This is a genomic window from Hymenobacter sp. R533113 (genome assembly GCF_056835965.1).
In genome coordinates this window covers 53,850-111,520 of sequence record NZ_JAKWBD010000013.1, presented here as the reverse complement: position 1 = coordinate 111,520, position 57,671 = coordinate 53,850, and the positions used below count along the sequence as shown (strand labels likewise).

The 57,671-nt window shown below is 56.5% G+C and carries 52 protein-coding genes, 1 tRNA gene and 1 pseudogene (1 of these 54 only partly in view); 32 read left to right on the top strand and 22 right to left on the bottom strand.

What is annotated here, in order from left to right; all coding sequences use genetic code 11:
• The first annotated feature begins 563 nt into the window (after positions 1-563).
• The 3 genes from MKZ35_RS09355 to MKZ35_RS09345 all read left to right on the top strand — a co-directional run bounded on the left by MKZ35_RS09355 (position 564) and on the right by MKZ35_RS09345 (position 6,704).
• Positions 564-2,675 carry a hypothetical protein gene (locus tag MKZ35_RS09355; RefSeq protein WP_482512975.1) on the top strand — a complete coding sequence of 704 codons (2,112 nt, stop codon included), beginning with the start codon at positions 564-566 and terminating at the stop codon, positions 2,673-2,675.
• Positions 2,669-4,306: a T9SS type A sorting domain-containing protein gene (locus MKZ35_RS09350; RefSeq protein ID WP_482512974.1), complete on the top strand. Its 1,638-nt coding sequence runs from the start codon at positions 2,669-2,671 to the stop codon at positions 4,304-4,306. Before MKZ35_RS09355 ends, MKZ35_RS09350 begins: the two co-directional genes overlap by 7 nt.
• Positions 4,307-4,703: 397 nt before the next feature.
• A complete protein-coding gene (locus MKZ35_RS09345) occupies positions 4,704-6,704 on the top strand; it encodes a T9SS type A sorting domain-containing protein (protein WP_482512973.1) in 2,001 nt (666 codons plus the stop codon).
• Positions 6,705-6,782: 78 nt separating this feature from the next.
• Here the strand turns inward: MKZ35_RS09345 and MKZ35_RS09340 are convergent, their stop codons facing one another.
• The 3 genes from MKZ35_RS09340 to MKZ35_RS09330 all read right to left on the bottom strand — a co-directional run bounded on the left by MKZ35_RS09340 (position 6,783) and on the right by MKZ35_RS09330 (position 8,921).
• A complete protein-coding gene (locus tag MKZ35_RS09340) occupies positions 6,783-7,109 on the bottom strand; it encodes a HesB/IscA family protein (RefSeq protein ID WP_482512972.1) in 327 nt (108 codons plus the stop codon).
• An 84-nt stretch (positions 7,110-7,193) separates the two neighbouring features.
• Entirely contained in the window at positions 7,194-7,610 is a 417-nt protein-coding gene (gene iscU / locus MKZ35_RS09335; RefSeq protein ID WP_084446771.1) for a Fe-S cluster assembly scaffold IscU, read from the bottom strand.
• A gap of 96 nt (positions 7,611-7,706) precedes the next feature.
• Positions 7,707-8,921 (bottom strand): IscS subfamily cysteine desulfurase, encoded by a 1,215-nt coding sequence (locus tag MKZ35_RS09330; protein ID WP_482512971.1) that lies wholly within the window; start codon positions 8,919-8,921, stop codon positions 7,707-7,709.
• A gap of 166 nt (positions 8,922-9,087) precedes the next feature.
• Here MKZ35_RS09330 and mce point away from each other — a divergent pair, with 166 nt between their 5' ends.
• Together mce and MKZ35_RS09320 are read left to right on the top strand one after the other, a co-directional pair.
• Positions 9,088-9,492, top strand: a complete 405-nt coding sequence (gene mce, locus MKZ35_RS09325) for a methylmalonyl-CoA epimerase (protein WP_482512970.1) — start codon at positions 9,088-9,090, stop codon at positions 9,490-9,492.
• 41 nt (positions 9,493-9,533) lie between these two features.
• Complete coding sequence (locus MKZ35_RS09320; RefSeq protein WP_482512969.1) at positions 9,534-10,106, top strand: L-threonylcarbamoyladenylate synthase; 573 nt, start codon at positions 9,534-9,536, stop codon at positions 10,104-10,106.
• Between the two features lie 81 nt (positions 10,107-10,187).
• Here MKZ35_RS09320 and MKZ35_RS09315 read toward each other — a convergent pair whose 3' ends face one another.
• Together MKZ35_RS09315 and MKZ35_RS09310 are read right to left on the bottom strand one after the other, a co-directional pair.
• Positions 10,188-10,577, bottom strand: a complete 390-nt coding sequence (locus MKZ35_RS09315; RefSeq protein WP_482512968.1) for a hypothetical protein — start codon at positions 10,575-10,577, stop codon at positions 10,188-10,190.
• Complete coding sequence (locus MKZ35_RS09310) at positions 10,574-11,743, bottom strand: carboxypeptidase regulatory-like domain-containing protein (protein ID WP_482512967.1); 1,170 nt, start codon at positions 11,741-11,743, stop codon at positions 10,574-10,576. Before MKZ35_RS09310 ends, MKZ35_RS09315 begins: the two co-directional genes overlap by 4 nt.
• 175 nt (positions 11,744-11,918) lie before the next feature.
• On the opposite strand from MKZ35_RS09310, the gene MKZ35_RS09305 reads away from it, so the two are divergent.
• Positions 11,919-13,349, top strand: coding sequence for a CCA tRNA nucleotidyltransferase (locus MKZ35_RS09305; RefSeq protein ID WP_482512966.1), 1,431 nt, complete (start codon positions 11,919-11,921; stop codon positions 13,347-13,349).
• Positions 13,350-13,645: 296 nt separating this feature from the next.
• Here MKZ35_RS09305 and MKZ35_RS09300 read toward each other — a convergent pair whose 3' ends face one another.
• Complete coding sequence (locus MKZ35_RS09300) at positions 13,646-16,285, bottom strand: PspC domain-containing protein (protein WP_482512965.1); 2,640 nt, start codon at positions 16,283-16,285, stop codon at positions 13,646-13,648.
• A gap of 48 nt (positions 16,286-16,333) precedes the next feature.
• Complete coding sequence (locus tag MKZ35_RS09295) at positions 16,334-16,693, bottom strand: PadR family transcriptional regulator (protein ID WP_482512964.1); 360 nt, start codon at positions 16,691-16,693, stop codon at positions 16,334-16,336.
• Positions 16,694-17,175: 482 nt separating this feature from the next.
• Between MKZ35_RS09295 and MKZ35_RS09290 the strand changes: the two genes are divergently transcribed.
• The 6 genes from MKZ35_RS09290 to MKZ35_RS09265 all read left to right on the top strand — a co-directional run bounded on the left by MKZ35_RS09290 (position 17,176) and on the right by MKZ35_RS09265 (position 23,478).
• Complete coding sequence (locus MKZ35_RS09290) at positions 17,176-18,279, top strand: putative type IX sorting system protein PorV2 (RefSeq protein WP_482512963.1); 1,104 nt, start codon at positions 17,176-17,178, stop codon at positions 18,277-18,279.
• Positions 18,280-18,347: 68 nt separating this feature from the next.
• Complete coding sequence (locus tag MKZ35_RS09285) at positions 18,348-19,271, top strand: hypothetical protein (RefSeq protein WP_482512962.1); 924 nt, start codon at positions 18,348-18,350, stop codon at positions 19,269-19,271.
• Between the two features lie 14 nt (positions 19,272-19,285).
• A complete protein-coding gene (locus tag MKZ35_RS09280) occupies positions 19,286-19,996 on the top strand; it encodes a C25 family cysteine peptidase (protein ID WP_482512961.1) in 711 nt (236 codons plus the stop codon).
• Entirely contained in the window at positions 19,960-22,206 is a 2,247-nt protein-coding gene (locus tag MKZ35_RS09275; RefSeq protein ID WP_482514727.1) for a C25 family cysteine peptidase, read from the top strand. The genes MKZ35_RS09280 and MKZ35_RS09275 overlap by 37 nt, the downstream gene beginning before the upstream one ends.
• A complete protein-coding gene (locus tag MKZ35_RS09270) occupies positions 22,196-22,948 on the top strand; it encodes a hypothetical protein (protein ID WP_482512960.1) in 753 nt (250 codons plus the stop codon). The genes MKZ35_RS09275 and MKZ35_RS09270 overlap by 11 nt, the downstream gene beginning before the upstream one ends.
• Positions 22,945-23,478, top strand: a complete 534-nt coding sequence (locus MKZ35_RS09265; RefSeq protein WP_482512959.1) for a hypothetical protein — start codon at positions 22,945-22,947, stop codon at positions 23,476-23,478. The genes MKZ35_RS09270 and MKZ35_RS09265 overlap by 4 nt, the downstream gene beginning before the upstream one ends.
• An 86-nt stretch (positions 23,479-23,564) precedes the next feature.
• Here the strand turns inward: MKZ35_RS09265 and MKZ35_RS09260 are convergent, their stop codons facing one another.
• The 3 genes from MKZ35_RS09260 to MKZ35_RS09250 form a co-directional block, all read right to left on the bottom strand.
• Complete coding sequence (locus MKZ35_RS09260; protein WP_482512958.1) at positions 23,565-24,050, bottom strand: dihydrofolate reductase; 486 nt, start codon at positions 24,048-24,050, stop codon at positions 23,565-23,567.
• Positions 24,051-24,264: 214 nt separating this feature from the next.
• Entirely contained in the window at positions 24,265-25,221 is a 957-nt protein-coding gene (fmt, locus tag MKZ35_RS09255; RefSeq protein WP_482512957.1) for a methionyl-tRNA formyltransferase, read from the bottom strand.
• Between the two features lie 89 nt (positions 25,222-25,310).
• Positions 25,311-26,579 (bottom strand): exo-beta-N-acetylmuramidase NamZ family protein, encoded by a 1,269-nt coding sequence (locus MKZ35_RS09250; RefSeq protein ID WP_482512956.1) that lies wholly within the window; start codon positions 26,577-26,579, stop codon positions 25,311-25,313.
• Between the two features lie 49 nt (positions 26,580-26,628).
• Between MKZ35_RS09250 and MKZ35_RS09245 the strand changes: the two genes are divergently transcribed.
• Entirely contained in the window at positions 26,629-27,342 is a 714-nt protein-coding gene (locus MKZ35_RS09245; protein WP_482512955.1) for an ABC transporter permease, read from the top strand.
• Positions 27,332-27,844, top strand: a complete 513-nt coding sequence (locus MKZ35_RS09240) for an ABC transporter permease (RefSeq protein ID WP_482512954.1) — start codon at positions 27,332-27,334, stop codon at positions 27,842-27,844. The genes MKZ35_RS09245 and MKZ35_RS09240 overlap by 11 nt, the downstream gene beginning before the upstream one ends.
• A 184-nt stretch (positions 27,845-28,028) precedes the next feature.
• Here the strand turns inward: MKZ35_RS09240 and MKZ35_RS09235 are convergent, their stop codons facing one another.
• On the bottom strand, positions 28,029-28,721 hold the full coding sequence (locus tag MKZ35_RS09235) for a peptidoglycan DD-metalloendopeptidase family protein (protein ID WP_482512952.1): 693 nt from the start codon (positions 28,719-28,721) through the stop codon (positions 28,029-28,031).
• A 172-nt stretch (positions 28,722-28,893) separates the two neighbouring features.
• Here MKZ35_RS09235 and MKZ35_RS09230 point away from each other — a divergent pair, with 172 nt between their 5' ends.
• Complete coding sequence (locus MKZ35_RS09230; RefSeq protein WP_482512951.1) at positions 28,894-30,000, top strand: 2Fe-2S iron-sulfur cluster-binding protein; 1,107 nt, start codon at positions 28,894-28,896, stop codon at positions 29,998-30,000.
• 120 nt (positions 30,001-30,120) lie between these two features.
• Positions 30,121-31,866 carry a M3 family oligoendopeptidase gene (locus MKZ35_RS09225; RefSeq protein ID WP_482512950.1) on the top strand — a complete coding sequence of 582 codons (1,746 nt, stop codon included), beginning with the start codon at positions 30,121-30,123 and terminating at the stop codon, positions 31,864-31,866.
• A 92-nt stretch (positions 31,867-31,958) separates the two neighbouring features.
• On the opposite strand, the gene MKZ35_RS09220 is transcribed toward MKZ35_RS09225, so the two are convergent.
• From MKZ35_RS09220 to MKZ35_RS09195, 6 genes are all read right to left on the bottom strand, one after another.
• Complete coding sequence (locus MKZ35_RS09220) at positions 31,959-32,558, bottom strand: hypothetical protein (protein WP_482512949.1); 600 nt, start codon at positions 32,556-32,558, stop codon at positions 31,959-31,961.
• A 47-nt stretch (positions 32,559-32,605) separates the two neighbouring features.
• Positions 32,606-33,085 (bottom strand): 1,2-phenylacetyl-CoA epoxidase subunit PaaD, encoded by a 480-nt coding sequence (gene paaD, locus MKZ35_RS09215; protein ID WP_482512948.1) that lies wholly within the window; start codon positions 33,083-33,085, stop codon positions 32,606-32,608.
• 51 nt (positions 33,086-33,136) lie between these two features.
• Complete coding sequence (gene paaC / locus MKZ35_RS09210) at positions 33,137-33,892, bottom strand: 1,2-phenylacetyl-CoA epoxidase subunit PaaC (RefSeq protein WP_482512947.1); 756 nt, start codon at positions 33,890-33,892, stop codon at positions 33,137-33,139.
• On the bottom strand, positions 33,889-34,569 hold the full coding sequence (locus MKZ35_RS09205; protein WP_482512946.1) for a phenylacetic acid degradation b: 681 nt from the start codon (positions 34,567-34,569) through the stop codon (positions 33,889-33,891). The genes paaC and MKZ35_RS09205 overlap by 4 nt, the downstream gene beginning before the upstream one ends.
• A 165-nt stretch (positions 34,570-34,734) precedes the next feature.
• Positions 34,735-35,724, bottom strand: coding sequence for a 1,2-phenylacetyl-CoA epoxidase subunit PaaA (paaA, locus tag MKZ35_RS09200; protein ID WP_482512945.1), 990 nt, complete (start codon positions 35,722-35,724; stop codon positions 34,735-34,737).
• Positions 35,725-35,748: 24 nt separating this feature from the next.
• A complete protein-coding gene (locus MKZ35_RS09195; RefSeq protein WP_482512944.1) occupies positions 35,749-36,339 on the bottom strand; it encodes a TetR/AcrR family transcriptional regulator in 591 nt (196 codons plus the stop codon).
• 161 nt (positions 36,340-36,500) lie between these two features.
• Here MKZ35_RS09195 and thiL point away from each other — a divergent pair.
• A pseudogene (gene thiL, locus MKZ35_RS09190) lies at positions 36,501-37,528 on the top strand (thiamine-phosphate kinase).
• A 170-nt stretch (positions 37,529-37,698) separates the two neighbouring features.
• Here thiL and MKZ35_RS09185 read toward each other — a convergent pair.
• Genes MKZ35_RS09185 through rlmD form a run of 3 tightly spaced genes read right to left on the bottom strand, consistent with a single transcriptional unit; the run spans position 37,699 to position 39,919 of the window.
• Positions 37,699-38,073: a hypothetical protein gene (locus MKZ35_RS09185; protein WP_084446795.1), complete on the bottom strand. Its 375-nt coding sequence runs from the start codon at positions 38,071-38,073 to the stop codon at positions 37,699-37,701.
• Between the two features lie 11 nt (positions 38,074-38,084).
• Entirely contained in the window at positions 38,085-38,483 is a 399-nt protein-coding gene (locus MKZ35_RS09180) for a hypothetical protein (RefSeq protein ID WP_482512943.1), read from the bottom strand.
• Positions 38,484-38,509: 26 nt separating this feature from the next.
• Positions 38,510-39,919, bottom strand: coding sequence for a 23S rRNA (uracil(1939)-C(5))-methyltransferase RlmD (rlmD, locus tag MKZ35_RS09175; RefSeq protein WP_482512942.1), 1,410 nt, complete (start codon positions 39,917-39,919; stop codon positions 38,510-38,512).
• 176 nt (positions 39,920-40,095) lie between these two features.
• Between rlmD and MKZ35_RS09170 the strand changes: the two genes are divergently transcribed.
• Positions 40,096-40,902, top strand: coding sequence for an SDR family oxidoreductase (locus MKZ35_RS09170; protein WP_482512941.1), 807 nt, complete (start codon positions 40,096-40,098; stop codon positions 40,900-40,902).
• A 63-nt stretch (positions 40,903-40,965) separates the two neighbouring features.
• On the opposite strand, the gene MKZ35_RS09165 is transcribed toward MKZ35_RS09170, so the two are convergent.
• The gene (locus MKZ35_RS09165; protein ID WP_482512940.1) at positions 40,966-41,490 is read right to left on the bottom strand and encodes a hypothetical protein; all 525 of its coding nucleotides are present in this window, start codon (positions 41,488-41,490) and stop codon (positions 40,966-40,968) included.
• A gap of 267 nt (positions 41,491-41,757) precedes the next feature.
• On the opposite strand from MKZ35_RS09165, the gene MKZ35_RS09160 reads away from it, so the two are divergent.
• The 4 genes from MKZ35_RS09160 to MKZ35_RS09145 all read left to right on the top strand — a co-directional run bounded on the left by MKZ35_RS09160 (position 41,758) and on the right by MKZ35_RS09145 (position 45,865).
• Positions 41,758-41,830 (top strand) — tRNA-Lys (locus MKZ35_RS09160).
• A 264-nt stretch (positions 41,831-42,094) separates the two neighbouring features.
• Complete coding sequence (locus MKZ35_RS09155; RefSeq protein WP_482512938.1) at positions 42,095-43,351, top strand: site-specific integrase; 1,257 nt, start codon at positions 42,095-42,097, stop codon at positions 43,349-43,351.
• Between the two features lie 26 nt (positions 43,352-43,377).
• Entirely contained in the window at positions 43,378-45,066 is a 1,689-nt protein-coding gene (locus MKZ35_RS09150; protein WP_482512936.1) for an Eco57I restriction-modification methylase domain-containing protein, read from the top strand.
• 13 nt (positions 45,067-45,079) lie between these two features.
• A complete protein-coding gene (locus MKZ35_RS09145; protein WP_482512934.1) occupies positions 45,080-45,865 on the top strand; it encodes a PaeR7I family type II restriction endonuclease in 786 nt (261 codons plus the stop codon).
• An 83-nt stretch (positions 45,866-45,948) separates the two neighbouring features.
• Here the strand turns inward: MKZ35_RS09145 and MKZ35_RS09140 are convergent, their stop codons facing one another.
• A complete protein-coding gene (locus tag MKZ35_RS09140; protein WP_482512933.1) occupies positions 45,949-49,662 on the bottom strand; it encodes a sigma 54-interacting transcriptional regulator in 3,714 nt (1,237 codons plus the stop codon).
• Positions 49,663-49,994: 332 nt separating this feature from the next.
• Here MKZ35_RS09140 and MKZ35_RS09135 point away from each other — a divergent pair, with 332 nt between their 5' ends.
• From MKZ35_RS09135 to MKZ35_RS09090, 10 genes are all read left to right on the top strand, one after another.
• Positions 49,995-50,729: an isochorismatase family protein gene (locus tag MKZ35_RS09135; protein ID WP_482512931.1), complete on the top strand. Its 735-nt coding sequence runs from the start codon at positions 49,995-49,997 to the stop codon at positions 50,727-50,729.
• A gap of 76 nt (positions 50,730-50,805) precedes the next feature.
• A complete protein-coding gene (locus MKZ35_RS09130; protein WP_482512930.1) occupies positions 50,806-51,930 on the top strand; it encodes an SDR family NAD(P)-dependent oxidoreductase in 1,125 nt (374 codons plus the stop codon).
• Positions 51,931-51,977: 47 nt separating this feature from the next.
• On the top strand, positions 51,978-52,460 hold the full coding sequence (locus MKZ35_RS09125) for a nuclear transport factor 2-like protein (protein WP_482512929.1): 483 nt from the start codon (positions 51,978-51,980) through the stop codon (positions 52,458-52,460).
• Positions 52,461-52,485: 25 nt separating this feature from the next.
• A complete protein-coding gene (locus tag MKZ35_RS09120; protein ID WP_482512927.1) occupies positions 52,486-53,133 on the top strand; it encodes an NADPH-dependent F420 reductase in 648 nt (215 codons plus the stop codon).
• A 42-nt stretch (positions 53,134-53,175) separates the two neighbouring features.
• A complete protein-coding gene (locus tag MKZ35_RS09115; protein ID WP_482512926.1) occupies positions 53,176-53,625 on the top strand; it encodes a nuclear transport factor 2 family protein in 450 nt (149 codons plus the stop codon).
• A 126-nt stretch (positions 53,626-53,751) separates the two neighbouring features.
• A complete protein-coding gene (locus MKZ35_RS09110) occupies positions 53,752-54,330 on the top strand; it encodes a YceI family protein (RefSeq protein ID WP_482512924.1) in 579 nt (192 codons plus the stop codon).
• 33 nt (positions 54,331-54,363) lie between these two features.
• Positions 54,364-54,921, top strand: a complete 558-nt coding sequence (locus tag MKZ35_RS09105) for a hypothetical protein (RefSeq protein WP_482512923.1) — start codon at positions 54,364-54,366, stop codon at positions 54,919-54,921.
• 55 nt (positions 54,922-54,976) lie between these two features.
• A complete protein-coding gene (locus MKZ35_RS09100) occupies positions 54,977-55,201 on the top strand; it encodes a DUF2798 domain-containing protein (RefSeq protein WP_482512922.1) in 225 nt (74 codons plus the stop codon).
• 103 nt (positions 55,202-55,304) lie between these two features.
• Positions 55,305-56,759 carry an alginate export family protein gene (locus MKZ35_RS09095; RefSeq protein ID WP_482512921.1) on the top strand — a complete coding sequence of 485 codons (1,455 nt, stop codon included), beginning with the start codon at positions 55,305-55,307 and terminating at the stop codon, positions 56,757-56,759.
• A 30-nt stretch (positions 56,760-56,789) separates the two neighbouring features.
• Positions 56,790-57,671, top strand: the 5' portion of a protein-coding gene (locus tag MKZ35_RS09090; protein ID WP_482512920.1) for an alpha/beta fold hydrolase. The gene runs 60 nt beyond the window's last position; the window shows 882 of its 942 coding nt (coding positions 1-882); the start codon lies at positions 56,790-56,792; its stop codon lies off the right edge, out of view.

Here is a 57,671-nt window from a genome sequence, read left to right as displayed (position 1 = left end):
TGTGTTATATGGGCTTACTATAATTCAATAGTAGTAGCTACCAACATCTTACTATGCACTGATATGTAAATATTGCTTGCACATAAATTATGCTGATTATGATAAAAGATAGAACTTCTTATTTGACTATTTCCGAGTACAGTTACTAAATTAAGTAGGAGAAATTAAGACTCACATGATTATAATGATAAATTATAATATATAAATAGATTACTGTGTTGCTGGTTAATTATTAATACGATTTGAGAGTGGAATAAACTTTGCTGTTGTTCCACTCGAACAAGAAGTGCTACTTTTAAGTCTTTCAGAACGAGTAAGCCTACTTATGTGTCAGAAAAATTAAATTTAATATTCTAAACGTCCTACATTAATATAATATTGTATTCGTATCCTTGCTAAATTATTGGTTAGGCTCTACTACCTGAATTTGTTAAATAACATCAGCACCATACGTGCATTTTGTATACTCATAAAAGATCATAAAACCACTTTTATCTGTTGCATAATTAAAAGAAATTCTTTCAATAAACCAAAATACATAGTAACTAATTTTTCACTTTCATATGAAACAAACTTACCTTTTACTCTTACAACACCTGTGGAAAGCGCCAGCCACTCTGGTGCTTTTGGTGTTGCTGGCCATGCCTTCCCTCAGTTGGGGCCAAACGTTTACGGAAACTTTTGGCACGGCCGGACCTAAGACAATAAGTGCGGCCAATGCCGCTAAGGATTTTGATAATGACCAATTTACTTTTAGCGGTAACACATCACTAATAGCAACTACTGCTGATCCATCACCGGCGTCGGGTGGGTCATTTATCTATTTTGGTGATGCTAGTACTACTACCGGTGGTGTAGGGCCCCGTCCTACCAATGAGCGCACATTCGCTATAAATCGGATTAATACTACTCAGCTGACAAACATTCAATTGAGTTTTCAATTATTCGTAAACCCTGCACTTGGTTCTAATCCCGGAGATTTTGTGGTAGAATATACTACCGATCCTGCGGCTGATGAGCCGGTGTATATTCCTGTTGCGTCGCCTGATCTCTCGATACAAGGTTGGAGTAAGGTTACCATTAACAATCCATTCAATGGTGTTACTGGTGCTGCTATAGCATTGCGCTTTCGACGTTTAACTACTGCCGGTGATAGAATCGCTATTGACGATGTAGTCCTTACTGCGACAGTAGCTCCTAACTTCACAGCTACGCCTATTGCTCAGGCATTTTCTAATACTGCTATAAACTCAACTTCGGCTGCACAAACCGTTTCAGTTAGCGGCAGCGGTCTTATCAATAACATCAACATTGTCGCTCCCACGGGTTTCTTGATTCGCCAGCAAGGTGTTGGCACATATGGCGCTACGTTGGCCTTGACTCCAGTGGGAGGAAATGTCAACACGGGGGTTGAAGTAGTATTCAATCCGCAAACTGCTGGCGAATTTAGAGGTCAGATTACTTTCGACAGCGATAACGCCTCGCGGAGAACGGTCGCCGTGAGTGGCACTGCAGTTTCGCCTACTATTATTGTTACACCTACCAACTTGGCTTTTGGTAATGTTGAGGTCAATACACAGTCTGGGGTGCAGTCTGTTGCGGTAGAAGGTTCTAATTTATCCGCAAACATCAGCGTTCAGGTTCCGACTGGTTATGAGTTTCGCAAGTTGGGCGATGCTACGTTCTTGGCTTCGGGCACCACGCTGACGCTGGCGCAGACGAATGGTAGCGTTAATACTTCTGTTGAGGTACGCTTTGCTCCTACAACCAGAACTGCATTTAATGGTGACATGTCATTTGTTAGTGCCGGTGCCACCACTCGATTTGTAGCTCTTACTGGAACCGGGATTGCACCTGCACCTGTAGTAACGGTTTCGACCACTAATCCGGCTACGGCTAATAGCAACACGATCAACTTCCCCGATACGCGAATAGGCCGTAATTCCGAGCCTATCTCCTTCTTCGTAAGCGGTCAAAATCTGGATAACAACACTGTTATTGTTAACTCGCCCTCTCAGGAGTTCCAGATTCGTCTGGGTACATCGGGAGCATTCGTAGCGCAGGTAACTTTGACTGGTACCAACGGTACCCTGGCAGCCAGAGAATTGCAGGTGCAGTTCTCTCCTTCAGCCACTGGCGCTCGGAGTGCTGTTATTGCAGCCTCTTCCGGCACAACGGTCAACCAGATTCTGCAAGTCAACGGCAATGGCCTGGCCGCTTCCACTACTCCGGAGATCTTCATTACGCCTGATCCGGCGACGCTTGACTTTGGTTCGGTAGCCGCAAACGGCTCGGCTCAAATCCTGACCTTCCGGGTGGGTGGTACCATGCTTGGCAGTAATTCTTTGATTCTTACTCCTGGTAGCATTAATCCTGAAAATATTGAGATCCGGGAGGCTAACGTTGGAGACTTTCAAACTGGTCCTCTCACCTTCCAACCTATCAATGGAAGCGTAACGGAACGGGTTATTCAAGTGCGCTTGGCGGGGCCACTGACTCAGGGCCAATTTCAAGGCACTATCACAGCTGCTAGCCCGAACAGTAATGCGCCAAACAAAGTAGTTAACATTACTGCAAACAGCACGGGTAGTTCAGCAACTGTCAGTGTCGAAAATACATTAGAGATATTCTCTACAGTTCCAGGGTGGCCTCAGCTATCCAATCGTTCTTGGTAAATGGCTCTGGTCTGGTTCAGGATGTAACTGTTCGGGCACCTGCCTTCTTCCAGGTAGCGCTTCAGGAAGTAGACTTCGCCGCCTTGAACGGCGCCACAGGTAACACTATCACTGTGGTACGGAACAATGGATTAGGTGATGGTTTTATTAACCCAGTACGGGTTTATGTGCGCTATCTACCCACAACAGCAAATCCTCAACCCGATTTGGCTAGCGTCAATGCTACAAGCGAGCCAGCCGTAGGAGCTGCAGTCCAGGTAGAAGGCTTCAGCGCTCCTTCAGTAGAGATTCAGACCTTGCTTCCCGAGTTTAGAAATGTGGAAAGTGGTAATGTATCTGCTCCCGTCGCTGTGACTGTTCGCGCTTTACGTGTACGCCAAGACATCACGGTGGCGGAGTTGCTCACTGATGCTAGTCAGTTCAATGCTCCTACTCTTCAGGATCAGTTTGAGATTTCGCTAAATAGCACTACAGGCTTCGGTACTAGCGTAACTTTCTCTCCAAATCAGAGCACATATAGTATTGACCAAATAGTATATGTACGTTACAAGCCTACCCACATTGGTAATGCATCTTCAAAACTGCTGTTCAGAAGTAATGACTTTAACAATAAAGGTTTCCAGGATTTTGCCATCAATGGTACTATTCGCGGTAATGCGTTGGATAACCAACCTACGGTTCAGACCACTATTAGTATCGTACGTAATGGTTCGACGGCAACGGTGAGCTTCACGCCTGCTCAGGGTGGTGCTGCCAACGGTGCCGGCGAAGGGCGACTGGTCATTGCTAGTGTTGATAACAACTTAAGCGGCAACTCGCAACCCCAGGATGGTCAGACGTACCTTTCTGCTGACGGAACAATCGGTCAAGGCTCAAGTGTCGCTCCTGGATATTTTTCTGTCTACACGGGAACTGCTAACCAAGCCATCGTGAAGGGGTTAGATCCAACTAAGGCATACTACTTCTATGTATTTGATTACAATTTTGTAGCAACAAATACTAGCGGTGAGCGGCTGTCAGTACCAGGTGCTGAGAACTATCTGACACCTACTCCGGCTACTCAATTGGTACCAGTTGCGGCTGTGGCTCCTGGCACTCCGCTGCCTGTAGAGTTGGTTTCGTTCTCTGCCAAGTTGCAGAACACAAGAGTAAACCTAAACTGGGTAACCGCATCAGAGAAGAATAATAAGGGCTTTGATATCGAGCGCAGTCAGGACGGGGTTACTTTCGCTTCTGTGTTATTCAAGAATGGTCAGGGCACTACCACCGGCAAAACGACGTATCTAGCTGTAGATGAGCAGCCCTTAGCTGGTGTTTCGTACTATCGCCTAAAGCAACTAGACTACGATGGTAAAACGAGCCTGTCTTCGGTTGTGCGCATTGCCAATGACGAGATGACAGAAATCATGATGTACCCTAACCCGGTGCAGAGCACTCTGAACATTCGCTTACCGCATGCTACCAAAACGAGCGTTCAGGTAACGATAACGGATCTAACTGGCCGAGTAGTACGGAAAGAGCAATTGGCTGCTAATGGCGAGGTTAACATGAGTAGCCTTAGCACTGGTACTTACCTGGTAACGGTGAATGACAGCGTACAAAAGGTGACCCGACGGATTGTGAAGAACTAGTGTAACACTAGTTTGAACAATTCTTCAGCAACAAAAAAGCCCCCCAAATCTGGGGGGCTTTTTTGTTGCTGAAGACTCAATGCTGGCACGGTTTAAGAACATGGGCGCGAAGATTTAATCTAATTTATAAGGCTATATTTTAAGTTATTACATGAAGCTATTGGTCAGGTCATTCTGCTCCCATACGCAGTTTATTTTGCTGCTGGGGGGCATTTTATTCTTATTTCTCTTATGTAGGCCGTCAGCCTATGCGCTCACTTATACCTGGGTAGGTGCCGGGAGTAACAACAACTGGTCGAATGCTAATAATTGGGAGCCAACCCGAACCCCAGCTGCCGATGATGTGCTCCTCTTCGATGGCAGTCGAACACCTACTGTGAGTGTAACTGTAGACTTTGTGTCCCCGCAAGCCATTGGGCAGCTACAGTTTATTAACAATGTGGTAGCCACGCTAACCGTGCAGCCCGATGCCAATGTAACGCCGGCCCGTCAGTTAAACATCGGCGCTGGTATAGATGGGGCCGATGTTGAGGTTGCAATCGGTAGCTCCTTGCAGGTGAAAAGCCCGGAGGGAGTGAGGGCAACGGCGGGCATGACTTTTCATTTAGGTACGGAGAGTACCGCTGTTATTGCGGGTACGCTCATTTTTGGCAGCAGCAGCGAAGCGTCGCTCACTGCCGATCCGCATCAGCTAATTTCACTGAAGAAGGGCATTACTACCATTGAGTTTGCTGCTAGCAGCGTGTTTAGGGCCGAGAAAACAGTCACTGGGTTTCCCTTTAATGATAAATCTGGTTCTGGCGGCACTGTTGTATTTAGGGGTGGTTCTTTCTATGACCATCGAGGAGGAAGTACGCCGTTTGGCACCAGCCTCCCGACGGCGCCAGTGGCACTGTTTGAGAAGGACAGCTACTATGCCTTTTCTGCCGCTGCTGCCGGGCCGCAATTATCTGGTCGTACATATGGCTTCCTCGAATACAGACGAGTGAGCACCGGCGTGACGGGTGGGGGTGATGCAGCGGCTATTGGCGACCGGCCTTTATTAATACAGAATGATCTGATTATCATGACGGGAAACGTTAAACTCAACGTGGCCAGTATTACCATTCAGGGTAGCATCCACATGAATGCTGGTACACTTGTGAATCCTAACGGCGCTTCTACGATAGCCCTCAGCGGCAGTGCTGCTCAGTTCATTACTAGTATTACCGCTACGCCCGTGTCGCTGGGGGCAAATGTTACGCTTGTCATTGATAACACGAATGGCGTAACCCTACAAACACCAGTGCAAGTAGCCAAAGCTCTAACGCTGACTAAAGGAAAGCTAGTTACTACAGTCAGCGGACCACTTACATTAGCAGCAGGCGCGACCATTAGTGCCCACGAAAACAGCTTCGTAGTTGGTCCGCTCACGCGAGTAGTGGCAGCCAGTGGCACAACAAGCCTAGATTTCCCAATAGGCTTCGGTGCAGCATATCGCCCTCTGACACTCACCGTAAATCACGCAGATGCTACCGAGGCGCGCTATACCGCTGAGCAAGTAAAGGGCAAGCCTCTAGCACGAGCTTTTACTGGCAATATCAAAAAGGTGTCCGCCGTACGATATTTCAATGTAAGTAGAAGCTCTACTGCTGCCAGCTTCATCGATGGTTCTATTAAGCTCAGCTATGGCTCAGACGACGAAGTAGATAACCCAGATAAACTACGGATTGCTAAGTCGTCGGCCAATAATCAGGCTTGGGATGATTTGGGCGGCATAGGTAGTGGCGTGCCGACCGGTACAATTACTTCCAACATACCCTTTAATAGCTTCGGTACTTTCGCACTAGCAAGTACTGATGCAGGTTCCTTAGCAGGAAATAATCCGCTGCCCGTTGAGCTTATGAGGTTTTCAGCCGAATCAAGAGCACAGGGAGTGTTAGTGCAGTGGGCAACAGCTAGTGAGAAAGATAACGCTGGCTTTGAGGTGGAGCGCAGTCAAGAGGGGCGCGACTTTGAGACCGTAGCCAGGGTAGCTGGGAAAGGGCAGAGTACGCAAAAGCAGGCGTATAGTGCTTTGGATACCAAACCATTGACTACTCCGACTGCCTATTATCGTATCAAGCAGATTGACTTTGATGGTAGCGCCACTTATTCAGGCGTTGTAGCTGCGAAGGGAAGTTTGCAAGTAGAGCCTTATCCAAATCCGGCTGTTAATCAGCTTACTTTTCATTCGCAATGCCCTGGGCTAACTGTATATCACATTCGGGCTGTTACGGGCCAGATAGTGATGCAAGGAAGGGCAACTGCTGGCTTAACAACCCTTGATATATCAGCGCTTCCTGTCGGGATATACTATTTGGAATACGGAATTTCAGAAGGCTGCCCAGTGCATAAATTTATGAAGCAAACGAACTAAGCAGATCATTAACAGCTGTGTATGAATGAAAAAAGCCCCCCAGAAGTGACTCTGGGGGGCTTTTTTATAGTAAAGTATTTAGACCGAGAAACTCTCGCCGCAACCGCAAGTGCGGGAAGCATTAGGGTTGTCGAAGTAAAAACCCTTGCCGTTGAGGCCGTCGGAGAAGTCAAGCTCGGTGCCGGCCAGATACAGAAAGCTCTTCATATCGACCACTACACGTACGCCTTTATCTTCAAACTCCTGATCCATGTGCTTGACTTCGTTATCAAAATCAAGCTTGTAGGAAAGACCCGAACAGCCACCACCCGCCACCGAAGCACGCAGACGATACGTCTCATCGAGCTGCGCGTCGCGCATGAGGTGCGTTACTTTTTCCTTTGCTTTATCAGATACGGTAATCATGGGAATTGCCAGTTACGAGTTGCCAATTATGAAGAACCTGCCTTTAGCTAAAAGCTGGCTCTTCATACTAACATTCGCAACGAATTAATGGTGCGATTTAGCTTCTTCCAGGGCTGGCAAGCCGTTCTTGACGCGGTAATCGTTGATAGCCGACTTAATGGCATCTTCAGCTAGTACCGAGCAGTGAATCTTCACGGGAGGAAGAGCCAACTCTTCTACAATTTCCATGTTATCGATGCTCAACGCTTCGTCAACCGTTTTGCCTTTTAGCCATTCAGTTGCCAATGACGAAGAAGCAATAGCCGAACCGCAGCCGAAGGTCTTGAACTTGGCGTCGGTGATGGTATTGGTAGCTTCGTCCACTTCAATTTGCAGGCGCATTACGTCGCCGCACTCAGGAGCGCCAACGAGGCCAGTACCTACGTTCTTTTTGCTTTTATCCAGCGTGCCCACGTTGCGGGGGTTGCTGTAATGATCGATTACTTTATCGGAGTAAGCCATTATGGTAGAAATGAGAGTTAGAAGTGAGAGGTGAGACTAAAAACTAACAATAGACAAAAGAGTCTCACTTCTCGTGTCTTAGTATTCAGGTCTAAATCAATGTTCAGCCCACTCAATCTTGCTAAGGTCAACACCTTCTTTGAACATCTCCCACAGAGGTGACATTTCGCGGAGCTTGGTTACAGCCTCTTTCACATGGTTAATGGCGTAGTCAATCTGCTCATCAGTAGTGAAGCGGCTCAACCCAAAACGCAGGGAAGAATGTGCGAGGTCGTCGCTCAAACCTAGTGCTTTCAGTACGTAAGAAGGCTCCAAAGAGGCTGAAGTACAGGCAGAACCAGACGATACAGCTAAGTCTTTCACCCCCATCATCAGACCTTCACCTTCTACATACGTGAAAGAAATATTTGTTACGTGGGGTAAGCGGTACTCGCGTGAGCCGTTAACGTAGCTTTCTTCCATCTCCAGCAAGGAACTCTCAAGACGGTCGCGCAAAGTGGACAGACGCTTGGTGTCGCTTTCCATTTCGAGGCGGCATAGCTCACAAGCTTTGCCCAGGCCCACGATGCCAGGAACGTTGAGGGTGCCCGAACGCATACCACGCTCATGCCCGCCACCATCCATCTGGGCAGTTACTTTTACCCGAGGGTTCTTACGACGCACATATAAAGCACCTACACCTTTCGGGCCGTACATTTTATGCGCCGTGAACGCCATGATATCGATTCCGTCGGCTATAACGTCAACCGGAATTTTGCCAACAGCCTGAGTAGCATCGGTCATGAAGAGCGCACCATGCTTATGGGCAATTGCGGCGATTTCACGAATGGGCTGAATAGTACCGGTTTCATTGTTGCCGTACATGATGGTCACCAGAATGGTCTGGGGAGTCATGGCGGCTTCCAGGTCGGCCAGGCTAATGAGACCTTCGCGATTTACCGGAAGGTATGTCACTTTGCCCCCTAGCTTCTCAATATGCTTGCAGGTATCGAGCACGGCTTTGTGCTCGGTGGTAGCAGTGATAATGTGATTACCCTTCTGGGAATACATCTCAAACACGCCTTTAATACCTAAATTGTCTGATTCGGTAGCGCCTGAAGTGAAGATAATCTCCTTCGGGTCGCAGCTGATGAGTTGGCCAATCTGCTCGCGGGCGTAGTCCACGGCCTCTTCCGCTGCCCAACCGAAGGGGTGGTTGCGGGAGGCCGCGTTGCCGAATACCTCCGTGAGGTAGGGCATCATGGCTTCCAGTACACGCGGGTCGAGGGGCGTGGTGGCGTTATTATCGAGGTAAATAGGTAGCTTGAGCATGGCTCGAATTTCAGTAAGTCAGCGGAAAACTAATGAAAGTCCAAAGGTAACTCAGTGGAGAATCATTCGCATCTAGAACAGCAAAACAAACAAACTGGTTTTACTTTGCGCCCACAAAAGTAGAGATAATCCAAATAAGCTTCTTCATCCGTATTGTTTGCCCGCTATGTTTACAAATCTGGAACACCTTGGCCTGGCCGTACACGACCTCAAGGCCGCTACTGCCCTGTACAGCACGCTCTTAAATCAAGAGCCATATAAGCAGGAGCATGTAGCCAGCGAAGGGGTGGACACCGTTTTCTTTCGGGTGGGCGGCTCCAAGATTGAATTATTGGCTGGTACCACGCCCGATAGCGCCATCACCCGTTATCTGAGCAAGAAAGGGGAAGGCATTCACCACGTAGCGTTTGAGGTAGCAGATATTCGGGCGACGATGGCGCGGCTGAAGGAGCAGGGCTTCACGCTCCTGAATGAGGAGCCCAAGCGTGGGGCCGATAATAAGCTGGTGTGTTTCGTGCACCCGAAAAGCGCGGCCGGCGTATTGGTAGAGCTGTGCCAAGAGATTGCCTGATCGGGCAACAAGGCAGTCATTCATCCTTATTAACAAGCTCCGTGGCCAATTTTCAACAAGAAGTAGAAGCTGCCGTTGAGGCGTTGCTATTCCAGCAAATCATTCTGTACCCTACTGATACAGTATGGGGAGTAGGCTGCGATGCCGAAGTGCCGCGGGCCGTAGAACGCCTCTATAAATTAAAGGAGCGCCCCGAAGGCAAACCTAGCATCGTGCTGGTAGCTGACCTGGATATGCTGCGCCGCTATGTCGCCGAGGTGCCTGATGGGTTAGAGCAAGCCATAGCAGAGCAAACCCGGCCCACTACGTATATTCTGCCAGCCAATCATCGGTTGTCCCCGCAACTATTAGGTCCGGATGGCACTGTGGGCTTGCGTATTCCGCAGGATGAGTTTTGCCATAAGCTGGTGCGCCGCCTCGGTCATGGAGTGGTATCTACTTCAGCTAACCGCGCTGGGGAGCCTACGCCGGCTACGTACGCCACCGTTGATCCTAAACTTGTGCGTGCCGTTGACCATGTAGTAGGCTGGCGGCAGGAAGATGTAGCCAGCACCGCGCCCTCGCGGGTGGTACGATTTGGGGCTGATGGGCAGCTGGAAGTGGTGCGCGAGTAGGCCAACGATCAACCCTATCGTTGACTCTGATTACACAGCAGCGTTGCGCTTAATAACGCACCACTATTTCCATGGTCGTGCTCATGGAGGGAAGCGCCGCCATTTATTAGCCGCACCATAGCGGTACAAATGCGTAGCAAAGGCGGGCATGAGCAGCGGCAATGCCAGCTCTTTCCCTTGCCGGGAGTGGCCTACCCATTCGATTGTGACGGCTATTGCCTCGTCGGGAATAAACAGGTTAAGGGAACGTAGGTCGATGCGTACGCGGCGGGAGCCTTTGCCGATCAGCTGCTTATAAACAGGTTGTTGCAGTAGGGAGGTAGTTGGTATGCCGCCCCGAAGCCGATACACATTGACCCGCAGCTGCACGGTGTCAAAATCATTAGCGCTGAGTACAAATTCAAACTGATCGAGCCAAGCCCCGCGCTTGGGCAGCTGAAACACCCGTCCGATTTCGGAGCCTACGTTCAAGCCGGGCTGTGCTCCAAGCGCAAAGTTTGTTTGCAGATTAGTGCGATAGTGGCGGTTGCCAATGTGCGCCGAATCCAGGCCCCGCGCCCGAACGGTAACCTCAGCCAGGGTGACGCTCGCGTTGGGCAGCGCCACGGTGAGCGGCGAGGGGGCAGCGCCGCCACGGCGAAAGTGCGGGCCTCGTAGCCTAATAAGGCAAAACGCAGACTGTCGGTACCCGCGACGGTGACCGGCAGCATCAACCGAAACTGGCCTTGCGCATCGGCTACGGTACCTACTCCCTGGCCCAATACGCCCACCGTAGCATAGGATAATGGTTGGCCGGCGGCATCTGTAATACGCCCGGCGAGCAGATGCGAGCTACCTGTCTGAGCGGCGGCCTGGGGGGCAAATATGCTGTTAGCCAGCACTAAAAGCAGTACTACGGAGGCCGTGTGGGCAGCAGTAGAGCCCAGCGCGGTGGCTGATTTAAGCCGGCGCTTGTAGTAGCGCACGGTGCGGGCAATAAGTACGCTGCCAAGCAACGTAGGGGCAATCCAGCCTATTAAGCCTGCCCAGCTGGGCGCACTTGCCGGCAGCCACCGTCCCAGATTTACGACGATAAAGGCCGTGGTGGCTGATATGTAAGAGCCGCCCATGCGGGTGAAGTGCAGAAACAGCCACGGGGCGGGCGTAGTCGCTATCGGGCGCAGTCCTCGCCATACATCAAGGCCCGCAAACAGGCAGATCAGGCCGCCGAAAAAGGCAAATAGTACGGCTCGTAGCCAAAGGCCGGTTAGGATCATCAGCAAGCCAACCAGCGCCGAAAACGCACCGAGCGCTACATCGGGTACGGGCAATACAGCGCTGCGCCGACGGGCCGCGCGCCAGCCGCTGAAACTGAGGTAAAAGCTTAACACTGCTACGCCCGTCAGAAACAGTCGGCCCAGCGTGATGGGTTGAAACAAGCAGAGTAGCACCGCGGTAACGGCCACTGCCACCATACAATACACATACAAGCGGCCCGCCCGCACGTGCGTGGAGCCACCTTTGCGGCCTAACATCGGGATTAGACCAGCCAGAAGCGCTATCGTGCCGGCTGTGATGTGCAGCCCCAGCAGCAAGCGAATGGGCAGGGCAGAGGCAGCCAGGGCAAAGAAGGGCGAGGAAAGCAGGAGTAGTAGCATGGGGGGCATTTTTGGAGACCGAACGGTGTAAACTTGCGCTGCTCCCCGCCAGCGACCAAGTATTTGCTACTGAAGCGTCGGATAGACTGGATGAGCTGTTCAAATGCAAGGTTGTGGTGTAGCCGCTTCGCGGCCCAGCTATGGTTGCTAGCCCACCGTTGCCTTACTTTGCGGTATGAAACACCCGCAGCTCCCCGACCTCCCGTTGTTCCGTACCATCGCCGAAGCAGCTCAGGAACTAGGGTATCCGGCCTACATTATTGGGGGGTTTGTGCGCGATTTGGCTTTGGCGCGCCCCAGCAAGGATATTGACGTGGTGTGCGTGGGCGATGGAATTCAGCTGGCGCAGGCCGTAGGCAAAAAGCTGCCCGGCCGGCCCCGTGTGACGGTATTCAAGAACTTCGGCACGGCCATGCTGCCGACGCCGGAGGTGGAAATCGAGTTTGTAGGTGCCCGGAAGGAGAGCTACCGCAGTGAATCGCGCAAGCCGGAAGTGGCTGCCGGTACATTGGAAGAGGATTTGGCCCGGCGTGATTTTACTATCAATGCGCTGGGGTTGAGCCTGAACCCCGGAGATTTCGGAACGCTGGTAGACCGCTACGACGGCATGGGTGACCTCCAGCGTAAAACCATTCGCACGCCCCTCGACCCGGATATTACCTTCTCCGACGACCCCTTGCGCATGATGCGCGCCGTGCGCTTCGCCACGCAGCTCGACTTTGATATTGAGCCGGATACGTACGATGCTATTGCCCGCAACAAGGAGCGGATTCGCATCGTGTCGCAGGAGCGCATTACCGACGAGCTGAACAAGATAATATTAGCCCCCCAGCCCAGCTATGGTTTTAAGCTACTGTTTCAGACGGGCTTATTGCAACTGATTTTCCCCAAAATGGCGCTGCTTCAGGGAGTAGATAAAGTGGGCCAGCACGCACACAAGGATAATTTCTACCACACGCTGCAAGTGCTCGATAATGTAGTGGCTGCCGGCGGCGACCTGTGGCTGCGGTGGGCTGCTATTCTGCACGACATTGCCAAGCCCGCCACCAAGCGCTTTGACCCCAAAGTTGGCTGGACTTTTCATGGCCACGAAGACCGTGGTGCGCGCTGGGTACCTCAAATATTCACAGAGCTAAAGTTGCCTCAGGGCGAGGAAATGCGTCAGGTGCAAAAGCTGGTGAAGCTTCATTTGCGGCCTATTGCCTTAGTTAAGGAAACCGTGACCGACTCGGCTGTGCGGCGCCTGTTATTTGAAGCCGGCGACGACATCGACCGGCTCATGCTGCTCTGCCGGGCCGATATCACAAGCAAAGACCACCAACGGAAGGAGCGCTACCTGCGCAACTTTGGGGTAGTGGAGCAGAAGCTCAAAGAGGTAGAAGAGAAGGACCATCTGCGCAACTTCAGGCCAGTTATTACGGGTGAGGTCATCATGGAGACTTTCAATCTGAAGCCTTCCCGTGAAGTAGGCGAGTTGAAAGAAGCGGTGCTGGAAGCTATTCTGGATGGCAAGGTGCGGAACGAGCTTGACGAGGCGTATGCTCTATTGCTAAAGCTTGGGCAAGCGAAAGGGCTGAATCCGGTTCAGCCCTCTGCTCATCAATAGATTTCTATCCACGGTAATAAATGTCTTAGGGCTAAGCAGCTCGTACTCTACTGAGGGCGAGCGTGTTGGCCCTAAAACAAATGTGAGGAAGCCTCTACCCCCAGTTGCAGCTCGGTAGGTAGAAGACTTCCTCAGGGTCCACCTTTCACTCACTTTAGACCCTATATTTGTTCACCGCAAGTATAGATGTTGAGTATGAGCGCAAGGTTGCCCAATCATCACGTTTTTGTTTAGAAAGATCAGCGCTTACCCATTCAGGTACTCGGAGAGTCACTAATGAGGCGCTGGGGGGCTTTTTACTCATTAACCCGAGTGATGCGCGAAGCACCCACGTCGCTTACTTTTACGCTGCTGGGGTTGCCGCTGTACTCAATCACGCTGGCGCCCACGGCATCAGCACGAAGTGACTCCTTAATCTGAAGGCGAGCTTTACTCATACCAGCCAAATCAATATCGGCTGAGCGGGCGGTGAAGCCGGCTCCTGCAAGCTCGCAGGCTCCGGCTCCATCCACTTCCAGCATGTCGGCGCGCCCTTGCAACGTAGTCCGGCAGGCACCAGCCAAATCCAGATTCAAGCTGCGATAGTCGCCGTTTAACCGCAGGTGACTAGCGCCGGCCTGGTCCACTTCCAGGGTCGATTGATTCGTGAAGCCTGATACGTCGGCGTGCACGGCCCCCGCTAGGTCCAACTTGTTCAGCGCAGGCATCTCGATAGTAATCAGTACCTTATCACGGTTCATATCCCGGCCCCAATTACCGTTGAAGAGAGAGCGGTTGCGGGAACGCACCAGCAGCTCGTCGCCGTCGCGGTCTATTTTCAGGTCGCGCAACTCCCGCGCCGGGCCAGCGGCCGTCACCCGAAACGTGTCGCCCGACCGGATAACTGTGCGGTAGGAGCCCAGCACGGTTACTTCGCGGAACCCATCGACGTTGTAACTCTCACGGCCCGAGCCGTAGTCATCGGCGTTGGTAGAGAAGCTAGGTGCTCCGCCGTAGTCCAGCGACACGTTTGTGTCGCCGGTTTCTTCGTTCTCATCAATATCGATGTTGATTTCACCCTCCTCATCTTCATTTTCGCCCTCGTCCGTACTGCCGTGCAAGTCTTCCGCCGTGCAGTCAACGCACTCTAACTCATTGCCTTTCAGGCGGTAGAGGTGTTGCTCCACGTTTTCGGGCATATCATTGTCGACGAAGTTGTCGCTGCCGAGCCAGTGCGCAGCATCTTGGCTTAAACGAACGGTCCGGTTGCGCGGCAATTTGAGGGTCACATGCACTTCCTGGTCGCGGTAGCGGGCGCTGGGGCGGAAAGTAAAGTGGTCATCGAAGCGTAAGGTTGTGTCGTTCACCTGGCGTACGGTATACACTAGGCTGGTAGTAGCCGTCTGGCGAGCTTCTTCTTCCGTAGCTCCTTCCGCCCGGAAGTTTTTGTCAACTGAAACGACCTGGTTGCTATCTACGGCGGCTATCTGCGCGTTCACCCATTGGTCATGGCCTTGGTCGGTGCCCCGAATATCCAGATAAATGCTGGAGGCTCGCAATGTTGGGAAAGCCTGGTTCTGAGTTACATCGGCCTCTTCCTGGAAATCATGACTAATGCGGGTGGCACCGATGGAGGTACCCACTACACCCAGCAACCACAAGCCAAGCAGCGTCAGGCCTACCGTGCGGTTAAGGATGGAGCGGCGGAGCAATAAACCCAAGCCAGCCAGCAGCAGCGCCAGGAAAGGAATGGCAGCGGTTAGGTAGAAGGCAAACATTGCCCATACCGGAACCCCGTTGAGGAAGACGTGCGCTGGAATATCACCCGTCATGAAGCTATTGGTTGCTGGAACCATGCCCAGTCCGATACCTAAGGCTATGGTGAGGCCCAGCAGCATGGAGAAGCCAATAATAACGAGCAGGACACCAGCAAACACCCGAATCAGGGAGCCCAGGAAGTTAACCAGCGGGCGCAGATTGCGGGCTAGCTCTTCCAGAAATGTACCTACCTGGCGGCCGCTCCCTGTCATGCCGCCAGCTTCAAAAGCGTTGTTGCGCAGGTTATTGTCGATGCCCGAGAGCGTTACCGCGTCGCCGCGCATCCGCATCTTTTCCGATACGGTGCGGGCTTCGGGTAGTACAACCCATAGCAGCAGGTAAAGCAGGAAGCCAAAGCCGGTAAACAGGCTCAGTATGAACAGGATGCGGATGAGCGTGACATCGGCTCTGAAGTAAGCGGCCAAGCCAGCCGATACACCCCCGATTTTTCCGGTATCCGTGTCGCGGAAGAGCTTCCGCTCGCCGGTTGCCTCACCAATCCCAACTGGGTCGGGCAAGTCGTTGCGCTTAGGCAGCACGGCCCACAGGATAACGTAAGCCAGAATGGTGAAGGCAGGCAGCGCCCCCACAAAGTCGCCGATGACAATCGAAAACAGAGAAGCCAGCGCTATCAGCCGAATCCAGACGGCATTGATACCGAAGTAGTGAGCCAAACCAGCGCATACGCCCGCAATCTTTTTGTTGGCTACGTCGCGGAAAAGACGACGGGGTTCGGCAGCGTCGGCGGAGGCAGTAGCTGCGCCGGCACCTGCACCAGTGGTGTTGTAGGCGTACTCGGGGCGAGCGTAGGTGCCGGCTGCCGTGCCGCTGTTTACAGCGGAGGCTAGTAGATCTTCATCGTCCTCGGCATCATCGGCGGCCTGGAAATCGCGCACCCGGCCCATTTTGGCGGTCATGGCCTCCACATCTTCCAGCGAAATAATCTGCTTGGTAGGGGAGAGGCGAGCCACAAATAGCTCGGCAATGCGGCTTTCAATGTCGGCCACGATTTCCTCGTGTCCGCGGTAGCCGCTGAAGTGGGCTTTTACCTCGGCCAGGTAGCGGCTGAGGACGTCGTAGCCATCTTCCTCAATGTGAAAGATGATGCCCTGGAGGTTGATGCTGATGTTCTTTTTCATCTCAGTGCTGCAAGTCAGGAAAACTTCGAAAGAAAGGTGGAGGCGGCGCTACTGCTGGGCCGGAACAGTGCCGTTCACATGCGGCTTTTGGCGAATGATGCGGATAGAGTCGGCGACCTCTTCCCAAGTCAAGCGCAGCTGGTGCAAAAACTCCACACCAACGGAGGTAAGGGTGTAATACTTGCGGGGTGGCCCAGACGTGGACTCCTTCCAAGTATAATCAAGTAAACCCGCGTTTTTTAGTCGGGTCAGGAGCGGATACAGCGTGCCTTCCACTACGATCATGCGAGCGGAAGTTAGCTCTTCCAGCATATCGGAGGCGTAGACCTCGCCGCGGGCAATGATTTCCAGAATGCAGAATTCCAGGATGCCCTTCCGCATCTGCACTTGGGTGTTCTCTACTTTCATGGGCTTTGGGCAGATATCGGTGAAGAATGAATCAAAGATAACAAAAGGTACTATGTAACGCAAGGTACTTGTAGAAATAATTTTTATCACATAGAATTATGGGGATTTTGGAAGGCATAAAAGGAGGGTGAGCTGAGGCCAAAAAGGCGTTTAAACTGGCTGGGGGCATTTTTTGGCCTCAGCCCTTCCTTGTTGGAAGCTGAAATAAAAAGTAATCCGTGTTAGGCAACGAGCAAGAGTCTTAATGCCAGACCAATTCAAATGGCAGCTCTTGCACTGATAGAATAAGGAGAGATTTAGAAGCTGAGCAATGAAAATTTGCCCCCACGCATTTCTGACGCCCGAAAAAGCCCCCCAGTTACTGCCCGGCCCGATTTATGCGGACCTCGTAGGCACTATTAGCCCGATAAAACCGGCAGACGCACTAGAAATAAGTAACTTGCGTTCCTGCTGCAATTATTCGTTTTCCCCTACTTTATTCTATGCTGCACTTCTCCAAAGTAGTCCCGTTGCTGGTTGGCTTGGGGCTGAGCTTGGGCGCGGCGCCCGCCGCGTGGGCACAGTCGAAAGATGCCACTCCCAAGTACAGCAATGAGTTCCTGAACATCGGGGTGGGTGGCCGGGCCCTGGGCATGGGCAATACCCAGGTGAGCATTGTGCAGGATGCTACCGCTGGCTACTGGAACCCCGCCGGTCTGCTCGATCTGAAGACCAAGTACGACGGCGTGCTCATGCACTCCGAGCTGTTTTCGGGCATCGTGAAAAACGACTACGCGGCCTTTGCGATGCCGCTCGATGAAAACAGCGCTATCGGGGCCAGCCTGATTCGCCTGGGCGTTGATGATATTGCCGATACCCGCGACTTGGTGAATGAGTACGGCTACATTCAATACGACCGGATTCGCTATTTCTCCGTGGCCGATTATGCCTTGCTGCTGTCGTATGCCCGGCGCATTGGCACTATCGAAGGATTGAAACTGGGTGTCAACGCCAAGATTATCTACCGAAACGTGGGCGAATTTGCCAACGCCTACGGCTTTGGGGTTGATGCGGGTTTACAATATGACCACAAGGGTTGGCGCCTCGGCCTGATGGCCCGCGACATTACCACCACCTTCAATGTGTGGTCCATCGATGCCGATAAATTCAAAGGTTCAGCTACCACCATCGACGAAATCCCGAGCAATAGCTCGGAAGTAACGTTACCGCGTCTCGTGCTGGGTGTAGGCCGTTCCATCAAGCTGCCCGGCCAGTTTACGGCCCTCGTGGCCACCGATCTGGAAATGACCACCGACGGGCAGCGCAATACACCTATTTCTACGGGCTTAATTAGTATTGATCCGCACGCTGGTTTGGAAATCGGCTATAACAACATCGTATTTCTGCGCGGTGGAGTCAGCAATTTTCAGAAGATACAGGCCTTCAGCGGCAAAGAAGAGTGGAAGGCCCAGCCAAGCCTGGGCGTGGGCGTAGCCACCAGCGGACTACGGCTTGACTTGGCTTTGTCACGGCTGGCTGTCGAGAAGCTGGGGCAGCGCTCCCAAACCAACTCCATAATCGTCTCGCTGGGCTACGGATTTAAATAAGAAAGTGAATGAGTACATGGCTATGGGTTAACCATTGAGCCATCCGACTATTCAGCCATACAATTAGCATGAGACAAAATTACACGTTACGGTACCTGTTGGGGGGCTTTTTGGGATTGGTGCTGCTCTTAAGCAGTCTTCAGGTCAGCGCGCAGTCGGGGCCTTTTGGCAACGAGTGGATAGTGCCGGGCCAGCAGTATTACAAAATCCGGGTAACCCAGGATGGTATTCACCGCCTCGACAACCAATATTTAACCAGAGCGGGCGTCAGCAACGGCACCGATCCGCGCCGCCTCCAACTCTGGCGGCGAGGCCAGGAAGTGGCTATCTACGTGGGTGGCAACCAAACCAGCCTCGACCCCAGCACCTTCCTCGAGTTTTATGGTCAGCGCAACGACGGCCGCCTGGACCGTGGCATGTACAAAAAAGCTATTGATCAGCCTCAGCCACTCTACAGCCTCTTCACGGATACGGCCGCTTACTTTCTGACTGTGGCTCCTACGCCCGTCGGGCGGCGTATGGCCGAGTCAGCCATAGTCGCTACCACAAGCGGCCAGCCCTATCACTTACTACAGCGGAAGCGTATTTTCTTTGAAAATTATGCCGATATAACGGAAGGCCCACTCGCTTTTATGCCGTGGGCCAGCGCGGGGGAGGCCTTCTTATCGGTGCCGTTTGGCCGCAATGCAGCTAACCCAGTCGATTTTGAAGTAGACTCCCTGCAAGGCATAGCCAGCAGCGGTGGGGCGCCGCGCGTAGAAATCGGGCTGGTAGGAACCAGTGCATCTGAGCACATTACGAATATTTCGGTGGTGCAGCCAAACGGCACAGTGCGGATGCTGAGTACCGTTGCCAATTACGACAGCTTCGATAGAGTAAAGTTGCAGTACCCGCTTTTGCGTTCAGACATCAGCACGGATGGAAAGGTCAAATTACGGCTTGAAAACACAGGACCAAATGACAGCCGCTTCCCCGCGACCGGTCGCGGTTAGCTTATATTACGGTCTTGGTTCCCCGCGATAATCGCGTATTCAGCGAACGGCGCAGTACCTTCTTTACGAATGATTCGACCTTAGCGGGACCGGCTACCTACGTGCTCGAAAATGCGCCTGCTACCCTGCGCGGCTACGATATTACCGATGCCTCGGCGGTTGAGCGAATAGAGGGGAGCAGCGCAGGTGGTACCCAGCGCAGCTACGTGTTCCCGGCGGCTACGGGCCGCACGCGCCAGCTGTTACTGGCTGATGCTGCCCGCCCCAGGGTGCCGTTGCCGGCCCGCCTGGTTCGGTTTCGTACTATCACGCCCGCCGCTTATAGCTTCCTGGTAGTTAGCCACAGCTTGCTAATGCGGCCCGCTGGCAACGTCGCCAATCCCGTGCGGGCCTACGCCAGCTACCGCGCCTCCGCGGCCGGCGGCCGCCACGATACCCTCGTGGTAACGACTCAGCAGCTCTACGACCAGTTTCACTACGGTGAAAAATCACCCTTAGCTATTCGTCAGTTTGCGCAGTGGATGCTGACTAGTAACCGCGAGAAGTATTTGCTGCTATTGGGTAAAGGCTTGGCTACGGCCGAGCCGGTACGCACCGGAGCCGGGGTAATTTATCATCGACTAGTGCCGGATAGCCAGTCGCCGTTACCGGATATGGTACCAACCAGTACCCGTGCCGGATCTGACATATTTTTTCGGCTGACTGGCAGCGCAACCAATACGTAGCCCGCATTCCTACGGGGCGGATATCGGCTCAAACGCCCCAGCAGGTCGTCAATTACCTGAATAAGCTGCGTGAGCATGAGGCACTGGGCCCCGAACCCTGGCGCAAAAACCTGCTGCACCTCGCCGGGGGCGCCAACGAAGGCGAATTCGCTCAGTTTCAGAGCTATGTAAATGGCTATAAGGAGCGCGCCGAAAAGCCTTGCTTCGGAGGCACCGTCGTAAAAACCTACACGCGCGACACGCCGGGTGATTACCAGCGCTTTCCGATTACCATCAATATCGCACCTGAGCTGAATGCTGGCTTAAGCTTGATAACATATTTCGGTCACGGTTCCCCACAGGTTTTCGACCTGAACCTGGGTGATATCAATGACCCCAGCAATAACTATAATAACCGGGGCAAGTACCCCGTCTTTATCGTCAATGGATGCGCTGGTGGCTTTGCTTATGGTTCTTTTATCTCTATTGGCGAGGACTGGACTCTGGCAGCTGACAAAGGTGCTATCGGCTTTCTGGCCGACTCCGATTTTGGCTATGATGGCCAGCTGGACGCCTTCTGCGACCGGATGTATCAGCTTCTTTTTAATGACCCAAATTGGTACGGTAAGCCTATTGCCGTAATTCAGGCAGAGGCATCCCGGCGCTTACAAGCAGTGTTCGGCAACAACCCGAATGGCGTTTCTCTGCTGATGAACACTACCTGGCAGGGCGACCCCGCCTTAAAGCTTTATGCCCCCGACAAGCCGGATTTTGCCACGGCTGATTCGCGTTTGCAAATTGCCCCCCAGGCTCCCGAAACCACCGTTCAGGCTTCTTCTTCCCGGTTTCAGCTGCGGGTAGGAGTTAGCAACGCAGGTAGCCTGTGCTCTGGAAGCACTAGCCTCGGGGTTTCCATAACACGCCGCTATCCGACTACTGCGGGCCGCCCCGCCGAGGTTCTGCGTTTCGAGGTTCCGCAGCCCCGCCGCGATACTACCTATGTTTTCCAGTTGCCAAATACGGGTAATGTATTCGGGGAAAACGAGTTTACGGTCGTGCTGGATGAGGGTAATAAGATAGCCGAGCTAAGCGAGACGAATAACCAAGCTAGCATTAAGTTCAACTTCCTGCAAGGCGGCGTGACGGCCCTTAGCCCACCCGAGTTTGCCATTGTATCTAACCCAGCCGTGCGGCTTATCGGCCAAAATAACGACCCCAAAGGCCCGCTGCGCGGCTATGAAATGGAGTTGGATACAGTGCCCACGTTCAACAGCCCTTTAGTGCGCCGCACGACCGTGCGAGGCCGCTGTTACCCCGGAATGGAGGCCAACTTTGCCCCCACGGCGGGCCGCGATAGTGTAGTCTGGTATTGGCGGTTGCGTTTTCAAACCAGCGGCCCTAGCGAAAACCAGGAGTGGGCCGTCAGCTCTTTCCGCCTCATAAACGGTAGTCCCGGTGGTTGGTCGCAAAGTCATTATGGGCAGTTTCGCCGCGACGGCCGTACTACCTTGGATGTGGCCGCCCCTTCGGGCAAGTGGGACTTTAGCGACCAAAGCATTGGGGTAAAGCTTTCTACCCGCGGCGGAAGCACCGGCGCCGTGCCTACTTTCCTGACTTCCTACGGCATCGCGCCGGATGGTACCAGCCCGTATGTCATCAACTGTGCGCCCTCAACCCCCAATATGTTGGCGGCGGTGTTTGATGGGCTGACCTTGAAGGCTGTGCGCAATGTGCCGGGAGCATATGATTCCTGTGGTCTGAACCCTAATATATACTACCACTTTGCCCGTGAAGGCACTGCCGATAACCTGAACACTCCCGCCCGCCAAGCACAGCTTCTGGCCTTGCTGACCAACCTGAAACCCGGTCAGTACGTGGCGCTGGTATCGATGAATCGGGTCAACTTTTCTTCTTTCTCTCCGGAGTTAAAAGCCGCCCTGAAAGCGCTTGGTTCGCAGCTTATTGACCAGCTGCAAGATGGTGACCCCTTCGTGTTCCTAGGACAAAAAGGCCCCGGCGCTCGTTCGGCCCAGGAGCGTACGTTTGACGTGGCTAGCACCGTGGCTCGCGCCGAGCAGATTGTGACGCTGGACGGCTTCCTGCGTACCCGCGCTGCCCGAGGCACCATTACTTCTACGCTCATTGGACCAGCCAAGCAGTGGGGCTCGCTCTTCCACACCGTGCGCACTGGAACCCTCCGACAGCTACACGCTGCGGCTGGTGGGCATTGATAAAGACGGCAATCAGAGGCAATTAAATGCCGATGTCAAGAACCGGCAGCTGGCCCTGGCTGGGGTATCGGCGCAGGACTATCCTTATTTGCAGCTGGTACTACAGCTGCGCGACACGCTTAATCGGACGGCACCGCAGCTGAAGCAATGGCTGGTGACCTACGAAGGATTGCCGGAGGGAATCGTGCGCCGCGACTTAGCGGAAGCGAAAGATGCCAAAGTGTACGATGCCGCCACGTTGGCCCAACAAGCCATGAGCCGCGGCGAGTTATCATTCCCCGTATTCTTTCAAAACGTGTCGTCCGTCAATTTTGGCCAGCCGCTCGTTGCTGAAATTACGGTGCGCGATGCCAGCAATAATGTGCGTACAGCTAAGATTCAGGCGCTCCGCCCGCTCAAAGCCGACTCAACGGCTACCTTCAATATCCGCCTCGATGTACGCGGTTTGCTGGGAGCCATTACGGGGCAGGTAAACGTAAATCCACGCCTGCTGCCGGAGCAGTACTACTTTAATAACGAGCTGATACTTCCGCCTTTCACAATAGAAAACCGAAATACGCCCCCGTGCTCGATGTGGCCTTCGACGGGCAGCATATTCTGGATGGAGACATCGTATCGCCGATGCCCGTTATCATGGTGCAACTCAATGATGAGGATAAGCTTAACGCCGTTCGCGACCCCAGCAATTTTGATTTGTTCCTTACTAAACCCGGCGAGTCTACCCCGATTAAGGTGCCCATGACGGGCTCTGATGTAGTATTTACTACCGATGTCGCTAAGGGCATAGCGCGCGTAGAATATCTGCCTGGTAAACAGACGCCTTTGCCAAATGGCATCTACAAGCTGGAGGTACAGGGCAGGGACGCGACCAACCTGGCGGCCAGCACGCAACGCTACTCCATTCGGTTTGAGGTGATTAATGAATCTACCATCACCAATTTCTACCCGTACCCTAACCCTATCACCAGCAAAGCCAAGTTCGTGTTTACCCTCACAGGTGCCGAGATGCCCCGCGACCTGAAGATTCAGGTGATGACGCTCACAGGCAAAGTGGTACGCGAAATTAGGATGGCCGAACTCGGTCCTCTACACATCGGAAATAACATCACCGACTATGCCTGGGATGGCACCGACGAGTTTGGCGACCAGCTAGCCAACGGTACCTACCTCTACCGCGTGGTGCTGGACAACCCCAGCCAGTTTGAGCGCCGCCGCACCGCCGGCGACCAGGCATTCAAGAAGGATTGGGGTAAGCTGGTGCTACTGCGTTAGTATTCTTCTCACTCATCAAAAAAAGCCCCCAGAATATTTCTGGGGGGCTTTTTTTGATGGTTTACTAGGCGCGACCTTGTTACTATTTAACGCCGGCGCAGGGTTACAAAGCTGAAGGGGTAATCGTGTTTCTCGTCGGGCTGGTGGCGTTCCCGGGTTTCCTCGCGCCACTCGGTGTGGTTGAGGTCGGGGAAGGTAACATCGCCCTCAAAGTCGTGGTGGACTTCGGTTAAGTAGACGGTATCGGCCGCCGACAGCGACTGACGGTAGATTTCCCCGCCCCCGATAACGAAGACATTTTCATCGTAAGTTTGGGCCAGCTCTATTGCTTCAGGTACCGAGTAGGTCGTTTCCGCACCGTCAGCTTGCCACTCGGGTTGGCGGGTGACCACAATATTCTGACGCCCTGGCAATGGCCGCCCAATGGCCTCAAACGTGCGCCGCCCCATAATAATCGGATGGCCCAGGGTCAGATTTTTGAAGTGCTTCAGGTCCTGTGGTAAGTGCCAGATAAGCTGATTATCTCGGCCGATAACACCATTTTGAGCTACGGCTACTACTAAAGCAATCATATAACTATTTCGATTAACAACAACTAACTCTTATCTGACAGTTGGCTCTGTCATCTCATTGAAATGATTTAAAAGGCCGTCATGCTGAAGCAACGAAGCATCTCGCGTGCTGACGTTGGAGTAGTAATCTTGCTAAACACGCGAGATGCTTCCGCTCGTCAGTATGACGTTTTATCAACACGAATAGCTAAAGCTGAGCACTAGGGTATGAAACTCACTTCTGCAATGTCGACTGATTAAAACCGCGTAAAAATTCCTGAATCGGCATCCGCTTTTTGCCTTCCAACTGCACGTCCAGCAAATCCAGCAGGCCATTAGCAGTTTGTACGCGCAAATAGGTGCGACCGTCGGAAACCCAGGTGCCCGGATACATCGTGCTCGGGCCGGTTGAGTCTTCATCGTCCAGGGCTTGGGCGCGAAATACTTTGAGGGTACGACCATCGGGAAGAGTGGTGAAGGCGGTAGGAATGGGGGAGAGGCCGCGCACCAGAGTCACCAGCTGGGGGGCATTTTGCTTGAAATCGAGGCGGCCGGTTTCCTTCTGAATCTTGGGGGCGGCGCGTAGCTCATAGTTTTCGGATTGGGGCAAGCTGGGCGCGGTACCGGTCGCAATGGCTTGCACGGTGCGCAGAGCCAGGGCGGCGCCGGCCGTTTTCAGCTTTTCATACAGGGAGCCAAAGTCATCCTCATCCGTAATCGGCACGACATCCTGAAAAATCAGGTCGCCGGTATCAATCTCGTGGCGCAGAAAAAAAGACGTGACGCCTGTTTGCGTTTCTCCCTGAATCAGAGCCCAATTGATAGGAGCCGCTCCCCGATATTGCGGTAGCAAAGAAGCATGAATGTTAATGGAGCCCATGGGCGGCATACTCCAAACGGCCTGCGGCAACATCCGAAAAGCGACGACCACCTGTAAATCAGCCTCAAAATCCTTCAGGGTCGCCTGAAACTCCGGGTCTTTCAGATTTGTGGGTTGCAGAATTGGTAGATTGTGTGCCTGCGCGGCCTGCTTCACCGCCGACTCGGCTAGCTGACGCCCGCGCCCGGCGGGCTTATCAGGAGCCGTAATGACTGCTGCTACCACGCACCCAGGCCAGGAAAGCAAGGCTTCCAGCGTAGGTACGGCAAATTCGGGCGTACCCATGAAGACGATGCGAAGAGGTTGGAGCATAATTGATTTCTCGCAGTGTTATGCAGTAAAAAAACGCAGTGTTGCGCAGTGTTCAGGCATCAGCACACTGCGCCCAACACTGCGAGAAACTATGCTTCTGGGTACAGTAAATACTTTTTGCGCATGGTCTTGTACTGACCCAACGCGGGCTCCCAGGTATTCCGAATTTCAGCTTCCGACTTACCGGCTATAATTTGCTGGCGCAGGGCCGCCGTACCAACAAGCCGCTCGAATCCTTTATTAAAGAAATTGGCCTTGTCGGTGCTTTGCTGGTAAAAATCGAGCAGGTATTTCAGCGTAAAGCCAATGTCGCCGTTGGTCTGACGCAGGTCGAGGCCGTAGCACAGCTTACCTTTTTGGGGTGGCGCGGTGGAGGCAGGGTTGGGAGCGGGCGTGAAGCTGAACGGGCGCGTAGTAGGTTGGGTTGGCGCGCCAATCACTTCAAAAGGCATAGCCGTGCCGCGGCCCACGCTCACGTCAGTGCCCTCAAACAAACACAGCGTCGCATATAAGTCTACCGAGTGCGCGGTGGGCAAATTGGGCGAAGGGCGCACGGGTAATTTGTAGCGCGTAGCGTGGGTGTAGCCTTCCACCGGAATGACGGTTAGCTGCGCTTTTTTGCCCCCCGCCAGCCAGCCTTCCCCATTTATCATTTGGGCCAGCTCACCCATCGTCAGTCCGTGAACCACCGGAACGGGGTTCAGACCAACGAAGGTTTTAAACTGTGGCTCCAGCACCGGACCATCCACGTAATGGCCGTTGGGGTTGGGACGGTCCAGCACGATTACCGTTTTGCCCTGCTCGGCGGCGGCCTCCATCACGTAGTGTAGCGTACTGCTAAACGTATAGAATCGGGCGCCCACATCCTGAATATCAAATACCAGTACGTCCAGATCCTTCAGCATTTCGGGCGTGGGCTTGCGGGTAGCGCCGTAGAGGGAGCGCACGGGCAGGCCGCTACGGGCATCGCGCCCATCCTTAATAGTGGCTCCATCGGCCTCTTCGCCCCGGAAGCCGTGCTCGGGCGCAAAAATAGTTTTAACCTGAATGCCTTGCCGAAGCAGCGTATCCACCAGATGGGAGCGGCCCACCAGCGAGGTTTGATTTACGACTAGCCCCACGCGCTTGCCCTTAAGCAAGGGTAAGTAGCGGTTGCCCAACTCAGCGCCCATGCGCGGCTCGTCCACGATCTGCTGCGGTGCCGACTGCACCACCACCGGCGTTACAGCCGTAGCAGCTTCGGTGATGGCGGCCTCAGTGGCAGCACTTACCGGCGGGTTAGTGCTTGTTTGGGCTGCGGAGCAGTTGGTCATCAAGACACTCAAACTTAGCAAACCGGGAAGCAAGGAAGAATACATAAGGAAAGGAGCGCTAGAAAACTGAATGGGTTAGAGTAGCTTTACGGCAGTGAATATATCGCGCTACATCTCCAGTAAGATTGACGGAGCCGACTCTGGGTCGTTTACTTCGTCGGTGACAAAAATAGCCATTATCAGCATTGCCCTCGGGGTGGCTGTGATGATTGTGTCATTTTCCATCCTGGAGGGCTTTCGCAACGAGATACAAAGCAAGATTTTTTCCTTTGGCGCGCACCTGCAAATCAGCAAGTACGACACCAATAACTCTCTGAATGCCGAACCCATCAGCGGGCCGCGACTCATTCAGACGTTGCGCCGTTCGCCGCAGGTAGATATTATTCAACCTTTTGCCCGCAAAACGGCCATTATCAAAACCAAGGATGAGGTGCTGGGCATCGTGCTCAAAGGTATTGATGAGAAGACCAGCCGCTCGCCGATGCGCCAGAATCTGGTGGCCGGCCAGTTTCTCACTTTTCCCGATTCCAGCGCCAGCAACGACGTGTTGCTGTCCCGCAAAGTGGCCGACAAGCTGCGCCTGAAAGTAGGCGATGAGGCGCTGTTTTATTTTATTCAAAACCCGCCCCGCGTGCGCAAATTTCAGGTGCGCGGCATTTACCAAACCGGTCTCGACGAGTTTGACGAGGTGTACATCATCGGCGACATTCGGCAGATTCGGGATTTAAACGCCTGGCCCGACTCGTTGGTGGGTGGTCTGGAGGTTACGCTGCGCGACTTCGGAGCGTCTCGACCCCGTGTCGGATAACCTCTACGAAACCCTGCCCTACGACCTGAAGCTGGACAAGATAACCGACCAGTATGCCCAGCTGTTTGATTGGCTGAAACTGCTGAACAAGAACGTCGTCATCTTCCTGATTCTCATCATCTTCGTGGCTACATTTAATATGGTGGCCACCATCTTTATCATGATTCTGGAGCGCACCAATATGATTGGCGTGCTCAAAGCCATTGGCGCTACCGATAATCAGATTCGGAGCATGTTCTTCTTCCGGGGCCTGAGCCTGACCCTGCGCGGCATGCTCATTGGCAACCTGATCGGTCTGGGTTTTTGCGCCCTGCAATACTACACCCACCTCATTCCCCTCGACCCCGAGAACTACTACATGGACCGCGTGCCGATTCATTGGGACCTCACCATTATCGTCGTCCTGAATGTAGCCACTTTCCTCACTTCACTCTTGGCCGTACTCATCCCGACGTACTTGATTTCGCGCATTATGCCCGTAGCCGCTATCAAATTCGACTGATTTCTGAATCGCGGATTTTGCAGATTAGTCGGATTCCGCGGATTTTGGTGACGATTACTTTCTCTTGAACACAACGCTTCTATTAAGCAAAAAAGCCTCCCAGAACTATTCTGGGGGGCTTTTTTATGAGTTGCAAATCGTCACCAAAATCCGCGGAATCCGACTAACCTGCAAAATCCGCGATTCAGATATAGCGGCTTTGCAGAATCAGGTTGGGATCAGGGCACAAAGCGGCCCACTTCTCGCGCTCCGACGGTAGCGCCACGCCCGGAAAATCACCGTGCAGGCCCTGCATATCAGCTATTACCTGAAAATGGAGGTGAGGCGGCCAGTCGCCATTCTCGGGTTGCGGACCTACTTCGGCAAAGGTGACGCCGGGCTCTACCAGCATTCCCGGCCGCAGCAGCGCCACTTCGCGGCGGGCCAGGTGCCCATAGAGGGTATAAAAAGTGGTGCCTTCCAGCTTATGCTCCAGAATGACGGTTGGGCCATAGTCGCCGAAATTATTATTGTCGGCCAGGCTGTGCACGGTAGCGCGCAAGGGCGACCAAACGGGCGTGCCAGCCCGCACCCACACATCCACGCCCAGGTGCAAGGAGCGCGCTGGCACGGCTGGGTCGCCAAACAAACCAGGGCTGCGGCGGTAGATAATACGATTCTCCAAATAGCCACCAACCCCAATAAGCGCCTCCTGAGCTGCCAGCAGCTCCGCTACTAACACCTCAAAAGCAGCTGTATCGCGCAAGTCAGCTGCCACTACCTGCGGATTTTGGGCAGTAAAGTCGAGCCGGCACACCTCCGGACTGTTCAGGTCGATGGGCAGCACCGGACCAAATTCGGCTTGATGCCGTCGTAAGAGTTGAGAAAGTTCAGTCATAAAGATTTCAAGAGAAAAAGACCATTTATGCGGCATCTGAAAACAGATAATGCGTATAACCGCGCTGGCCTCACCGCGTAAAGGCGGGCGCAAGCTAAGGTCTGAGCAGCATTAATCCCGTACTTTTGCCCCCCAGGTTTCCAAGTTCCTAAGCCCCAGTCCTCCATCCAGAATGAGCAGTCCTTACCTCACCCTCCACGTTGTCGAGCTCACCCACGAAACGCCCGATGCCGTTACTATTCACCTTGAGCTACCCACCCGCCAGCCCATTGCCAGCCAGCCCGGCCAGTTTCTAACCCTGATTCTGCCCTGCGGTCCGGGGGGCAAAAAAGAGCGTCGCGCCTACTCCCTGAGCAGCACGCCGCACGAAGCCCCGCGCCTGTCCGTCACGGTGAAGCGGGTGCCAGGAGGTTTGGTGAGCAACTATCTGCTTGATACCGTGCAGGTAGGCCAGCAAATAGAAGCCATGGCTCCGCTCGGCAACTTTACCGTGAAGCCCAGTCCCAAAACGGCGCGCTCCCTGGTGCTGGTAGGTGCCGGCAGCGGTATTACACCCCTGATGAGCATCTTGAAAGCCGTGTTGCGCGAGGAGCCGCAGAGCCACATACTGCTCGTTTATGGTAATCGTAATGAAGAATCAGTGATTTTTCGGCAGCAACTGGCCGCACTGGAGCAGCAGTCTGGGGGGCATTTGCAGGTCGAGCACGTGTATAGCCAGCCCACTAACCCCGCCGCTACGCAGCACAAAGGGCGTCTGAACCGCACCATGCTATTGCGCATTCTGGAGCAGCGTCACCAGTTTCCGGCCGAGCAAGCCGAATACTACCTCTGCGGTCCCGATGGCCTGATGCAGGAAGCTCGCTCTGCCCTTGAATTGCTGGGCGTTCCTGCCGCTCGCATCCACCGCGAAAGCTTCGTCGCCGTGGCCGACAATATCGAAGCTGCTGTCGCTCAGTCTAATGGCCACGGCGACGTATCGTCGGCCGATGATGACGGCAAAATTGTGACCCGCACGGTGACCATTAACTACGAAGGCAGTGAATATGAACTGGTGGTTGAACCCAACCAGACAATTCTCGAAGCTGCCCTCGATCAGGATATCGACCTGCCTTACTCTTGCCAGGCGGGTTTGTGCACGGCTTGCCGCGGCAAATGCTTGTCGGGCAAAGTTCACTTGGACGAGCGCGAGGGCTTGTCCGACTCCGAAATGAAGCAAGGCTACGTACTTACCTGCGTGGGTCACCCGCTCACGGCTGATGTTGTTATTGAGATAGGATAACGAGACGACGAAACGGTATCTCTCGTAAACGTCTCTTATTGAGACTCATCAGTGCTAAGTTGATAAGGAATTTGCCTTACCTATCGACAAGATTAAATCGCTGGCTTATCTTGTATACCTATGCTACACGCCGCCCCCGAAATTCAGCTCGCCTCGGCCACAGATACGCAGCGCCCCACGCGCCGCTATCTGCCCGAAGATTTCATTGTAACTAACTGGTCTGCTCTTGAATCCTACTTTGTTGAGCTTCGTGATCGGGAGCTAAATGCCCCCCACGAGCTGGAAGAGTGGATGCTCGACCGTAGTGAGCTGGAAAGTGTGTTGAGCGAAAACCTGGCGTGGCGCTACATCCGCATGACCTGCGACACGCAGGATGGGGAGCGGTCGGAAGCTTTTCAGTATTTCGTGAATGAGATAGAGCCCAACGTAGCTCCCTACGACCACGCCCTGAACGAAAAGCTCATGCAATCGGAGTACGTAGGGGCGATGGACCCGCAGCGCTACCGTGTTTTCATACGTTCGGTTCGGCAGGCTCTGGAAATTTATCGGGCCGAGAATATTCCGCTCAAAACCGATATCAGCACCAAGCAGCAGCAGTACGCAGCCACCGTAGGCGCTATGACGGTCACGATAAATGGGGAGGAAATGACGCTGCCACGGGCCGCCGACTTCCTGAAAAAAACCGATCGGGCCGTGCGGGAACAGGCTTACATAGCCGTGCAGGAGCGACGCTCACAGGATAAAGAGCCCCTCGATAAGCTGTTTACGCAACTGGTGCGCTTGCGCCACCAGATGGCGCTGAACGCGGGCTTCCGGAACTTCCGCGACTATATGTTCGCCGCGCTGGGCCGCTTCGACTATACGCCGCAGGATTGCTTCAACTTCCACCGCGCCATCCGTGAAACTGTGGTGCCGCTCATCGACGACCTCGACTTGGAGCGCCGTCAGGATTTGAATCTGCCGGAGCTGCGTCCCTGGGACCTTGATGTAGACGTAAGCGGCAAAGCGCCCTTGCGCCCATTCGAGACGGGTGCGGAGCTACTCGAAAAAACCATCACCGTTTTTCAAAACCTTGATCCGTATCTGGGTGACTGCCTGCGTACTATGCGTCAGATGGGCCACCTCGATCTGGAGTCGCGTAAGGGTAAAGCGCCCGGTGGCTACAATTATCCGCTGGATGAGACCGGAGTGCCATTCATCTTCATGAATGCTACGTCGTCCCTGCGCGACGTGGTAACGATGCTGCATGAGGGCGGCCACGCCGTACATTCTTTCCTTACGCGCACGTTGCCTTTATCGGCCGATAAGCACCCACCAAGTGAGGTAGCTGAGCTGGCCTCCATGAGCATGGAGCTGATGAGCATGGACTATTGGGACGAGTTTTTTCCGGATGGCGATGAGCTGCGTCGGGCTAAGAAAACCCATCTGGAAAGTGTGCTCGAAACCTTCCCCTGGGTAGCCACTATCGATAAGTTTCAGCACTGGATTTACGAAAACCCCGAGCACACCATCGAGCAGCGCCATGCCCGCTGGGTGCAGGTATTCGACGAGTTCAACCAGCGCACCGTAAGCTGGAAGGGTCTGGAGAAGTATAAGCCGTACTTGTGGCAGAAGCAGCTGCATCTGTATGAAGTGCCGTTTTACTACATCGAGTACGCCATGGCTCAGCTTGGTGCCATTGCTGTGTGGCGCAATTTCCGCCAGAATCCTCAGCAAGGGCTAGAAGCTTATAAGCGCGCCTTGGCTCTGGGCTACACCGCACCCATCGGCGAGGTTTACGCTGCCGCCGGCATCCGCTTCGATTTTAGCACCGAGTATTTGCGCTCCTTAGCTGACTTTGTGCGCGAAGAAATGGGTCGATTGTAAGAAGTCTCAATACTTGTCTTACTGTAAAAGAACCTAAAAAAGCCCCCCAGACTTGATCTGGGGGGCTTTTTTCAAATCATATAGCAGTCAGTTTATTGCTGCAATTCAAATAAAGGCACGGGCTGCAACTGACTGTATTCGCCACCTATTTTCGAAATCTCTGGCTCATGCAGCTTCAAGTAATTGTTGAACTGCTTAGCCGCCTGATCATAGCGGACACGATAGCCAATAACTTCATTGTCAGCTGCCTGAATGTTTTCGGTAAGCGTCTGAACGGTTTCATTTGCTGGCCCGCTGGCCGGCAGAGCTACTGCATAAACCGCCCGCAACACCGAATCCTGGGCGGCATCATACGCATCGATGCGCTCGGAGGCGGCCATCGCTTGTTGATTGTAGCGTAGCGTTTTGAGTCGCTCGTTGGCGCGGGTTAACTGTTGAACCTGGTCCGCGTTGGCGCCGGGCTGCTTTTGCAACTCACGTAGTACCTGCTCGGTATCGCGTATTTTGGCGTCGTCGCTGGCAATCATCATGGTCCAGCGTGCCGCTAGCGTGTCACGAAATACATCGAGTTGAGCTTTGGCCGCTGCGGGCGAAACAGGGTCTACTGCGACGGCTTTATTGGCCCGGTCAGTTTTGCAGGAGGTAAAAGCGGCCATAAATAGAAGTAAGGCCAGCGGAATTAGCTTTTTCATAGAGGAAACAACGCCGAAAATCGGCGGAGAAATATATTCTTTAAGGTTTAAAGTGGTTTAAATTGCTCAAATAGCTGTCGGCAGTCGTTGCAGTAGTGCATGGAGCGGCACAAAGTGGCCCCAAAGGGCGTCCGCAACTCCGTATTGTGGCTGTCGCAGTGCGGGCACTGGGCGTATTCCAGAATATCAAGGTCTAGGATCCCCTGGTACTCAGGCGGGGGCGCCAGCCCAAAGTTCTTCAGCGCCTCCCGGCCTTTCTCCGAAACCATATTGGTGTCCCAAGGTTCATCAAAACTCATTTCTGTTGTCACTTCAGCTATACCATGAGCCTGTAGCGTCTGCACCACGTCGCGCTGCATATAGTCCATAGCCGGGCAGCCCGAAAAGGTAGGCGTCATCTTCACCGTCACGCGGCCATTATCAGCAATTACCACGTCGCGGATCACGCCCAAATCTACCAATGAAAGCACGGGTATCTCGGGGTCTTTAACTGCTTCGAGCCAGGTAAGAATGGTGGCTTTGTCCATGGACTATAGGGAGTGATTAGACTAGTATACTGTCAAACAAACAGCACACGTTTACCATTCCGCCGTTGGGTCAACGCGAAATACTTCAGCCATCTCATCGAGCAGAGGTTGTAAATACTCTGTGTGCTCGCCCGTTCGACCGCCGTACACGGGCGTCAGCGTAGTCAAGTCAGGCATTTCCAGTGCTGTTTGGCTGAAAACTTTGGTGATGTTTTCCTGCCAGCGGGCCTTAGTTTCATCTTCGCCCACGAAAATGCCTTCTGAGATAATTTGGTCTTCAGCTGCTGTTTTTTCAAACAAGCCAAGTGCAAAAGGCAAGGTGTAGTTCAAGGAGCCTTGTAGCCGCTCAATAGCTTCTTCTGTTGAGCTGCCAAGTTGCCTTATCCAGGTATTCGCGTGTAGGGTATGATACTTCAACTCGCCTTTCAGCTTGCGGGCCACCTGAGCCAGCGGCTCATAGCTGCTGTTACTAAGCGCTTCAAAGCGTAAGATTTCAGCGTGGTCGTACAGGAAGTGCCGGATCAAGCTGAAGTCGTATTCGCCGATGGGCAGTTCCACAAGTTGCGCACAGTGGAACTGGGGGGCATTTCGGGTGAAAGCTACGGTGTCGGGCTCCGCTTCGCCGAGTTGGTGCAGGAGTGTGTAGAGCTGTAGGCTGTGGCCCAGCTTGTCCTGAGCCATCGAGGAGAAGGCTATGTCTTCTTCTAGAATAGGCCCCAAGCCGTTCCATTCGGAGTTGCGGTGGCCCAGGATTAGCTGGTCGTCGGCCAGGCGGTAGAGCAGGTCTTTTAGCGCGTCGGTGTTCATGCTTGGGGGGCGTTTTCGGGGTTCTCAGCTTTGAAACGCTCGATTTTGTCCTGCACTTTATAAGCCAGGGCTTCGCGGTATTTCTTCTCGGGGGTGGTCGACCAGATGTCGCGGTCTTCCTCGTCGGAGCGTAGGATGTCTGCCGCCCGAATCACCCACACATTTACCACTGGCCGCAGCTCACCAAACACAGCTTTGGCCTGCTGCAAGGCCATTGCGTGCGAGCTGGCCTGCACTTTTCCGACGTGTACGTGGGCCTTACCGCGCTTTTTTAAGTGAAAAATGTCGTAGTCTTCCTCCCCCGCGGCGTACGTCGCTTCTTCCTCCGCCGATTCGGAAAGCGGCACCTCGGTAGCCTCATTTTGCCCCCCAGGCAGCGTATCGTACACCGAGCCGGCGTCGTCGCCGTAGGCCGTTACCTGCACGGCGCTGGTCGGCGTTACCCATAGGCCCGTGCAGGCAAAACGGCGGCTATACTGCTCTTTACCGAACAGAAAGGCTACATCCAGCGAGGGCGCATGCACTGGACCTACATAAGCATACGCAGTGCCTTCCTTTTTCTGATGAAACACTTCGTAAGTCTCAAACTGGTCGAGCTCCGTCTTATCTGGTGGGGGCGGAGGCGAATCGGGCAGCCCGAGGCGGGCAATGCGCGGATCAAGGGAGGAAAGGGACATTTGACAATTATCAGTTAACAATTAACATCCATCAATAAACGGCGTTCATAACCGACGCAGCTTGCAACCTTTGCTTTAATAACAATCAGTGTCAAGCAGCAAAGGGCTGATAATGCGTGATAGACGACTGACTGTTAAATGTTAATTGATAGATGTTAAATGACACTATGCCAGCGGCTTCACATATTTCGCCTTCGGCGAAAGCAAGGCGCGGCGTACCCAGGCACCATTCTCTTCAGCGGCGCGGCGCACGGCTAAGCGCTCGGCGTTGCAGGGACCATCGCCATTGATAACGCGCTTGAAATCTTCCCAGTCAGGCTCGGTGAACTCCCACACGCCTTCTTCGTTTTTGCGCAGCTTGGCGTCGGGTACAGTCAGGCCCAGTTCCCAGATTTTGGGCACGTACATGTCCAGGAACTGCTGGCGGCAATGGTCGTTAGAGGCCATTTTTACTTTCCAGCGCATCAGAATCTCCGTGTGCACGCTCATCTTATCCGATGGGCCGAAGAAGGTCATGATGGGCGGCCACCAGCGATTCAGCGCCTCCTGAATCATGCGTCGCTGGGTAGGCGTGCCGGTAGCCAAGTGTACCACGGCATCGTGACCATACTTTAGGTGGAAGCTTTCCTCGGCGCAAATCCGTTCCAGAGCGCGGCAATACGGGCCGTAGCTGCCTTTGGCATTTGCCATCTGGTTTACGATGGCACCAGCGTCAATCAGCCACGAAATAACGTTTGAATCAGCCCAGGTGAAGGCAGGATAATTGAAGACGTTGGAATACTTGCTCTTGCCGTTGATCAGGTCGGAGAGCATCTGCTCGCGGGTTTTGCCCAGCGTTTCAGCCGCCGAGTAGAGCAGCTGAGCGTGGCCTACTTCGTCCTGCACTTTGGCCATCTGCGCCATCTTGCGGCGGAAGCCGGGTGCGCGCGTAATCCAAGTGCCTTCGGGCAAAGAGCCGATTATTTCGGAGTGCGCGTGCTGCTCAATCATGCGAATGAGCTGCTTGCGGTACAAAGCCGGCATCCAATCGCTAGGCTCGATTTTTTCGCCACGAGCAATGCGCGCCTCAAACTCAGCCAACAGAATGGGGTCTTCGTTTTCGAGGCCGGTGGTGGCGCTGGCCGGAATATCGTGGGTGCTTGCAGAACCGTACATACGAGTGGGATTAGAAGGTTGAGTTTAGGACTTAGCTAAACCAAGCAGGAGTTGGTCGGCTAGGCGATGGGCAATTTCGGTGGGGGGCATTTTACCTTCCGGTTTGTACCAGGTAGGCAGCCAGTTCAGGCTGGCCAGAAGCGTGAGCGTAGCAAAAGCAGCATCAGGCGTGTGCAAATCGTTTTGTGCTATACCACGCTGAATTAGGTCGCGGAAGCTGGCTTCGTACCGCTCGCGCATAATGAGGAATTCGGTGCGGGCGGGCTCACTCAGGTGGCGCCATTCATTCAGGAATACCGCCGAAGCAGCTACATCCTGAGTTAGCACCCGCACGTGGCTTTCAATGGCTTGGCGCAGTTGCGCGGCGGCAGGCTCGGTAGAATCGTGGGTGGCAGCAGCAAAACCAGCAAAAAAATCATCGGCCAGTCGAAAGCAGATGCGGTGCAGCAACTCCTGCTTGGACTTAATGTGCGAATACAAGCTGCCTGCTTCCAAGCCCAACGCCTCCGCTAGCTCACGCATGCTGGTGGCCGCAAACCCCCGCGTCCGAAACAGAGCCGTGGCCGTCTGGTCGATCTGGGCTTTGCGCGAAAGGGTGGGGGCAATGGCTTCCATAGTTCAGTCAACAAAGCTAAGGTTCCTAACGTTCGTTAGCAAGCGTAAGTTGCGTTTATTACTCTCTATAAATCACTGCATAACCTGCATACTGCTCTGCTGTAGCCATCGGGAGCAAAATGCTGCCAACGCCAGCCCAAAACCTCACGTACCTTTACCCCATGAGCGACATTACACCTCTCGATAAAGTCGGCGAATTCGGCCTTATCCGCCGCATCCAAAACACTATCACCCTGCGCCAGCCCAGCACCACGCTCGGTATCGGCGACGACGCCGCCATCCTGACTCCCGCTGCCCAGCACGATATAGTGGTGAGCACCGACCTGCTGGTGGAAGGCGTCCACTTCGACCTTACTTTTTGCCCCCTAAAGCACGTGGGCTACAAAGCCGTGGCCGTCAACGTGTCGGATATAGCCGCTATGAATGCTCTGCCCACCCAAATCGTGGTCGGCCTCGCCATCGGTAGCCGCTACTCCGTGGAGGCCATTGAGGAGCTATACGAAGGCATGCGCCTGGCCTGCGAAGCCTACAACGTAGACTTAGTGGGCGGCGACACTACCGCTAGTCGCGGCGGCCTCACCATCAGCATCACGGCTATGGGCCAGGTAGAAACCGGCCGCGCCGTGCGCCGCAGCGGCGCCCAGCCCAACGACCTGATCTGCGTAACCGGGGACCTCGGGGGGCTTTTTTGGGCCTGCAAGTACTCGAACGCGAAAAAGCCGCCTTCCTCGCCGACCCCGACATGCAGCCCGAACTAGCCAACTACACCTACGTTCTCCAGCGCCAGCTTCGCCCCGAAGCCCGCCTCGACATCATCCACGAGCTGCGCGACCTGGGCCTCACGCCCACCAGCATGATTGATATTTCCGACGGCCTGGCTTCCGAAATCCTGCACATTTGTATGGCTTCCGACACCGGCGCCCGCATTTTTTCCGAAAACCTGCCTGCCGCCAACCCCATGCTGGAAGTCGCCAACGAGTTCAACCTCGACCCCATCATGTGCATGCTCAACGGCGGCGAAGATTACGAACTGCTCTTCACCCTGCCCTTAGCCGACCACGCCAAAATCAAAAACCACCCAGACATCACCATCCTCGGCCACATTACGGAAAAAAGCGACGGTGTAAACCTCATCACCAAAGCTGGCCAGCCCGTGCCCATTACCGCGCAAGGATTCCAGCATTTCTAGATCACAGATTACCGCTGATTTTGCGCGGATTACACTGATTCAGACGTCAGCTTACAAACACAAGAAGGACCAGTACTACTGGTCCTTCTTGTGTTTGTAGTAGTTTGCAATTATCTTCTACTAGCTTCTGAATCAGTGTAATCCGCGCAAAATCAGCGGCAATCTGTGATCTAGTCCTCCGGGTAGGGCACGTACACGAAGTTCGTGAACTCGTCGTCCAGCACAAATAAGCAGCAATACTCTTCCGGGTCTTTATAGGTCTGCTCGAAGGCCTCTATACCTTCCGGGCTGATAACGCGCTGCTGCACAAATACATCGAGGTAGGAGGCGAAGACGTGCCACTCCAGATTTAGCTCGTCGGCATTCACCAAAAGGCCCCCCAGCGGCACCTCCTGGCGGGCAAACACGAAGATGGGATACTTCGAAATCTCCCGCTTCCGAATTTGATAAGAAGCTTCTTTCAGCGTATCCGATACGGTGGCGAAATCCTTGGTGATGGTGCCGAGGTATTTGCCGTTCAATTCGGGGTCGTTAGAATAGTCCATGTATTTAGGAGTTATGAGGGTACAGAGTACTTCCAAAGACGTGGGAAACATATTCCGAACCCTAAACCAATTATTGCTGCATCCGCAAATAGCACCCAGAAACCAGGAAAGATTATTCCTAAATTAAAAACGAGAAATGGCCATCCTACTAATAACATAAAAGCAGTAAGAGCATAGAAACCGGATGCAATCAAGAATATGTGTTGCTCATGAGAACGGCAAAAACGGCTAATGAGCTTCTCTGGGAGTTGAATAAAAAGACCGTTAGCAATCATGACAAATGAGAAAGACCAGAGTGCAACAGACTCTAGATCGTAACTTTTTAAGTTTCCGAGGCCCCAAAGTGAAAACGCATTATTGTATAACATGGCTGTGCCCCAGCCTATAAGTAATGCGAGTGTTGAAGCCAAGGTATAACTCTTCATACAGGTCATTTTTACCGTAACTCCAGCGCCACCACATTCTCCACATGGTGGGTATGCGGGAACATATCCACCGGCTGCACGCGCGTCACGCGGTACGCGGGGTCTAGCAGTTCCAAATCCCGGGCTTGGGTGGCGGGGTTGCAGCTGACGTACACGATGCGGGGGGCTCGCATTTCGAGCAGGCGCTGCACTACGTCGGGGTGCATACCGGCGCGGGGCGGGTCGGTGATAATGACGTCGGGGCGGCCGTGCCGGGCGGTGAAGTCGGCGGTGAGCACGTCCTTCATGTCGCCGGCGAAAAAGGCCGTGTTCGTGATATTGTTGATTTTGGAGTTCACGTAGGCGTCCTGCACGGCCTGCTCCACGTATTCCACGCCAATTACGTGGCGAGCCTGACGGGCCACAAAGTTGGCGATGGTGCCGGCGCCGGTGTATAGGTCGTACACCAGCTCATTGCCGGTTAGCTGAGCAAAGTCGCGGGCAATTTTATAAAGATTATACGCGCCCTCCGAGTTGGTTTGGTAAAAAGACTTCGGCCCCACGCGGAAGCGTAGGCCTTCCATTTCTTCGTGAATGTGCGGCTCGCCCCGGTAGCACACCACCTCCAAATCGTGGAAAGTTTCGTTGCCTTTGTTGTTGAGCACGTAGTTGAGCGAGGTGATTTCCGGGAATTTCTGGTGCAGATAATCCAGCAGCGGCTCCAGGGCATCGTGGCGGTAATAGCACTGCAAAATCACCATCAAATCGCCCGTATTGGCGGTGCGGATGATGAGGTTGCGCAAGAAGCCCTCCTGCGTCACCAGATTATTGAAGGGCAAGTCGTGCTCGTGGGCGTAGTTGCGCACGGCCAACCGGATTTCATTCGAGGGTTCGGGCTGGAGCCAGCAGTGCTGCACGTCGATGATCTTATCGAAGCGGGCCGGGGTGTGGAAGCCCAGCACCCGGCGCTCAAAGTCTTCACCCGACTGAATCTGCTCGTTGGTCAGCCAGCCGTTGTGGCTAAAGGTGTATTCGAGCTTGTTGCGGTAATACGTGCGGGCCGGCGAATGCTGAATGGGAGCCACGGGGGGCATTTCTACTTTGCCAATGCGCTGCAACGTGTCCTCCACCTGCTGCTGCTTGTAGTGCAGCTGGGTATCGTAGCCCAGGTGCTGCCACTTGCAGCCCCCGCAGGTGCCGAAGTGCTGGCAAAACGGCTCCACGCGCAGGTCGGAGTATTTGTGGAAACGCGTGGGCACAGCTTCCAGGAAGCTTTTCTTGGCTTTGATAATGCGCAGATCCACCACGTCGCCAGGCGCTACGCCGGTCACGAAGATGACCAGGTTGTCATGGCGCACGAGGCATTTGCCCTCGGCCACCATCGTCGTAATTTCAATTTCGCGGAGTCCCTCCGTCTTGAGTTTTTTAGCAGTCGTAGTCACGGGTGCAAAGGTAGGGAATGGTGAAATGGTGAGTAGTGAAGTTGTGAAAGATTGAGAGGTGAGCGAGCGAGTAAGCGAATAAGTAAATTTGTAGTTCGACATGCCCAGTTGTAGCAGGAGGAGACCTACTACCCACTCAGTCACCGCTCACCATTTCGCCACTTCACCACCTGCATATGAAAGATAAAGTAGTGCTCATCACCGGCGGTACCTCGGGCATTGGCCGGGCGTGTGCCGTGGTATTCGGGCAAGCCGGCGCCCGCGTCGTCGTCACGGGTCGCGACGAAGCTAAGCTCGCCGAAACCGCCCAGCAGCTCACTCAGCTCGGTATCCAGCACCGCACCGTGCGCGCCGACGTGGGCGACGAAGCCGACTCAGCCCACGCCGTCGAGGAAACGGTAGCCGCTTTCGGCCGCCTGGATGTGCTGATTAATAACGCCGGTATTTCCATGCGCGCCTTGTTTCAGGACGCTGATTTGGAAGTGATTAAGCGGCTGATGCAAACCAATTTTTTCGGCACCGTCTTCACCACCAAGTTTGCCTTACCTCATATTCTGGCTGCCAAAGGCTCTATCGTTGGCATTTCCAGCATCGCCGGCTACCGCGGACTGCCCGGCCGTACAGGCTATTCAGCCTCCAAGTTTGCGATGCAAGGCTTCCTGGAAGCTCTACGTACAGAGTTGCTACCCCAGGGTGTGCACGTATTGGTAGCCTGCCCCGGCTTTACCGCTTCCAATATCCGTCAAACTGCCCTGTCTGCCGATGGCTCCGCCCAGGGCGAATCGCCCCGCGACGAGGGACAGATGATGAGCAGCGAAGAAGTAGCCGGCCACCTACTGCGCGCCGTACAGCAGCGCCGCCGCGACCTAGTGCTCACGAGCCAAGGCAAGCTGACCGTGTTTCTTAATAAGTGGCTGCCTTCCCTTACTGACAAGTTGGTGCTCAACCACTTCCGCAAAGAAGAAGGTTCGCCTATTAAGTAGGATTGCCTAGGGACTAAAAAAGCCCCCCAGTCGCTAATTATAAGTGACTGGGGGGCTTTTTAGTCATTGGACAAGCATCAAATCATGGCGCCGAATATAGGCCGACTGTCCGCGCCACTGCACTTCGTACCAGATGTCGCGCTGGCCTACTACAACTAGTCTGTCGCCGGCGGCGGCGGTGGTCAGCCAAGTAGCGCCAGGGCTGGGAGCCGCCATCAGGGCAGCGGTAGATTGGGACACGATGCCTACTTTCTCCGGCCCAAAGATGTTTAAATACACGATTGTCAGTCCTATATAGCCGGTATAAACTGACAACCAGCCACTTCCTGCCTGGCGGTAGCGTACCAAAAGCAGCGTACCGCCTATTACCGCACCCACCAATAATACTTGTAGCACGCGATAGTAGTAGCGGCGAAGAGTAATAAGCAATTGTTGTTGCCAAGTATCAGTGTAGCCGGTGAGGCGATAATTTTGGGCTAGTTCAGTCATCTTGCGCCAGGTTGTGGCCCGAGGCTGACGCGCTTGCGCAAGACTCAGATAATAAAGCGCTGCCGGATAATGCTCCAAGCCTTCCTGAATATAAGCCATACGCAGCAGCAGGCGAGTCGAGACTAATTGCTCCTGCCGCAATACTTGCCGGTATAATGGGTACGCTCGCCCGTAAGCGCCAGCCTCAAATAAAGAATCGGCCTTAGCGAGAACAGAGGTATTCTTTTGGGCCAGAACAGGTTGACTGAAAAAGGTCCAGAAAAGAAAAAAGATGCAGCTTTTTAAGCAAAACGTTTGGTGGTTAAGGAGCGCTCCTCTACTTTTGTACCCGCAATCAAGGAAGGCGTTTTCCAGTTGCAAATAAATGATTCTGTAGCTCAGCTGGTAGAGCAATACACTTTTAATGTATGGGTCCTGGGTTCGAATCCCAGCGGGATCACAAAGTGAGTATCAAACTTACACAAAAAGCCTCAAATCGTATGATTTGGGGCTTTTTTTGTTTTATCTTGTACCCAATCCGTTCACCCAAACTCAAAGAAAAGGTGTACCCAGCGGTGAACTCAAAGTCAGTTTGGTGCTTAGGTCACCAGAATGCAGGTAAGTAATTGTTTTTCAGAAGGCAAGGGGGTTTGGTGCAGGCAAACCCGCAGCCCTCATGACGTTACTTGCTAGCCCACTGGTGAACTGAATTTTTAGCTTAGCTATGAGCCACGGCCTCAACACCCTTTTCTTCCTCCGTACGTCCAAAATTGACGCTGCAACTGGCCAAGCACCTATTTACATTCGCCTCACGGTGGGTGTTCAGCGGAACGAAATTTCTGCCAAGCGAAGCGTTGACCCGACCCGGTGGGACAGCGGCACGGGTAAACTTAAAGGTACGAAAGAGGACGCCCGAACCCTAAATGCGTACCTGGATACGCTCCGGGCGAAGCTCAACAAGCAGTTTACACAACTTCTGAATGGCGACGAGCCGGTGACGGCCGAACTGTTAAAAAACACATTCCTCGAGAAAGTTACCCCTGCCAAAACGCTGCTGCAGTTGCTCGATTACTACAACACGCAAGCCGAGGCGCGTATTGGAATAGATTTCGTGCGGGCCACCACCCGCCATTACCGCGTCACAGAGGGTAAGGTTCGGGCTTTTCTCAAGTATCAGCACAACCGGTCCGACTTGGCCCTGAGCCAGCTCAACCACCGCTTCGCTACCGAGTTTGAGCATTTTCTCAAAACCGAGCAGGCCCTCGACCATAATACGGTGATGGGCCACCTGAAGTACCTCAAGAAGGTGGCTAACGTTGCCGTTACCCATGACTGGCTCGACAAAAATCCATTTCAGAATTTCCGGTGCACCACCCGGGAAGCGCGGCGCGAATTTCTCACGCCTGAAGAACTGCAGCTGCTGGCCGAGAAGCCTTTTACTATGCGCCGCTTGGCCGAAGTGCGCGACATCTTTATCTTTTCCTGCTACACCGGCTACGCCTACTCCGATGTGCTCAAGCTCACGCCCGACCACATCCTGACTGGCATCAACGGCAAGAAGTGGATAATGACCCAGCGCAACAAGACTGACACCAAGTCCAACGTGCCGCTGCTGCCCCCGGCGCTGGCCGTGTTGCGCAAGTACGCCGAAGACCCCGAGTGCCTGGCCGCTGGCCGCCTGCTTCCCGTCAAAAGCAACCAGAAGCTCAACGCCTACCTGAAGGAGATTGCCGACGTGTGCGGCATCAAAAAGCCTTTGACATTCCACATTGCGCGCCACACCTTCGCCACTACCGTCACGCTCACCAACGGGGTGCCCATTGAAACGGTTAGCTCGATGCTAGGCCACAAAAACCTGCGAACTACCCAGATTTACGCCAAAGTGGTGGAGCACAAGGTAGGGGAGGACATGAACCGGCTGGAAGAGCGGCTCAACGATGCCAGCAAATCTGGCGGCGTCGCCCGCAAGTTGGAAGCTTAGCCGTACTTTACCGGTAGAATCTGCTTATGGAAGTACTCGCTGAACCGTCATTAGGGGCCATCTATACCCGCGCTTGGGTCGTGGAGCTGCTGCTCGACCTGGCCGGCTACGCCGCCCCGCGCAACCTGGTCGACGCCCGCGCCGTGGAGCCATCGGCGGGGGAGGGGGCGTTTCTGCTGCCAATGGTGGCGCGCCTGCTCGATTCGTGCCGTAAGCAGGGGCGTCCGTGGCTTGATTGTCTCGATTCCGTTCGAGCCTACGACGTGGATGCTGCTGCCCTTCGGCAGTGCCGCCGCAAGCTGCTTCGGTTGTTGCAGGCCAGCGGCGTGTCAGACACCGATGCCGAAGTGCTACTCAACGCCTGGCTTGTTGAAGCCGATTACCTGCTATTTATAGGCCGGACCACGGCGGGGACTACCCGGCCGCCTCAACTCTTCGACGAGCCCGCTCCATGCGGTGTAGACTTTGTGTTGGGAAATCCACCTTACGTGCGGGTGGAGAGTATTCCCGAAGCGCAGAATACGCAATACCGCCAGCTGTTTCCCACCATGCGAGGCCGCGCCGACCTGTACGTGGGCTTCTACGAGGCGGCCTTGCGGCAGCTGCAGCCCGGCGGTGTGTGCGCTTTCATCTGCGCTGACCGTTGGATGGTGAACCAGTACGGCGAAACGTTGCGCCATTACATCACCAGCGGTTTCGCCGTCGAAACGCTAATTGAAATGCACCACACGGCGGCTTTCGAAGAAGAGGTAAGCGCCTACCCAGCTATTTCCGTCATTCGTAAAGCGCCGCAGGGACCAGCCGTGGTAGCCAGTGCCGCCGCCGAGTTGGAGCAGGCTCCCACCGCTGAAATTATTGCTCATCTGGCCGCCGTGCGCCATGCCACCGGCGCGGCACCTGTACCCGGCCTCACGGCCGCCCAGGTACTCGAATGGTTCCCGGCCGGTGAGCCCTGGACGCGCACCACACCGGCCCGCATGGCGCTGCTGGCCTACCTGGAGCAGCATTTCGAGCCGCTGGTAGCCGCTGCCACCGGCACCCGCGTCGGCATCGGCGTAGCCACCGGGGCCGATGCCGTGTTCTTCACCACCAACCCCGACCAGGTCGAGCCCGCTCACCAGCTGCGCCTGGCCCGTCCTGCCGACGTGCGCACCGGCCAACTCACCTGGGGCGGCCAGTGGCTCATCACACCATGGCACCAAGGCAAGCTGGTAGACCTGGCTCAGCACCCCCGCCTGCAGGCCCACCTGAGTGCCCACCGCGCCCAGCTTGCTGGGCGGCACGTGGCCAAGAAGAACCCCGCCGCCTGGCACCGCACCATCGACAAAGTGGACGAGCAACTCTACCGCCGCCCCAAATTATACGTTCCCGACATCAAGAACACCCTCTTTCCGGTGCTCGACCGCGGCGAAACCTACCCCGACCATAACCTCTACTTCATCACCTCCGATATCTGGGACCTCGAAGTATTAGGCGGGCTGCTGCTGAGCGACCTGGGAACCTTCTTCATCGAGTGCTACGGGGTGCAGATGCGCGGCGGCTACCTCCGAATGCAGGCCCAGTACCTGCGCAAAATCCGGGTGCCGGCCCCGGCCGCCATCCCGCCATCCCAGGCCGCCGCGCTGCGCCAGGCTTTCCGCACCCGCGACGTAGCCGCCGCCACCGCCGCCGCCGTGGCCGTGTACGGCATCGGCCACCTCTGGCCCGCCACTTAATTCTACTCCCCCCGTGTCCACTCCGCTCGACAACCTCTTCCACAACCTCGACGCCGAACTGCAGCAAGCCGTGCAATACTACTGGGATGCCCGCGACCAGGCCCGCACCCGGCAGCAGGCCACCGGCCAGCTCGACGCCGGCACCCGCAGCGCCGTCACCGCCGGCGGCCAGATGGGGGCCCTCGAAGTCCTCATCGTGCGCGCGCTACGCCTGGTGGGCTTGCCCAACCTCGACATCAAAATCGGCCGCTCCGAAGATGCCACTTCCCAGGGCCGCCTCGAGATTCCCGGCTACTACCGCCCCGAGAAGAAATGGGACATGCTCATCTTCTCCAACGGCCAGCTCATCGCCGCCCTGGAGTTCAAAAGCCAGGTCGGCCCCTCCTTCGGCAACAACGCCAACAACCGCGTGGAAGAAGCGGTAGGCAGCGCCGAGGACGTATGGAAAGCCTACCGCGAGCATCGCTTCGGGCCCGGTCCGCGCCCGTTCCTGGGCTACCTGTTTCTGCTGGAAGACTGCCCCGGAGTCCACGCCCCCGTCAAGCTCAACCAACCCTACTTCGCCGTCGACCCGGTTTTCGTCACGCCCCACGGCGGCACGTCCTACGCCCAGCGCTATGAAATCCTGTGCCGGCGACTGATGCACGAAAATCTGTACTCGGCCGCCTGCCTGCTGCTGGCCACCAACGCCACGCCTACCACTGTTACCCAGCCCGCGCCGGACCTCACGTTTCGCTGGCTGCTGGCGGGACTGGTGAAGCACGCCGAGGCGGTGGTGCTGGGAAGTGGCAAGTCATAAATGCTGCTGCAGATAGTGCGCAGCAAATCAGTGAGGAATTGCTTCTACACTTACCACGTAGTGCTTGCCGATACCGAGTTTCTTCATCCGTGCTTCCAGCGTGGTGGCTTTGATGTCGAGCAATTCCGCCCCGCCGCGCCGCCCCGGCCCCGGATGCGGCCGTTGGTGTAGCCCAGCGTAGCCACGATGTGCTTGCGTTCCAACTCCTGCAAGCTTTGCAGACGGAACGTTTCGGCGACTTGGGCGGGCGCGGGCGCGGCAGGGGCTGGGCGCAGGGGCCGGGCCAGCTCCAGCAAGGGCTTGGTGGAGACGATAATGGCCTGCTCAATAACGTGCTGTAACTCGCGGATATTGCCGGGCCAGTCGTAGGCCATCAGCTCGCGCAGGGCGGCCGGGGCCAGGCCCTTGTGGGGCTTGCCCATCTTCCTGGCGAATTGAAACAGGAAGTGGTTGGCCAGGGCCGGCAGGTCCTCTTTCCGCTCGCGCAAGGGCGGCAGCACCAACGGAAACACCATCAGGCGGAAGTACAAGTCCTGGCGGAAGCGACCCGCCTGTACCTCCTGAGCCAGGTCCCGGTTGGTAGCGGCAACAATGCGCACGTCGGTGCGGATGGGGCCTTTACCGCCCACACGCTCCACTTCTTTCTCTTGCAACACGCGTAGCAGCTTAGCCTGCAATTCCAGGGGAAGCTCGCCGATTTCATCCAAAAAGATGCTGCCCCCGTCGGCCAGCTCGAACTTGCCGAGGCGCCGCTCGTGGGCGCCGGTGAAGCTGCCTTTCTCGTGGCCAAACAATTCGCTTTCGATAAGTTGGGCGGGCAGGGCGGCGCAGTTTACTTTCACCAGCAGCCGGTCGTGGCGGGGCGAGAGGTTGTGCAGGGCGCGGGCAATCAACTCCTTGCCAGTACCGGTTTCGCCCCCGATGCACACGGTCGTGTCGGTGCCGGCCACCTGGCTGACCTGCCGGAATACCTCCAGTAGCGGCGGGCTGGTGCCGATGATTTCCTCGAAGTTGTGGGTGGTTTTAATTTCGTCCTGTAGGTAGCTGTTTTCGTGGGCCAGCTGCTGCTGCAAGGAGGCAATCTCGGCGAAGGCGAAGCGGTGCCCCAACGCCAGTGCCATTTGCGCGGCGACGGCTTCGAGGCAGGCCCGGTCGCGGTCGGTGAAGGCGTAGGCGAAGCGGTGGCCCATCAGCAGGCCGCCCACCAGCTCGCCGCCCACCCGCAGCGGCAGCAGCAGCAGCGCCCGCATGGCCTGCTGCTCGTAGAAATAGCGCAGCAAGGGCACTGCCTCAATGGCCGCGGGCAGCTCGTCGCCCACGTAGAGGCGGGGCGCGGCGGCCAGCTCCTGCAGCTGCGCGCAAGACGTGTCCAGGGCCTCGGCCGCCAGCTGGGGCTGCACCTGAGTGCGGGTCAGGGGCCGAAACTGGCCGTTATCGCGCACCACGGCCACGTCGGCATCGGGCACGGCGCGGGGCGGCAGCAGGCACAAATGCACCAGGTCGCAGCGCACCAGGGCCTCCAGCTGCCCGGCCAGGGCCGGCACCAGCTCGTTGAAGGACAAGGTACTGGTTAGCACGTTGGTGACGGCCACTTGCGCGGCTTTTTCACGGCGCTGCTGGTCCAGGTCCTCGAAGGCCAGCAGGTTGTCGAGGGCCAGCGTAATCTGGGGCACCAGGTGTTGCAGCTTGTCGAAGTCGGCCGGCCGAAAATCCTGCGCGCCGGGGCCCGACACCACGATGGACGTGAGCACGCCCGTGCGGCTGCGCAGCGAGAGCCGCAGCTGTGAATGCAGGCCAAAATGGTCCCGCACAAAGTGATACAGCGGGTAACGGGCGCACAGGGCATCGTAGTCGGGGCCGGCGTACACGCCGGGCTGCGCAAACAGCTCGTCCCGCTCCGGCAGGGTCAGTTCGGGCGGCGCCAACTGCAGCACCTCGCGGCGCACCGACGTGAACGCGCCGTCCGGCTGGCGGCGAAGCGTGAGCTGGTAGCGCGTGGTTTCTGCCTGATTCCAGGTGCAGAGCACGAAGAAAGAGAAGGGCACGAGTTGGCTCATCTGCCCGGCCAGGGTGCGACACAGGCTTTCGCGGTCCTTGCTGCTCACCAAGGCATTGTTTACGGCCAGCTCCAGGTTCTTTTCCTGCTCCCGCTTGAGGATGTTTTCGTTGGCCAGAATATTGGCTACCGCCACGGAAAGCTGCTCGGTGATGCTCTGGAACAAAGGATACTGTTCCGGCCGCCATTGCCCCCGCTGCTTGGCATTCAGCATGAAACAGCCAAAGGCCCGCCCCCCGATTTTCAACAAGCCCGCCAACCCTTCCTGATAGCCTTGTTGCTGAAGCGTAGCCAATAATTCCGCATCACTGAAACGATTAGTATTGTCCTGGTAGTCAAACAACACCGGGCGGTGGGTAGCTTCCAGTTGCTGCACCAGCCACTCCACGCCGGAGCCGGCGTACGGCAATCCACCCGTGTCATAAATTCGGGCCTGGTGCAGGTGATGATTCACCACCGAATCATCGATGGCGGGGTGCATGGCCGCCAAATCAAAATAGCTTTGCCGCTGCTTATCCACGACCAGAATGCCGCAATCGTAAAACGGCAGCAGGGGCTTGATTTTGGTAACGATGACCCGCAGCAAGTCCTCCTTGCCGCGCACGGTGGCAATCGTTTCGCTGATGGAAAGCAACACACTTTTCTCGCGCTCCCGTTCGAGTATTTCCTCATTGGCCAACACATTGGCGACGGCGGTGGCAATAAGGTCGGCAATGGCCTTGAACAGCGCCAGATGGCCGGGGGTGTAAGTGCCTTCCCGTTCGGAATCGAAGAACAGCACCCCCAGCTTTTTGCCGCCGTTGACCAAAGGCGTGAAAATAAACTCTCGCAGACCGGCTTCCCACATCACCGGGCCGAAGGGGTGCTCCGGGTAGTGCTCCCGAAATTGCGCCATCGACATGATGCCGGAATGATTCAGGGTGTGCCCCAAAAAGGCATCCACGGGCTGCCACTGGTCATACCCCAGCTGTTGCAACTGAGCCGCGGCCAGGCCCCCTTGGTAATTGTCCACGTTCGTCCAATCCTGCCAGGTTTCGCCAGTCCGGTCCAAAATCAGAATACCGGTGTCATCGACGGGAAGGATGGGCTTGACCGTATTGATAATGGTGGTTACCAGTTCTTTCCGCTCCCGCACCGTAGCAATCGTCTCACTTACGGCCAGCAACACGTTTTTCTCCCGCTCCCGCGCCAATATCTCCTCGTTGGCTAAGATGTTGGCCACCGCCACGGCCACCTGCTCGGCCACGGCCTGAAACAGGGGAAACTGCGCCGGCAGAAAGTGGTTCTGGCGCAAGGCGTTCAGACAAAACATCCCGAAGACCTGGCCCCGGCTCCGCAAGGGCGCCGCCAGGCAGTCGTGGTAGGCGCCGATGCCTTCGTACTCAAACTGCAGGTAGTCCGGGAACCGGGCGCGCAGGACCTGAAAGTCAAACACCCGCGGGCTGCCGTGGGCAGCTAGCTCGGCCAGCATCCATTCTACGGGCGAGTTGGGGTGCGCCAGCTCGGGCGCGTTGTGCGCGCGCAGGAAGTCGTTCCAGCCCGACGCGCTGACCGCGGGCATGACGGCCGCCAGGTCGCGGTGGCGCTGCCCGTCGGAACTGACAGCGAAGATGCCGCAGTCCTCAAAATCAAACAGCGGCTTGATTTTCTCGACCACCAGGGCCAGCAGCGCGTCCTGGTCGCGCACCGTGGCCAGGGCCGTACTCAGGTCCAGTACCTGGGATAATTCGCTTGCTGTCATGACTGTGAAGGGCGTGGGGCGCCTCGCTTTTAGTTTCACTTATCGAAAATACGAAACCAGAACAAGCAACAGGACACACGTTCACGGTCTCCAATATAATGGAGAACTAAAGTGGGGAACCCCATTATAATGGAGCAACGGCTCCAGCTTTTCCAGGGGCAAGCATCAAGCAATTCAGCTTAAAATCAGCTCTGAATGGGGCATTAGAGCCGATAATGGGCAATGTTGCGTTTGCCCGCCTCGCCCTGGCACAGCTGTTGGCTTACCCGAAAACAGGCTGCGACTGCAACGCATCCTTTTACTCCGCTTCGTCAACCCTCATTCCTTGCCCCATGGAAACCCGTTCTCTGTTTTCCGCTCTGCTGCTAGCCGGTGCCAGCCTGCTCACCCTACCCGTCGCTCTGGCCGGCGACCCGCCGGTTAAAGCCGCTCCAAAGGCCGCGCCGCCCGCCAACTACCTCGATAAACTCACCCCGCAAAATTCCGTGCTCGTGATGGTGGACTTTCTCACCGGCTTCGACCCCGGCCTGAAAACCATCGACAAGAGCCTGTTCAACAACAACGTGACGGCCCTGGCCAAACTCGGCAAGCTCTTTAAGCTTCCCACGCTGGTTATCGGCGACGAGGGCGGGTTCCGGGGCAAGTTTTACCCGGCCCTGGCTCAGTACCTACCCGATGCCCCGCGCATCGAGCGGCACACAGTGAGTGCCTGGCAGGAGCCCAGGTTTGTGGAAGCGGTGAAAAAGACCGGCCGCAAAAAGCTGATTCTGGCCGGCATTTCCATCGACAACTGCACCACTCACCTGGCCCTGGACGCGCTCAAAGCAGGCTACGAAGTGTACGTGGTGGTGGACTGTTCGGGCTCGAACGAAAAGCTGGTGGAGGAAGCTGCCATGTCGCGCCTCACCCAGGCCGGGGCCGTGCTCACCTCGTGGGTGTCGCTGGGCTCGGAGCTACTCGGCGACTGGCAGAAGCCGGAAGGCGCGGCCCTGGGCCAGATTTACCAGGAGCACAGTGCCTGGGGCGGCTTTTACTCCTCCTACACGGCCGAGGCAGGCAAGAAGTAGGGCTTGTGCGTTTGTGCTGGTCAATCAGCAAGGCGAAAAGACCAATTCACTAATAGTCCTTTTTAGATTCTACGCCGTGGCCGCTACTTCTCTTCACAACCAAGTTATTCTCGTGGCCGGCGGTACCGGTGGCGTGGGCGAGGAAATCGTGCGCTACCTGATAGAAGCCGGCGCCATTGTGGCCGTGCCTTCCCGTTCCGAAGCAAACGTGCAGCGCCTGCGCGACTACTGCGCCGATGCCGGCCCCGGCCAGCTGCACACGCTGGTGCAGGAAATGAACACCCCGGACGGGGCCGACAACGTGCGGCACTGGCTGCTAGAGCGCACCGGCGGCCGGCTCGATGCCGTGGTGGCCGCTCTCAACGGCCGCTTCTACGGCAAGCCCTTCCACACCCTGAGTTGGGCCGAGTGGCAGGATTTCCTTGCCAAATACCTTACGGCCCACTTCCTCACGGCACGCACGTTTCTGCCGCTGCTGCTGGAACGTGGGGCCGGCCGCTACCTGATGATTAACGGCGGGGCCGCCACGCAGGTGTACCCCGGCGTGGTGGAGTTGTCGGTAGCCGCCTCGGCCCAATTGGGCCATGACCAAGGGCCTGGCCCTGGAATCAGCGGCCTCCGGCGTGCAGCTGGCCAGCCTGGTCATTTACTCCCGCGTGGCAACCCGCCACGAGGCGGCTACGCATCCCGGCCAGATTACCTCGCGCCAGGTGGCCGAGCGCGCCGGCGAGCTGCTGACCAGCGCCGACTACGACCCGCGCCACATCGTCCACGACCTGAAGCCATGAGCCCGACTCCCGCCATCGAAACCGCCCGCCGAGGCCTGCGCCTGCTGGCCGCTATCCATCAGGGCGCACCGGTCGAGCCTTACCTCGACCTGCTGACCGAGGACTTTGTGTTCTACATGCCCGTGGGGCCATTCAAGGGCCGTAACGAGGGCAAGGAAAAAGCCGAGACCTGCTACCGCCAGATTTCAGCCTCCCAGCCGAACATCGCCTACGAGGAACCATACCGCACCACGGCCAGCGGCGACACCGTGGTGTTCGAGTTCGAAGACGGCGGTACGCTTTTCGGAAACGTGCCCTACCACAACCGCATTGCCGCCTCCTTCGACGTGCGCGGCGAGCAGATTGCCGCCTACCGCGAATACTTCGGCGAAATCGACGTGCCCCTGATGGTGAGCATGGCCCAATCGGGCTAGCAAATCCAAGCGGCTATCCAATCCGGTCACCTTACCAAACCCTTTTTATGAACGACTATTTCTCGGTTGGCGGCCTGCTGAGCGCGGCGCTGTTGAGCTTTTCGCTGGCGATGGCCCCGCAGGCGGCGGCGGCGGCGGAACCGCCCGCCGCGCTGGCCCAACGCATTTTCAGCGCCTGGCAGCAGGGCGAACAAACCGGCGACTACGCCGCCTTCAAGGCCTTTCTGGGTCCGGAGCTGCGGCAGTTTTCGCACCCGCTGGCTGGGCAGGCGGCCGATGCGGCGGGCCTGGCCAAGCTGCGGGAGCTGATTGCCGGGCGCGAAAAGGACCCCAACCACCTCACCTTTTCCCATATCGAGCTGACGAGCAGCACCACGCTCTTCACCTTTCATTTCGACTCGAAAGGCACCGTGTCCGGCGGCTTCCCCTACGAGGGCTACAACATTATCAGCCTGCGCCTGGAAAACGGCCGCCTGACCGGCTTCCGGGAGTACTTCGGCTACGTGAACCCGGCCTGGTTTCAAAAGTAACGGCTTTCCTTTTAACCCTTCACACATGAATATCGGAATCATTGGCGCGGGCAACATGGGCCTGGCCCTGGCCACTATCTGGAGCAAGGCCGGCCACGCCGTGTGCCTGAGCTTCGCCCGCGACCCGGCCGCCTTGCAGCAGCAGGCCGCCGCGCTGCCCGGTGCCCATGCCGGCACCCCGGCCGAGGCCGCTCGCTTTGGCGAAATCCTGCTGCTTGCCGTTCCCTACCCGGCCCTAACCGAGGCCCTGGCCGGCGTAGACGAAGCGGTGGCTGGCAAGCCCGTGCTGAGCTGCGTGAGCGGCCTGCTGCCCGACTTCGCCGGCAACACCATCGGCCTGCCCACGGCCCGTACCGAGTCGGTGGCCGAGGAACTGGCCTGCCTGCTGCCCACGGCCCACGTGGTGGAAGCCTTTAACACCACCTTCGCCGAAGTGCTGCAAGCGCCCGACCGCCGCTTCGGCGAGCTGAACCCCTCGGTGCTGTACTGCGGCGACGACGCGGCGGCCAAAACCGTGGCCGCGCAGCTCATTGCCGACGCCGGCTACCAGCCCCTGGATTTGGGGCCCTTGCGCCAGGCCCGCAGCCTCGAAACCCTGGCCAGCGTGTGGGTGCAGCTGGCCGCCGCCACGGGCCTGTTCCCGCAGGCCGGCCTGCGCATCCTCACCCGCTAGCAGCCACCCCGTCCAAACCCTCCCCTTCACCATCTCCCCCTCATGGACCTCCAGCAACTACAGGACGAATTTGCCATCCGCAAGCTGGCCGAACAGTATTCCGACGCCGCCAACCGCATGGATGCGGGCCTGTTCCGCTCCCTGTGGACCGACGACGCGGCCTGGATAATTGGGCCGCCCATCAGCCGGCAGTTCGTGGGGCTCGACAACATCGTGACGGCCTTCGACCACCTGCTCAACTCTTGGGATTTCTTCGTGCAGCTCTCCACCAGCGCCCACATCCAGGTGCGGGGCGACACGGCCACGGCCAACTTCTACGTCAACGAAATAGCCCGCGGCCAGCCCGACGGCACCAACAGCAACTACAACCTCTCGCGCTATAGCGACCAACTGGTGAAAGTGGACGGCCGCTGGCTATTTAAAAAGCGCGACTACCGGGTGCTTTACCTCGACCAGACTCCGCTAATGGGCACAGCCTTCCACGTGAAATAACGGGCCACACCCGCCGTCCAGGCATCCCGGCTGACCAGTCGGGCTGGCCGCGCCTTGCCTGCAATCACTCCCGCCACGGCTCTTCTTTTTAAGCGGTTTTTTCTCGTTTTTCATTCCTGCTTTATCATGAGCACTACTGACTTTGCTTCGCCGGCCGTGGCCGTGAACAACCTCACCATCGACATCAATCATTCCTCCCTCGAATTCGCCGTGCGCTACCTGGGCACGAGCAAAATTCGGGGCCGGCTCGATGCCTTCAGCGGGCACCTGACCGGGGCCGCCGACGCGCACGACTTCTCGGGCGCCCACCTCACGTTTCAGGCCCCCGTCAGCAGCCTGAACACCAACCAGGCCATGCGCGACCAGCACCTGATGGCGGCCGAGTGGTTCGACGCGGCGCAGTTTCCCGACATCCGCTTCGAGTCCACGGCCTTCACGCCCACCAAGCCCGATGCCTACGACGTGGCCGGCCACCTCACCCTGAAAGGCCAGACCCACCCCGTCACGCTGCACGCCCGCTTCCGCGGTACCGGCACCGGCGCGCAGGGCGAAAGCCGCGCCGGCTTCTCGTTCGAGGCGACCCTTAACCGCCGCGACTTCGGCATCGTGGCCGGCCCGCAGGACGTGGGCGGCCTGTTCCTGAGCGACAAGGTAAAGCTGACCGGCGAAATCTCGCTGCTGGTTGCCCCCGCCGAAACCACCTGAGCCGCGCCTCACCCGCTGTTATTAGCCCCGCCCATGCCTTCCGCCGCTGCTGCTTCGCCCCGTTACCAGTCCTTCGACCCGGCTGCCGAAATCAATGGCGACAGCGTGCGGGCGGTGTTGGCCGGCCTACTGCTGCCCAATCAGGGCCGCGACATACTGGCCCGGCACGGGCTGCCCATCACGCCGGTACCGGGCCAGTGGTACCCCATGCAAGCCTGGCTCAACATTCTGGCGGACACGGAAGACCGATTTGGGGTCGGCACGCTCTACCAGACCGGCCTGCTAATGGTGGACAATGGCGTGTTCCCGACCGGAATGCCCACCCTGTTTGAGGCCCTGGCCGCGCTCGACGGCGTGTACAACGCCAACGTGCGGGGCCGGCGCATGGGCTACTACCGGGCCACGCAAGTGGCGGCGCGGGAGCTGCGCATGGCGCGCTGCACCCCGCACCCCGAGGAATTTGAGCGGGGCGTGGTCACCGGGCTGGCCCGCCGCTACAAGCCGGCCGACGCCGTGCGCCTGACGGTGGAGGTGGACCCGCGGGTGCCGCCCGAAGGCCCCTACAAGACAATCTTCCGCATCACCTGGTGAGTGAAATGCAGCCGAGGCGGGCCGCTTTTCCTCCCTGTTTTCCCCGCTGAATTCCATGCACCTCGACAAAAAATACGCCCCCTACCTCAACGGTTTGCTGATGGGGTTGTCCATGGGCTTCCTCATGTCCTTCGTGATGACGGCCCTGAACGTGGGGGTGGGGCCGGGCTTTGCGCGGGCGTGGCTGGCGGCCTTTGGGGTAGGCGCGGCCGTGGGCATTCCCACCGCGCTGGTGCTCGCGCCCAAAGTGGCGGCGCTGGTGCAGCGGCTCACGGCCTGAAGCGGCGTGGGCAGCGTGGGGGGCATTTTTTCTCATTCCCACTTGACCTCTACTCCGTGATGCGCCCCGTCCCTTTCTGTTGTCGTGCGGCCCGGCCGGCCTTATGGTGGCTGGCCAGGGTGGGGGGCTCACCGCCCTACTGGTGGGCGCAGGCCCGGTGCCCGCCCTGGCGCAGGGGCCCGTGGCCGTACCGACCCTGACCCCCGCACCGACGCTGACCGCCGCGCCAACGGCCAAAACCCTATCGCTGCGCTACGACGAAAACTACCGCTACCTGCAAGACCCGGCCCGCCGGACCGGTTGGCTGGACCCGCTCAAGTACCTGCCCTTGCGCGGGGCCGCGCAGCCGGAGTGGTTTCTGACCGTGGGCGGCGAAATCCGGCCGTTTTTTGAGCGCTACCAGCACGAGCAGTGGGGCCGCGTGCCCCCGGACGCCAACGGCTACTGGCTGTTGCGCACCATGCTGCACGCCAGTGCCCAGTTAGGGCCGCACGTGCGCGTGTTCGCGGAGCTGAAAAGCGGCCTGGTGGCCGGCCGGCGCAACCCGCCCCGGCCGGTGGACGTGGACAAGCTGGACCTGAACCAGGCCTTCGTGGATGTCGGTTTTGGGCCGCGACCCGAACCGGCGGCCGCACCCCCGCTCGTGCTGCGCCTGGGCCGGCAGGAGCTGGAGTTCGGCGCGGGCCGGCTGCTATCGGTGCGCGAAGGCCCCAACGTGCGCCAGGGCTTCGACGGCGGCCGGCTGTCGCTGCGCGCGGCCCGGTGGCAGGCCGACGCCTTCGCGGTGCGGCCGGTGGAAACCAACCGCGGCATTTTCGACGACGGCCCCGACCCCACCCAGGCGCTGTGGGACCTCTACGCCACGCGCCTGCTCCCCGCCAACTGGCACCTCGACCTGTACTACCTGGGCAATGAGCGCGCAACCGCGGTGTTCTCGGAGGGCCGCGCCGCCGAAACCCGGCACTCCGGCGGCGGGCGGCTCTGGTACCGCACGCCCGCACTGGCCTCCGACGTGGAAGCGACTTACCAGGCGGGCACGTTTGGGACGGGCCGCATCCGGGCCTGGGCCGTGGCTTCCAGCACCACCTACACGTTTGCCCGGGCCGCCTGGCAGCCGGCGCTGGGCCTCAACCTGGGCGTGAACAGCGGCGACCGGGACCCGACCAACTCCGACAACCAGACCTTTTTCCCGCCCGCGCCGCGGGGCGTCTACTTCGGGGCCGTGGGGGCCAACGGGCCACCCAATATTCTTGGCTTCGCGCCCACGCTGCGGCTCACGCCCGCGCCGGGGCTCACGGTGCTGGGCTACTGCTACTTTTGGCGGCAGAGCGTGCGCGACGGCGTGTATAATATTCCCGGCTTTCCCATCCGGCCGGCCGGGCCCAGCCGGGCGCGCTACATTGGCACGCAGCCTGAAGTGGACGCCAGCTGGCAGCTCAACCGCTACCTGGCGCTCACGGCCAGCTACGCCTACTTCGGCGCCGGCCAGTTCATCCGGGATGCGCCCCCGGCCGAGGACATCCAGTACCTGGCCACCTGGCTCACCTTCAAGTTTTAACCCCATTTCTCACCCTTTAATTGACTCGCCATGCCTCCTTCCAAAACCCCCATTACCCATCACCGCGCCCAAGTGGGCGACGTGAGCCTGCACTACCTGCAGGCGGGCCAGCCACAACCGGGCCGCGCGCCGCTGGTGCTGCTGCACGGCTTTCCGCAGCATTCGCACCTGTGGCGGCGCATCATGCCCCGGCTGGCCGAGCACTACCTGGTTATCGCGCCCGATTTGCGCGGGGTGGGCGGCAGCAGCATCCTGCCCACCGGCTACGACAAGCGCACCCTGGCCGCCGATGTCTACGGCCTGATGCAGCAGCTCGGCCACGCCGAAATCAACCTGGTGGGCTACGACCTGGGCGCGGGCGTGGCCTACGCCTACGCCGCCGCCCACCCCGAGGCCGTGCGCCGGCTGGTGTTCATGGAATTCGCGCTGGCGGGCTTCGGGGTGTGGGAGCAGGGCATCACGCCCGGTCCCGACTGGCACAACGGCGTGAACTGGCACGCGGCCCTGTTCACCCTGCCCGACGTGGCCGAAAGCTTCCTGGGCGGGCAGGAGCGCAAGTTTCTGAGCTGGATATTCTGGCACCTCTCCGGCAACCCCGACGCCATCAGCCAAAAGGATTTCGAGCTCTACGCCCGCCAGCTGAGCAAGCCGGGCGCGTTCCGGGCCGGCATCAACCTCTACGCCGCTGTGTGGACGGACGGGGAGCACAACCGCGAAAACGTGCAGCAGGGTAAGCTGCCCATGCCGGTGCTCGGCGTGGGCGGTGCGTGCAGCGGCGGCCCCTACATCGCCCAGTTCCTGGCGACGGTGGCCGACCATGTTCGCCCCCTGGTGCTGGATGGGGCCGGCCACTGGCTGGTGGAAGAGCAGCCCGCTGCCCTTACGCGCGAGCTACTCGACTTTTTCGGCGAG

Excerpts from the sequence above, each read along its gene's own strand:
- MKZ35_RS09295 (WP_482512964.1), bottom strand. The coding sequence starts at position 16,693 with ATGAAAGTAGAGAACACCCAAGTGCAGATGCGGAAGGGCATCCTGGAA.
- MKZ35_RS09115 (WP_482512926.1), top strand. The coding sequence starts at position 53,176 with ATGGACCTCCAGCAACTACAGGACGAATTTGCCATCCGCAAGCTGGCC.
- MKZ35_RS09250 (WP_482512956.1), bottom strand. The coding sequence starts at position 26,579 with ATGTATTCTTCCTTGCTTCCCGGTTTGCTAAGTTTGAGTGTCTTGATG.
- MKZ35_RS09300 (WP_482512965.1), bottom strand. The coding sequence starts at position 16,285 with ATGAAAAAGAACATCAGCATCAACCTCCAGGGCATCATCTTTCACATT.
- paaD (WP_482512948.1), bottom strand. The coding sequence starts at position 33,085 with ATGGACAAAGCCACCATTCTTACCTGGCTCGAAGCAGTTAAAGACCCC.
- fmt (WP_482512957.1), bottom strand. The coding sequence starts at position 25,221 with ATGCTCCAACCTCTTCGCATCGTCTTCATGGGTACGCCCGAATTTGCC.
- MKZ35_RS09230 (WP_482512951.1), top strand. The coding sequence starts at position 28,894 with ATGAGCAGTCCTTACCTCACCCTCCACGTTGTCGAGCTCACCCACGAA.
- MKZ35_RS09165 (WP_482512940.1), bottom strand. The coding sequence starts at position 41,490 with ATGGCTTATATTCAGGAAGGCTTGGAGCATTATCCGGCAGCGCTTTAT.
- MKZ35_RS09225 (WP_482512950.1), top strand. The coding sequence starts at position 30,121 with ATGCTACACGCCGCCCCCGAAATTCAGCTCGCCTCGGCCACAGATACG.
- MKZ35_RS09220 (WP_482512949.1), bottom strand. The coding sequence starts at position 32,558 with ATGAAAAAGCTAATTCCGCTGGCCTTACTTCTATTTATGGCCGCTTTT.
- MKZ35_RS09305 (WP_482512966.1), top strand. The coding sequence starts at position 11,919 with ATGAAACACCCGCAGCTCCCCGACCTCCCGTTGTTCCGTACCATCGCC.
- MKZ35_RS09120 (WP_482512927.1), top strand. The coding sequence starts at position 52,486 with ATGAATATCGGAATCATTGGCGCGGGCAACATGGGCCTGGCCCTGGCC.
- MKZ35_RS09310 (WP_482512967.1), bottom strand. The coding sequence starts at position 11,743 with ATGCTACTACTCCTGCTTTCCTCGCCCTTCTTTGCCCTGGCTGCCTCT.
- MKZ35_RS09330 (WP_482512971.1), bottom strand. The coding sequence starts at position 8,921 with ATGCTCAAGCTACCTATTTACCTCGATAATAACGCCACCACGCCCCTC.
- MKZ35_RS09135 (WP_482512931.1), top strand. The coding sequence starts at position 49,995 with ATGGAAACCCGTTCTCTGTTTTCCGCTCTGCTGCTAGCCGGTGCCAGC.
- paaC (WP_482512947.1), bottom strand. The coding sequence starts at position 33,892 with ATGAACACCGACGCGCTAAAAGACCTGCTCTACCGCCTGGCCGACGAC.
- MKZ35_RS09170 (WP_482512941.1), top strand. The coding sequence starts at position 40,096 with ATGAAAGATAAAGTAGTGCTCATCACCGGCGGTACCTCGGGCATTGGC.
- MKZ35_RS09110 (WP_482512924.1), top strand. The coding sequence starts at position 53,752 with ATGAGCACTACTGACTTTGCTTCGCCGGCCGTGGCCGTGAACAACCTC.
- MKZ35_RS09100 (WP_482512922.1), top strand. The coding sequence starts at position 54,977 with ATGCACCTCGACAAAAAATACGCCCCCTACCTCAACGGTTTGCTGATG.
- MKZ35_RS09235 (WP_482512952.1), bottom strand. The coding sequence starts at position 28,721 with ATGACTGAACTTTCTCAACTCTTACGACGGCATCAAGCCGAATTTGGT.
- MKZ35_RS09205 (WP_482512946.1), bottom strand. The coding sequence starts at position 34,569 with ATGTCCCTTTCCTCCCTTGATCCGCGCATTGCCCGCCTCGGGCTGCCC.
- MKZ35_RS09260 (WP_482512958.1), bottom strand. The coding sequence starts at position 24,050 with ATGATTGCTTTAGTAGTAGCCGTAGCTCAAAATGGTGTTATCGGCCGA.
- MKZ35_RS09150 (WP_482512936.1), top strand. The coding sequence starts at position 43,378 with ATGGAAGTACTCGCTGAACCGTCATTAGGGGCCATCTATACCCGCGCT.
- MKZ35_RS09265 (WP_482512959.1), top strand. The coding sequence starts at position 22,945 with ATGACGGGCTCTGATGTAGTATTTACTACCGATGTCGCTAAGGGCATA.
- MKZ35_RS09125 (WP_482512929.1), top strand. The coding sequence starts at position 51,978 with ATGAACGACTATTTCTCGGTTGGCGGCCTGCTGAGCGCGGCGCTGTTG.
- MKZ35_RS09140 (WP_482512933.1), bottom strand. The coding sequence starts at position 49,662 with ATGACAGCAAGCGAATTATCCCAGGTACTGGACCTGAGTACGGCCCTG.
- paaA (WP_482512945.1), bottom strand. The coding sequence starts at position 35,724 with ATGTACGGTTCTGCAAGCACCCACGATATTCCGGCCAGCGCCACCACC.
- MKZ35_RS09340 (WP_482512972.1), bottom strand. The coding sequence starts at position 7,109 with ATGATTACCGTATCTGATAAAGCAAAGGAAAAAGTAACGCACCTCATG.
- MKZ35_RS09285 (WP_482512962.1), top strand. The coding sequence starts at position 18,348 with ATGAGACAAAATTACACGTTACGGTACCTGTTGGGGGGCTTTTTGGGA.
- MKZ35_RS09185 (WP_084446795.1), bottom strand. The coding sequence starts at position 38,073 with ATGGACTATTCTAACGACCCCGAATTGAACGGCAAATACCTCGGCACC.
- MKZ35_RS09105 (WP_482512923.1), top strand. The coding sequence starts at position 54,364 with ATGCCTTCCGCCGCTGCTGCTTCGCCCCGTTACCAGTCCTTCGACCCG.
- MKZ35_RS09355 (WP_482512975.1), top strand. The coding sequence starts at position 564 with ATGAAACAAACTTACCTTTTACTCTTACAACACCTGTGGAAAGCGCCA.
- mce (WP_482512970.1), top strand. The coding sequence starts at position 9,088 with ATGTTTACAAATCTGGAACACCTTGGCCTGGCCGTACACGACCTCAAG.
- MKZ35_RS09095 (WP_482512921.1), top strand. The coding sequence starts at position 55,305 with ATGGTGGCTGGCCAGGGTGGGGGGCTCACCGCCCTACTGGTGGGCGCA.
- iscU (WP_084446771.1), bottom strand. The coding sequence starts at position 7,610 with ATGGCTTACTCCGATAAAGTAATCGATCATTACAGCAACCCCCGCAAC.
- MKZ35_RS09290 (WP_482512963.1), top strand. The coding sequence starts at position 17,176 with ATGCTGCACTTCTCCAAAGTAGTCCCGTTGCTGGTTGGCTTGGGGCTG.
- MKZ35_RS09195 (WP_482512944.1), bottom strand. The coding sequence starts at position 36,339 with ATGGAAGCCATTGCCCCCACCCTTTCGCGCAAAGCCCAGATCGACCAG.
- MKZ35_RS09155 (WP_482512938.1), top strand. The coding sequence starts at position 42,095 with ATGAGCCACGGCCTCAACACCCTTTTCTTCCTCCGTACGTCCAAAATT.